The organism is Roseateles koreensis (assembly GCF_028595305.1).
Lineage (GTDB): Bacteria > Pseudomonadota > Gammaproteobacteria > Burkholderiales > Burkholderiaceae_C > Paucibacter_A > Paucibacter_A koreensis.
Genome location: NZ_JAQQXS010000007.1, coordinates 1 through 57,671 on the forward strand (window position 1 = coordinate 1; position 57,671 = coordinate 57,671).

At 63.1% G+C, this 57,671-nt stretch carries 46 protein-coding genes, 1 pseudogene and 1 riboswitch (1 of these 48 running past the window's edge); of the genes and pseudogenes, 30 read left to right on the forward strand and 17 right to left on the reverse strand.

What is annotated here, in order from left to right:
* The 9 genes from PRZ01_RS08940 to PRZ01_RS08980 form a co-directional block, all read left to right on the forward strand.
* The coding region (locus tag PRZ01_RS08940) for a hypothetical protein (RefSeq protein ID WP_273596436.1) at positions 1–222 on the forward strand (222 nt) is incomplete at its 5' end.
* 3 nt (positions 223–225) lie between these two features.
* On the forward strand, positions 226–594 hold the full coding sequence (locus PRZ01_RS08945; RefSeq protein WP_273596437.1) for a hypothetical protein: 369 nt from the start codon (positions 226–228) through the stop codon (positions 592–594).
* Positions 595–596: 2 nt separating this feature from the next.
* Entirely contained in the window at positions 597–3,131 is a 2,535-nt protein-coding gene (locus PRZ01_RS08950; RefSeq protein ID WP_273596438.1) for a hypothetical protein, read from the forward strand.
* Complete coding sequence (locus tag PRZ01_RS08955) at positions 3,128–4,315, forward strand: T6SS immunity protein Tli4 family protein (RefSeq protein ID WP_273596439.1); 1,188 nt, start codon at positions 3,128–3,130, stop codon at positions 4,313–4,315. Before PRZ01_RS08950 ends, PRZ01_RS08955 begins: the two co-directional genes overlap by 4 nt.
* Positions 4,316–4,337: 22 nt before the next feature.
* Positions 4,338–5,204, forward strand: coding sequence for a hypothetical protein (locus PRZ01_RS08960; protein WP_273596440.1), 867 nt, complete (start codon positions 4,338–4,340; stop codon positions 5,202–5,204).
* A gap of 221 nt (positions 5,205–5,425) precedes the next feature.
* Complete coding sequence (locus tag PRZ01_RS08965) at positions 5,426–6,880, forward strand: esterase/lipase family protein (RefSeq protein ID WP_273596441.1); 1,455 nt, start codon at positions 5,426–5,428, stop codon at positions 6,878–6,880.
* 91 nt (positions 6,881–6,971) lie between these two features.
* Positions 6,972–8,012 (forward strand): T6SS immunity protein Tli4 family protein, encoded by a 1,041-nt coding sequence (locus PRZ01_RS08970; RefSeq protein WP_273596645.1) that lies wholly within the window; start codon positions 6,972–6,974, stop codon positions 8,010–8,012.
* 12 nt (positions 8,013–8,024) lie between these two features.
* The gene (locus tag PRZ01_RS08975) at positions 8,025–8,438 is read left to right on the forward strand and encodes a hypothetical protein (protein ID WP_273596442.1); all 414 of its coding nucleotides are present in this window, start codon (positions 8,025–8,027) and stop codon (positions 8,436–8,438) included.
* A gap of 243 nt (positions 8,439–8,681) precedes the next feature.
* Entirely contained in the window at positions 8,682–9,461 is a 780-nt protein-coding gene (locus PRZ01_RS08980) for a TonB family protein (protein WP_273596443.1), read from the forward strand.
* Here the strand turns inward: PRZ01_RS08980 and PRZ01_RS08985 are convergent.
* From PRZ01_RS08985 to thiC, 5 genes are read right to left on the reverse strand one after another with little or no spacing between them, the layout of a single operon-like run.
* Positions 9,445–11,085 (reverse strand): bifunctional hydroxymethylpyrimidine kinase/phosphomethylpyrimidine kinase, encoded by a 1,641-nt coding sequence (locus PRZ01_RS08985; RefSeq protein ID WP_273596444.1) that lies wholly within the window; start codon positions 11,083–11,085, stop codon positions 9,445–9,447. The two genes, PRZ01_RS08980 and PRZ01_RS08985, sit on opposite strands and share 17 nt — an antisense overlap.
* Positions 11,082–11,888 carry a thiazole synthase gene (locus tag PRZ01_RS08990; protein ID WP_273596445.1) on the reverse strand — a complete coding sequence of 269 codons (807 nt, stop codon included), beginning with the start codon at positions 11,886–11,888 and terminating at the stop codon, positions 11,082–11,084. Before PRZ01_RS08990 ends, PRZ01_RS08985 begins: the two co-directional genes overlap by 4 nt.
* Positions 11,889–11,933: 45 nt before the next feature.
* A complete protein-coding gene (gene thiS / locus PRZ01_RS08995) occupies positions 11,934–12,146 on the reverse strand; it encodes a sulfur carrier protein ThiS (protein ID WP_273596446.1) in 213 nt (70 codons plus the stop codon).
* Between the two features lie 22 nt (positions 12,147–12,168).
* A complete protein-coding gene (locus PRZ01_RS09000) occupies positions 12,169–13,242 on the reverse strand; it encodes an FAD-dependent oxidoreductase (protein ID WP_273596447.1) in 1,074 nt (357 codons plus the stop codon).
* Positions 13,243–13,244: 2 nt separating this feature from the next.
* Positions 13,245–15,164: a phosphomethylpyrimidine synthase ThiC gene (gene thiC / locus PRZ01_RS09005; RefSeq protein ID WP_273596448.1), complete on the reverse strand. Its 1,920-nt coding sequence runs from the start codon at positions 15,162–15,164 to the stop codon at positions 13,245–13,247.
* A 124-nt stretch (positions 15,165–15,288) separates the two neighbouring features.
* Positions 15,289–15,418, reverse strand: a riboswitch (TPP riboswitch).
* A 271-nt stretch (positions 15,419–15,689) separates the two neighbouring features.
* Between thiC and PRZ01_RS09010 the strand changes: the two genes are divergently transcribed.
* From PRZ01_RS09010 to PRZ01_RS09030, 5 genes are all read left to right on the forward strand, one after another.
* Positions 15,690–17,873, forward strand: a complete 2,184-nt coding sequence (locus PRZ01_RS09010; protein ID WP_273596449.1) for a hydantoinase/oxoprolinase family protein — start codon at positions 15,690–15,692, stop codon at positions 17,871–17,873.
* Between the two features lie 24 nt (positions 17,874–17,897).
* Positions 17,898–20,219 carry a hydantoinase B/oxoprolinase family protein gene (locus PRZ01_RS09015; RefSeq protein ID WP_273596450.1) on the forward strand — a complete coding sequence of 774 codons (2,322 nt, stop codon included), beginning with the start codon at positions 17,898–17,900 and terminating at the stop codon, positions 20,217–20,219.
* 32 nt (positions 20,220–20,251) lie between these two features.
* Positions 20,252–20,758 (forward strand): acetone carboxylase subunit gamma, encoded by a 507-nt coding sequence (locus PRZ01_RS09020; protein WP_273596451.1) that lies wholly within the window; start codon positions 20,252–20,254, stop codon positions 20,756–20,758.
* Between the two features lie 191 nt (positions 20,759–20,949).
* On the forward strand, positions 20,950–21,984 hold the full coding sequence (locus tag PRZ01_RS09025) for a zinc-dependent alcohol dehydrogenase family protein (RefSeq protein WP_273596452.1): 1,035 nt from the start codon (positions 20,950–20,952) through the stop codon (positions 21,982–21,984).
* Between the two features lie 289 nt (positions 21,985–22,273).
* Positions 22,274–24,349 (forward strand): sigma-54-dependent Fis family transcriptional regulator, encoded by a 2,076-nt coding sequence (locus PRZ01_RS09030; protein WP_273596453.1) that lies wholly within the window; start codon positions 22,274–22,276, stop codon positions 24,347–24,349.
* A 73-nt stretch (positions 24,350–24,422) separates the two neighbouring features.
* On the opposite strand, the gene PRZ01_RS09035 is transcribed toward PRZ01_RS09030, so the two are convergent.
* From PRZ01_RS09035 to PRZ01_RS09050, 4 genes are all read right to left on the reverse strand, one after another.
* Positions 24,423–26,279 carry an amidohydrolase gene (locus PRZ01_RS09035; protein ID WP_273596454.1) on the reverse strand — a complete coding sequence of 619 codons (1,857 nt, stop codon included), beginning with the start codon at positions 26,277–26,279 and terminating at the stop codon, positions 24,423–24,425.
* A 184-nt stretch (positions 26,280–26,463) separates the two neighbouring features.
* Positions 26,464–26,676: a YgaP family membrane protein gene (locus tag PRZ01_RS09040; RefSeq protein WP_273596455.1), complete on the reverse strand. Its 213-nt coding sequence runs from the start codon at positions 26,674–26,676 to the stop codon at positions 26,464–26,466.
* Between the two features lie 24 nt (positions 26,677–26,700).
* Positions 26,701–30,015, reverse strand: coding sequence for an efflux RND transporter permease subunit (locus PRZ01_RS09045; RefSeq protein ID WP_273596456.1), 3,315 nt, complete (start codon positions 30,013–30,015; stop codon positions 26,701–26,703).
* Entirely contained in the window at positions 30,012–31,280 is a 1,269-nt protein-coding gene (locus PRZ01_RS09050; protein WP_273596457.1) for an efflux RND transporter periplasmic adaptor subunit, read from the reverse strand. Before PRZ01_RS09050 ends, PRZ01_RS09045 begins: the two co-directional genes overlap by 4 nt.
* Before the next feature lie 169 nt (positions 31,281–31,449).
* Between PRZ01_RS09050 and PRZ01_RS09055 the strand changes: the two genes are divergently transcribed.
* Together PRZ01_RS09055 and PRZ01_RS09060 are read left to right on the forward strand one after the other, a co-directional pair.
* Positions 31,450–31,851 carry an ArsR/SmtB family transcription factor gene (locus PRZ01_RS09055; protein WP_273596458.1) on the forward strand — a complete coding sequence of 134 codons (402 nt, stop codon included), beginning with the start codon at positions 31,450–31,452 and terminating at the stop codon, positions 31,849–31,851.
* A gap of 231 nt (positions 31,852–32,082) precedes the next feature.
* Positions 32,083–33,090: an SGNH/GDSL hydrolase family protein gene (locus PRZ01_RS09060; RefSeq protein ID WP_273596459.1), complete on the forward strand. Its 1,008-nt coding sequence runs from the start codon at positions 32,083–32,085 to the stop codon at positions 33,088–33,090.
* A gap of 8 nt (positions 33,091–33,098) precedes the next feature.
* On the opposite strand, the gene PRZ01_RS09065 is transcribed toward PRZ01_RS09060, so the two are convergent.
* Positions 33,099–35,540, reverse strand: a complete 2,442-nt coding sequence (locus PRZ01_RS09065) for a heavy metal translocating P-type ATPase (RefSeq protein ID WP_273596460.1) — start codon at positions 35,538–35,540, stop codon at positions 33,099–33,101.
* A 112-nt stretch (positions 35,541–35,652) separates the two neighbouring features.
* The gene (locus tag PRZ01_RS09070; protein WP_273596461.1) at positions 35,653–36,993 is read right to left on the reverse strand and encodes a porin; all 1,341 of its coding nucleotides are present in this window, start codon (positions 36,991–36,993) and stop codon (positions 35,653–35,655) included.
* A 234-nt stretch (positions 36,994–37,227) separates the two neighbouring features.
* On the opposite strand from PRZ01_RS09070, the gene PRZ01_RS09075 reads away from it, so the two are divergent.
* Complete coding sequence (locus tag PRZ01_RS09075) at positions 37,228–37,917, forward strand: response regulator (RefSeq protein WP_273596462.1); 690 nt, start codon at positions 37,228–37,230, stop codon at positions 37,915–37,917.
* Positions 37,918–37,939: 22 nt separating this feature from the next.
* Positions 37,940–39,406: a sensor histidine kinase gene (locus PRZ01_RS09080; protein ID WP_273596463.1), complete on the forward strand. Its 1,467-nt coding sequence runs from the start codon at positions 37,940–37,942 to the stop codon at positions 39,404–39,406.
* A gap of 42 nt (positions 39,407–39,448) precedes the next feature.
* Here the strand turns inward: PRZ01_RS09080 and PRZ01_RS09085 are convergent, their stop codons facing one another.
* Complete coding sequence (locus PRZ01_RS09085; protein WP_273596464.1) at positions 39,449–40,663, reverse strand: ABC transporter substrate-binding protein; 1,215 nt, start codon at positions 40,661–40,663, stop codon at positions 39,449–39,451.
* Between the two features lie 195 nt (positions 40,664–40,858).
* Between PRZ01_RS09085 and PRZ01_RS09090 the strand changes: the two genes are divergently transcribed.
* The gene (locus PRZ01_RS09090; protein WP_273596465.1) at positions 40,859–41,056 is read left to right on the forward strand and encodes a heavy-metal-associated domain-containing protein; all 198 of its coding nucleotides are present in this window, start codon (positions 40,859–40,861) and stop codon (positions 41,054–41,056) included.
* A gap of 57 nt (positions 41,057–41,113) precedes the next feature.
* Here PRZ01_RS09090 and PRZ01_RS09095 read toward each other — a convergent pair whose 3' ends face one another.
* Complete coding sequence (locus tag PRZ01_RS09095) at positions 41,114–43,345, reverse strand: xanthine dehydrogenase family protein molybdopterin-binding subunit (RefSeq protein WP_273596466.1); 2,232 nt, start codon at positions 43,343–43,345, stop codon at positions 41,114–41,116.
* A 1-nt stretch (position 43,346) separates the two neighbouring features.
* A complete protein-coding gene (locus PRZ01_RS09100; protein ID WP_273596467.1) occupies positions 43,347–43,838 on the reverse strand; it encodes a (2Fe-2S)-binding protein in 492 nt (163 codons plus the stop codon).
* Positions 43,839–44,028: 190 nt separating this feature from the next.
* Between PRZ01_RS09100 and PRZ01_RS09105 the strand changes: the two genes are divergently transcribed.
* Positions 44,029–44,412 (forward strand): VOC family protein, encoded by a 384-nt coding sequence (locus PRZ01_RS09105; RefSeq protein WP_273596468.1) that lies wholly within the window; start codon positions 44,029–44,031, stop codon positions 44,410–44,412.
* 26 nt (positions 44,413–44,438) lie between these two features.
* Here PRZ01_RS09105 and PRZ01_RS09110 read toward each other — a convergent pair whose 3' ends face one another.
* The 3 genes from PRZ01_RS09110 to PRZ01_RS09120 all read right to left on the reverse strand — a co-directional run bounded on the left by PRZ01_RS09110 (position 44,439) and on the right by PRZ01_RS09120 (position 47,194).
* Positions 44,439–45,698 carry a type II toxin-antitoxin system HipA family toxin gene (locus PRZ01_RS09110; RefSeq protein WP_273596469.1) on the reverse strand — a complete coding sequence of 420 codons (1,260 nt, stop codon included), beginning with the start codon at positions 45,696–45,698 and terminating at the stop codon, positions 44,439–44,441.
* Complete coding sequence (locus PRZ01_RS09115) at positions 45,695–46,264, reverse strand: helix-turn-helix transcriptional regulator (RefSeq protein WP_273596470.1); 570 nt, start codon at positions 46,262–46,264, stop codon at positions 45,695–45,697. The genes PRZ01_RS09110 and PRZ01_RS09115 overlap by 4 nt, the downstream gene beginning before the upstream one ends.
* 219 nt (positions 46,265–46,483) lie before the next feature.
* On the reverse strand, positions 46,484–47,194 hold the full coding sequence (locus tag PRZ01_RS09120) for a TetR/AcrR family transcriptional regulator (protein ID WP_273596471.1): 711 nt from the start codon (positions 47,192–47,194) through the stop codon (positions 46,484–46,486).
* Positions 47,195–47,384: 190 nt separating this feature from the next.
* Between PRZ01_RS09120 and PRZ01_RS09125 the strand changes: the two genes are divergently transcribed.
* The 10 genes and pseudogenes from PRZ01_RS09125 to PRZ01_RS09170 all read left to right on the forward strand — a co-directional run.
* The gene (locus PRZ01_RS09125) at positions 47,385–48,998 is read left to right on the forward strand and encodes a carboxyl transferase domain-containing protein (RefSeq protein WP_273596472.1); all 1,614 of its coding nucleotides are present in this window, start codon (positions 47,385–47,387) and stop codon (positions 48,996–48,998) included.
* 13 nt (positions 48,999–49,011) lie between these two features.
* Entirely contained in the window at positions 49,012–50,244 is a 1,233-nt protein-coding gene (locus tag PRZ01_RS09130; protein ID WP_273596473.1) for an alpha/beta hydrolase family protein, read from the forward strand.
* Between the two features lie 16 nt (positions 50,245–50,260).
* Positions 50,261–51,085 (forward strand): enoyl-CoA hydratase/isomerase family protein, encoded by an 825-nt coding sequence (locus PRZ01_RS09135; protein WP_273596474.1) that lies wholly within the window; start codon positions 50,261–50,263, stop codon positions 51,083–51,085.
* Position 51,086: 1 nt separating this feature from the next.
* Positions 51,087–52,475 (forward strand): adenosylmethionine--8-amino-7-oxononanoate transaminase, encoded by a 1,389-nt coding sequence (gene bioA, locus PRZ01_RS09140; protein WP_273596475.1) that lies wholly within the window; start codon positions 51,087–51,089, stop codon positions 52,473–52,475.
* The gene (locus tag PRZ01_RS09145; RefSeq protein WP_273596476.1) at positions 52,465–53,694 is read left to right on the forward strand and encodes an aminotransferase class I/II-fold pyridoxal phosphate-dependent enzyme; all 1,230 of its coding nucleotides are present in this window, start codon (positions 52,465–52,467) and stop codon (positions 53,692–53,694) included. The genes bioA and PRZ01_RS09145 overlap by 11 nt, the downstream gene beginning before the upstream one ends.
* Positions 53,691–54,386 carry a dethiobiotin synthase gene (bioD, locus tag PRZ01_RS09150; protein ID WP_273596477.1) on the forward strand — a complete coding sequence of 232 codons (696 nt, stop codon included), beginning with the start codon at positions 53,691–53,693 and terminating at the stop codon, positions 54,384–54,386. The genes PRZ01_RS09145 and bioD overlap by 4 nt, the downstream gene beginning before the upstream one ends.
* Entirely contained in the window at positions 54,383–55,492 is a 1,110-nt protein-coding gene (gene bioB / locus PRZ01_RS09155; RefSeq protein ID WP_273596478.1) for a biotin synthase BioB, read from the forward strand. Before bioD ends, bioB begins: the two co-directional genes overlap by 4 nt.
* Positions 55,493–55,509: 17 nt before the next feature.
* Positions 55,510–55,956 (forward strand): GNAT family N-acetyltransferase, encoded by a 447-nt coding sequence (locus PRZ01_RS09160; RefSeq protein ID WP_273596479.1) that lies wholly within the window; start codon positions 55,510–55,512, stop codon positions 55,954–55,956.
* Positions 55,957–56,007: 51 nt separating this feature from the next.
* On the forward strand, positions 56,008–56,304 hold the full coding sequence (locus PRZ01_RS09165; protein ID WP_273596480.1) for a YciI family protein: 297 nt from the start codon (positions 56,008–56,010) through the stop codon (positions 56,302–56,304).
* Between the two features lie 563 nt (positions 56,305–56,867).
* Positions 56,868–57,671 (forward strand): annotated as a pseudogene (locus tag PRZ01_RS09170) (PDDEXK nuclease domain-containing protein) (it continues 235 nt past the right edge of the window).

A 57,671-nucleotide genomic window follows, 5' to 3' on the forward strand; every position in this document is an offset into this window, starting at 1 on the left:
CTGACCCTCACCGCCAACACCGACATCGTGGTGGAGGCCAGCAGCCATGAGATTGGCGGGGCGAAGGATTGGGGGAGTGGCTCGGGCAGCGCGGCGGCGGGGGCTTTGAGTTACTGGGGCAGGATGGATGTGAAGGATGTCGTTCCACCCTTCAACTTGAAGCTCAGGCTGACGGATACACCTGGCCCACATGGATTGGTGCTGCCTAACACGCCCTGGTAAATTGTGAAAAGCTCATCGGCGAACCAGGCCGCGCAGGTGCTCGATGAAATCCTGGCAGGCACCAGCGACGATGCCGGCTGGTTTCAACTCAAGCCCGATGAGCTCAAAAATCTGGATCGCCTCACGCGCGAGCAAGATGCCATGCTCTGGGTGGTGGCGGATGGCCACGCCCAGGAATTCCATTTGCTTGAGGAAAACGATGATTGGAGCGATGCGGAGCGTATGCACCATGCCTTGGATGCCATGGCGTATACAGACCGTGCGGGCATCGCTGAAGAGCAGACCGTTGGCGCGTTCCTTCATCAACTGAGCCAGTCCGAAACGCAGTCTGACACCGCCCAGGCGTTGCTGACACAGCTGAGAAAGTCTTGATCATGAGCGCACATCCTGACGTCATCACGCCGCATCGCACCGTCACACAAATCATTGGCAAAGATGGCGTGCCGCTGACTGCCACCTTTAGCAGCAATTTGTGGCACGGCGCCGAGAGCCGCTTTGCCGACAAGTCCGAGGGCAACAAAATCAAGGCCTTTGTGACGGGCAAGGACTACTTCGCCGACTTGCTGGTGTCCATCAAATCGGCCAGCCAAGAAATCTGCATGGCCGGGTGGCAAATCAATTGGGATGCCTTGCTGGCGCCGGGTGTTCGCCTGTACGACGCCCTCTACGCAGCGGCGGCGGCCAACAAGGGCTTGCAAATCTATGTGATGCCTTGGGACGACACCCAGCCCGTACAAACCTATGCCCTCGAAACCAAACGCGCATTGGAAGACATCAATGACCGACTGAATTCCAAGCAAGTGCATGTGCTGCTGTCGCCCAGCTACGCCAGCGTCAACAACAGATATTTCAGCCACCACCAAAAGCAAATCATCATCGACAGAACGCTGGCCTATGTGGGTGGCATGGATGTCTGCTACGGGCGCTATGAAGACACAGAGTTCCGGCTCAAGGCGGACTGGGAAAAGCGGATGGGCATGAACCGCTACAACCCCTGTATCGAATCCATAGGCAAGCTGGAAGAAGCGCTCACTGTGGACCCTGACTTGATGACAGGCGGCCTCGACCACCTGCCCTTCACAGGCAAGGGCTGGTCCAGCACGGCCACCCTTCATACCGACCGCCTGCGCCAAGGCGGCTGGCAGGCCAAGTATGCCGAGGCGCCTAGCAGGGATGTCGTTGTCAACGCCTCAGCGTTGGCCACAAACAAAGTGGACCTCTCCACCCTGGAGGCCTACAAGCAACCCCGCATGCCGTGGAACGATGTGCATTGCCGCATCGAGGGCCCCGCCGTCAACGATTTGCTGCGCAACTTTGTCGGCCGCTGGCTGATCCAGGACGATAAGGCCAATCTGTTCGCGCCGGTCAAAAGCAATGCTGCCGAATGCACCCAAGCCAAGCCCGGGCAAGCCCATATCCAGGTCTTGCGCAGCGCTCCGCAAAACCACTGCGCCAAAGAAGTTGCGGCACTGAAAGCGCACCAACCCGCCACGGCTCACCCCGACTTGCTGGCCCAGGAGCAAGCCCTGCTCAAAACCCTGGCCGAGCCCCGGGCCCCGCAAAAAGACATCTACACCACCATGCTGCGCCTGATCGAAAAAGCCAGCCACTTCATCTACATCGAGAACCAGTTCTTTGTGGGCGAGATGGGGCAGGTGCAGACCACCACCCCCCAACTCTCAGCCGTGGGCCAATTCATCAATCGCTACGGCGGCAAAAACCAGAACTCCGGCGGGCGCACCGCCGCCCGAACGGACCGCAATACCCAGTGGCAGCAATATGCGGCGGTGATCGCCGAGCGGCCCCAGAACGGCATCTGCCAAGCTTTGGTCACCCGCATACGCCGGGCCATCATGAACAAGACTCGGCCGCGCTTTCATGTCTACCTCACCCTGCCGGTGCACCCGGAAGGCTGCTTGAACAATGCCACGATTGCCATCCAGGTGTTTTGGACGATGCAAACCCTCACCTTCGGCAGCCAGAGCTTGCTCAACGGCATACGCCGCTCGCTCAAGGCGCGTGAGTTGCGCGACGGGGGGGACACGGGCTATGAGCGCGTCTACGCCGATGGCAACGACGAGTACGAGAGCGTCGACACCGAACGCTGCTTTGAGTACGTGACTCTGCTCAATCTGCGCACCTGGGACACCACCATGAACCAGCGCGCGGTGACCGAGCAAATCTATGTCCACAGCAAGCTGATGATTGTGGACGACCTCTATGCCTTGCTGGGCAGCGCCAACATCAATGACCGCAGCCTGCTGGGCGAGCGCGACAGCGAGTTGGCCGTGCTGGTCATGGACGGCGCCAACTCCCGCGCCGACATCAACGGCCAAGGCAGCCAGCGGCCCGTGCGCACCTTTGCCCATGAGCTGCGCAAAGACGTCTGGCGCAAACTCTTCGGCCTCAAGTCCGACCCCAAATTGGCGGCCAAAGAACTTGCCAAAGCCGTGGACGAACCCGGCCACCCGGACAGCTGGAAGGCGATTCAAAAGCGCGCCAAGCAGAACGCGGAGATTTATGAGAAGGCCTTTCCTTGGGTGCCGAGGAATTGGGTGAAGTTTGGTGATAAGCCAAAGACGATGGCATCGATCTTGCCGACATGGGACGCCACTGCGGATGCACCGACAGTTGCCAGTTGGGGGGAGAAGGGTCTGCTCACCTCCCCCATGCCTTTTGAGCCCGTCTTCTGGGAAAAGGGCCGCTACAAGCAAGACGAGTTGGGTGCGCTGTCTGAGCAGGTCAGGGGCTACATCGTTGCGCTGCCTTATTTATGGACAGGTGGTGAGCACCTTCACTTTGACTTCCCGACCGCGTTGGTGGCCGAGAACGAGCCGGCGAACTCCACGGGCACTGCTGCATCCACCTTGGCCGCGCTGAACAAAAGAAATGGAGAGTCCAATACATGAAGCAGTTGCCGACCAAACTCGACCGTATAGGCGCAGGGCTCAGTGTCTTATGCCGCTGGGCCTTGTTGCCCCTGGCAGCGATGGCCAGTGCCTGCTCAGCAGAGCCGCCGCCCATCCCAACTGACTGGAAGACCGACTGCGTGGGGCTGATGCAGATCAGCTTTCCGGGGGAGGTGGATGTGGCGGCGCACAAGTTCCGAAAGTACTCGCAGTTCTCCACTCAGGCCAATTTGAGTGAAAGTGTCTTTTTTTCGGATGGGAAAATTGCAGGAGGTGACGACTTCTGGTATCACGGCACCCTTCAGGTGACGCACCCAATGACGGACGATGAATACAAGGCTTTGGTAGCCGCAAGAAAGGACTCGCAAAAAGAAGTATTGGCTGACTTCAAGAAGAAAAAGCCCACTGAGTTGAACGCAGCCGGACAACGCTCCAGGTATTGGCTCCTTCAGACGACTGCAAAAGACGGCGTTGCATGGCGATTCGACGCAGATTACGTTGTACTCATGCGAGTCAATCAGTCTGTCATTAGCTGGGTATCTGCGGGTAGTAGACCAAACATCGACAAGGCCGAAAAATCCGCAGCCATCGCCTTCAACAACCTAAACCAAGCCCAGCCCCGCCCCCTCTACGACCTACCCAAAAATCCAGGGCTTTGCCTGCCCTATCTTTTTATCCAAGATTCTGAGCCTGCGCCAGACAGAAGCTTTGGCGTGACCTACCGCCTCAAGGAACACCCAGACATCACAATATTTTTGCAAGACATTCGTGCCAACACGCCCGTTAAAAGCGAACGCGACAACCGCTTCGCCGCCATTGATCGGGCCGAGAATTTCTGGGGATTGATGTATCGGCAAAGCTACGCCAAGGCCGATGTTCAATACCTCAATTTCTCCGAATTCGCAGGCTACAAGGCCGTCGCCAGCAAAGCCTATATGGTGCGTCAGGGCGGTGAGAAAGACTACGGTCTGATGTACACCGTGCTAGGCCACGAAGATGAAAGCAAAGATGTACCCAACCTGACGTTTCGCGTCATCCGCGACGCCAAGAACGCCATCGCCAAAGGCATAGAACCTGTCCCAGAAAAAGCTTTCTTTGAGATGGCGCAAACCATTGCTAACAGCGTCAAGCGCAGGTCGGTCAAGCAGCGCGCGATCGAGCCACAGGGAACTCAAGCGCCTTGAAAGCAATGCAAGCCTCGCTGCCGTGGAACGATGTGCATTGCCGCATCGATGGCCCCGCCGTCAACGATTTGCTGCGCAACTTTGTCGGCCGCTGGCCGAGCAACGCTCCAGCGCCCAAGTCGGCCTGGGGCCCCTCGCCGCCCTGCCAGCCAGCCGCCAACTCAGCGACCAAACCCCGAGCATCAGCGCAGCCCTCATCCACGCCAGCGCCGCCGAACACCTGCTCCTGCTCAGCCCCGGCCCGCAAGTGCTGGCTGCGCAAAACATCGCATTCGCAGCCCAAGGCCAACTCGACCTCGCCAGCGCCGAGCCAATCCGCCTCTACGCCAAAACCGGCATCACCTGGCACACCGAAGGCGAGTCCAAAGCCAGCCTCAACAGCCGAGGCAAAGGCGGCAGCCGCACCGACATCATCAGCCAAGGCAACGATCAAACCCAGGTGCAGGGCGGCGCCGCTCACTACCTCGCCCAGCAAGACCTCATCCTCGAATTCCGTGGCCAACACGCCGTGCTCAGCACCCAAGGCGTCATGCTGGAGTTGACGCAAGCCGGCACCCTGACCCTCACCGCCAACACCGACATCGTGGTGGAGGCCAGCAGCCATGAGATTGGCGGGGCGAAGGATTGGGGGAGTGGTTCGGGCAAGGTCACGCCGCTCAGTGTGTTGGCTCAAGCCAAACCTGGGCCAGCGCCTATGGATGAAGAACTCCAAGTGACTTGGCCGTTTGATCATTCACCAGTCCGACAACAGCAGTTCGAAATCACCCGAGCCGACAGTGGAGTCATCCCCGGCACCACCGATGGGCAAGGCAACACGGGCTTGCAAAATAGCCAATTTTTAGACGCCGTTCATTTGCGGCTCCATCCAAATCCAGAGGCACCCCAATGACTGGCCCCCGCGTTGAACGCATCATTCCCGTCTGTTTTGACGACCGGGGCAACCCGGTTTGGAAATCTCAGACCTCGCCCCCCGACAACTCCATCGGCATTTGCTTCATGGTGTCGCAGCGCATCATTCCGGTGATCTTTGTGCCAGGGGTAATGGGGAGCAATTTGAAGGGGACAACAAAAAGGGAAGAGATTCGGTGGTTACTTGACTCTCCCACGACCATGCTGCCCTGGTCTGTCAGAGGGGCTGAAACCCGTAAGCAATACCTCCGCCCCGAGGTCATGAAACTCGACGATGGAGGCGCCATCCCTGAAGGCACGCTCCAACAAGCCGCTGAGCTGAAACGCCGGGGCTGGGGCGAAGTGGGGGCCATGAGTTATGCCGAATTCCTGGTCTGGTTGGAAAACAATCTGAATGACAGCGACCATGCCCGCACCGGCCTACGGGCACAACTCATGGACATGGATTTGCAAGCCCACAAGGGTGAAGCCAAGCTCAGTTGGGACGAGGTGGCGCTGAGCTACAAATACCGCTTCCCCGTCCATGCCTGTGGCTACAACTGGCTGCAAAGCAATGTGGATTCAGCGGAGCACCTGAAGCAACGGATCAACGAGGTGATTGCGCGCTACAACAGCGAGGGCAAACGCTGCGAGAAGGTCATCCTCGTCACCCACTCCATGGGCGGCCTGGTGGCTCGCTATTGCTCCGAGGCCTTGGGCATGCGCGACAAAATCATGGGCATCGTCCACGGCGTGATGCCGGCCATTGGCGCACCGGCCGTCTATCGCCGTTTCAAGTCAGGCACCGAAGACTACTCCGCCTTTTATAACGTCGCCGCCGCCATGGGTGCCGCGGTGCTGGGCAACGATGCCGCCGAGATGACGGCTGTGCTGTCTTCGGCCCCTGGCCCCTTGCAACTGCTGCCTGGCAAGCAATACGGCAATAAGTGGCTGCATATCAAGGACAGAAACTACACCTACAGCATGCCCATGAACGGCGATCCCTACAACGAAATCTACACGGTGCGTGGCCAATGGTGGAGCATGTGTGATGACCATCTGATGAACCCGCTGAACCAAGAGCGTGATGCGCGAGCTTGGACTCGGCAAAACGAGATTGACTGGGCAGCGTTCACCCGAATCATCAGGAACGACGTTGCAAAGTTCCACGTCAAAATTGCCGACAAATACCACCCCAACACCCACGCCTTCTTCGGCAGCGATGAGACCTTCAGAGCGTATGGCAACGTGACCTGGAGCAGCACCACCGGCCTGATGGCTGCCACGGTGTTTAAAGATCGCAAGCTCGATGTGCTCAATGCCCGACCCTTGACGATTGAAGAGCTGAGGGAGCACAAACGCGATGACAAGGCCGGCGCGGAACTTAAGACCGAACGCCATGTCGACGCCAGCTACACCGACAAAGGCTGGTTCTCAAAAGACACTTTGATCTACAGAATCAGCGCACCTGACGCGCCCGGTGATGGCACCGTGCCCCATGCCTCCGGCGTTGCGCCTGAGGCGTTCTGCAAAAGCATGTTGCGCGTGGGTGTAGGCCACGAGCCGGCGTACAAACAATCGGTCAGCCCGGACAACCTCAAGGCTTGCCAATTCACGTTGCGGGCCATCATCAAGATTGCCCAAGAGGTCAAGACAACGAGCCTGCGCTATGACTGAATCTCGGCACTGGATGGCAAGGGCCATCCCCATCCTCCTCGCCATTTGCGGCCTGCCCCTGCTGGCCGCCTGCCAACCCAAGGTGCTTCCCATGACCCCAGAAGAAACAACCCATATCGCCCCTTTGTTGGCCACCACACGCACCCTGTGTTTGGGCCGTTACTTGGTCGAGATGCCGACCCGGTTTGTGCGTAACAGCGAGACCCGGGCCAAGGTGGATGACGTCTCGATTGAGGTTACGCCGCAGACCCGTCTGGCGTTTGACGCTGAACTCACGGCCAGACGCCTGGAGCTGGAGGCCATTCATATGGCAGACGAGCCTACTTGGCCTCTCTTGCGGAGAACGTATGAAGTGCCGCTTCGCGATGCAGGCTTGATATTTGATCGAGCAGAACACCCGCATAAAGGTCGTTTTGGGCGAATGTTGGAGTTATTAGCGTGGCGCAACGGATTCAAGCTAAAGATGATGCTTCGTGCTGATGACAACACCTTTCCAGAAGATGCCAATGAGCCCATGGCGAGGCAGCTCGGTAGCAACTTTCACCCGCAACTAGAGGCACTGCGCAAGCTCTACACCAAGACGCGCGGGATGGCCGAAGGCGAGATCCCCACCGAGCCGGGCCTCTGCATTGCCAATGGCTTTGTGCAGGGGCGAACTTACCAGGCCGAAGTGGTTGAGCTGGTTTATCAACTGGACGGTGCGCCTGATGTGTTCTTTGGATTCAGCGAGGACAGCAATCTCAAGGAGAAAGACACCCTGTTGCAACGCTCGGCCAAAGTCGAAGCGGCCATGAAACTGGCCGACACAACCACACTGCGCAAGGGCGTGCGCAAGACCGAGCATATGGAGTTTGAGGAGTGGTTGATGCATGGCCCTTTGGCCGATGAAGTGTTCAAAGGAACTCGCTTCCAACTGACGGCCAATGAGGCCACGGGAGGCCGAGACAAGCCATATACGGATTTAACCTTTCACAATGGCGCTCGAGTACCTCAACCCGAAATGAACTGGCAACAAAAAGAAGCGCTAGGCCTCGACAAGAAATTGACCCACGCCACGCTGACGCCGGCCGAGGCCATGGCCATCTGGGATCAGGTCACCTCGACGCTGCGGCCCAGGCCTGGGGCGTTTTGAGCGAGTGTTGCAATGTTTAACAAGGTCGCTATTGCCGCCCGCAACGCCAAACCCCAGCCGCTCACCGTCGCCAGCCCCGCCGGCCTGAACGCCCCCGACCTGCAAGCCGAGCATCTGCTGGACTTCGATCTGCAATACACCCAAACCCCGCAAACCGCCAGCCTGTGGGCGTACAACTACCGCGACCAAGGCCGCCAGCTGCGCAGCAGCATCGATGCGCCGTCCGCAAGGTCCGCAACCTCCGCAACAGGCGACCCCTCCCGTGCTGACCGCCTTCAACGGGGGGGGCACCCGGACACCACGCAGCCAAAGTTCAGGAGCTTTTTAACAAAGAACGCGACACGCATCGGCAGGCTACCGTTGGCGAACATACCGACACGGCCTCATGAAAAAAGCAATCAAGGCTCACGAGGTGGCGGTCAATGAAGTCGTGAGTTCAGTCTGGTAGTCATCCCGGTCTACGGTGTGATGTGTCATTGTTAACGGTGGGGCCCCTTGGCCTAGGGCGAACCCCTGCATGCAGCGCACAGAGCGCTCTCTAAACTGCGCCCTTTGCTCGAACCCGAGCCCGCCTTGAGCCCTTGGCCGGCCAATCAAAAACGGGGCCGAACCGACAGGGCGTTCAAAGCATGGGGAGTCGGCGAAGACGCCGACGGGGAGTGTTCAAGCATGTGCATTTTTGTTGCCAAGATGCGGTCATTACAGTCCTTGCGGGCATGCCTGGCCGTGATGGCCTGGGGCCTGTTTCTGCCACCCGCGCCCGCGTCGGCAGAAACAGCCTCAATCGCTCCTGCAGCCCCGGCCAAATCCGCTGAAGAGCGCGCCCAGGCGCAGGCCGACCGCGTGTTCACCTGGATTAAGTTTCAGAACGAAGCCCCGGTCAAGAAGCCCGCTGCGGCAGCTGCCTCACCCACGCCGCCCGCCGCCAAACCTGTGTCCAAAGCGGTGACGGCGGCAAACGCTCCGCCAAAGCCCGCATCGCTCACCGCCAAGAGCGCCGAGCGTGACACCCGCGATCAAGAGACCATGGCCCTTGGCCACGCCCCCGTGGCCGCCAGCGCGGCGGCATTGCGCGTTGCGGCCGTTGATGCGATACCGACCCCTACAGCCACGCCTGCACCTGAATCAACATCAGCACCCGCTCAAGCGCTTGCGGCGGTAGCGACGGCGACCGCTGCTGCGCCTGAAGTGGAGGCACCGCAGCTGCGCTTGATTCATCGCGTCGAGCCGGAGTTTCCTGCCCGCATGGCGCGGGATTTCAGCGGTGGATCGGTCGTGCTGCGTTTCGTGGTGCAGGCGGACGGTAGTGTTCAACAGGCTGAATCCGTGCGCGCCACCCACGCCAAGTTGGCAACTGCCGCTATCACCGCTGTGTCGCAATGGCGCTTTGCCCCGATTCCCCGCCCTCGCGAAGGGCGGGTGGAGATAGGCTTCAGACCGGAGGAGTGAGGGGGCGCCGCGCCCGCCCGTTCATCCAGGCGGTTTGAAAGTGCCGCAAATCGGCGGCACTCATGTCGGGCTTGAGCGCGCGCACCAGGCAGGCCGCCGCTGCACCCGTTTCGGCGCAGTCTTGCACCTGCTCAGGCGATAGCAGCCCGCCAATCGCCACGACGGGGCATCCCGCCATGGTGGCCCACCAACGCAGATTGCGCATGCCTTGGGGCCGCCAGGGCATGTCTTTGGTGGTGGTCGGGTAGACGGGGCCGCAGGCGATGTAGTTGGGCGTCAGACCGCGGGCCCGGGCCAATTCCCATAAGCTGTGGCTGGACAGGCCGAGCCGGGCGCCGCTGTTCAAAATCTGGCTGCGCTCTTCGGGGTTCAGTGCGGCCCAATCTTCCTGCCCCAGATGCAGGGCGGTGGCGCCCGCCGCCAGTGCCTCACGCCAGTGGTCGTTGATCCAGAGTTGTCCGGGCTGTTGCTGTTGCTGTGCCAGTTTCAAACTCTGATGCAGGGCCTCTTGCACGTTCTCGCCGGACGCGGTTTTGATGCGCAGCTGCACCTGGCTCAGACCTTGAGCGAGCAGCGGACCGACTCGCGTGGCTTGGTCGGTGATGGCGTACAGCCCCAAGGTGGCTTGATCGGCGCCGGGGACGGGCCGGGCTGCCAAGGCCTGGCGCCAGCGCCTGAGCGTTTGGGGCGACGGCGTGGTTTCATCCGCAAAGCCCATCACCGGCATACAGCGTGGGTCCTGGATGAAGCTGCCCTCGGCCTTCACCGGCCCGGCGCCTGCGCCTGCGGCATAACCCTGGCGTACGGCTGACCAGCTGAGCATCTTCGCCAGCACCACGGCGTCGGCCAACGGGTAGCCTCGCGCCAGGGCCGCAGCGGCGGCGGTGGCGAAGGTGCAGCCGCTGCCGTGGTGGTGGCGCGAAGGCAGGCGGGGCAGTGCCAGCCAGCCTGCGACAGGGGGCTCGGCAGGCGCTTGGGCATCCAGCCAGTCCAGCGCCAGATGGGCGGCGCCTGGGGCGTTCAGATCGTCGCCTCCGGTGATGCACACGGTTTGCGCACCGGTGGCGAGCAGGTGGCGGGCCAGCGCGGGTGTTGTTGTGTCCGTTCGCTCGGCGAGTGATTCGGCCTCTCGTCGATTGGGTGTCAACAAGGTGGCGCGGGGTAGCAACAGCGTGCGGTAGGCCTGAACCAAGGCTGCGTTTGAAAAGGCCGCGCCGCCCGCTGTGGCGCTGAGCACAGGGTCGATGACGAGGGCCACCGGGCCGTCGCGCCGCAGTGCATCCACGCAGCGTGCCAGGCACTCGATGGCTTCAACGCTGGCCAGCAGCCCGCACTTGATGGCGCGGGGGCGACAGTCTTGGGCCAGGGCATCGAGCTGTGCCTGCAACTGGGCCACAGGCACCGGGTGCACCGATTGCACGCCGAGCGAATTTTGCGCTGTGACGACCGCGACCACCGGGCACAGGTGAACGCCCATGGCGCTGGCGGCGCGCAGGTCGGCCGCGAGGCCCGCGCCGCCGCCGCTGTCCGTGCCGGCCACACTCCAGATGATGGCCGGGCGATCGGCCGGCGCGGCGCCCGAGTCCAGTGACGACGGCAAGCAAGGATGGGGAAACCCTGTCATGCCGGCCCCAGCAAAAAGGCGTGCCCGCTGACCGGTGTGGAGGGCCGGGCAAAGGCTTGCGGCGCCATGGTGCCGGCCAGATAGCCCTGCCGGCCAGCCCGCACCGAATCGCGAAAGGCAGCGGCCATGCCCACGGGGTCACGCGCTTGCGCCACTGCTGAGTTGAGGAGTACGGCATCAAAACCCAGCTCCAGCGCCTGCGCCGCGTGTGAGGGCGCGCCCAGGCCCGCGTCGATGATCAGCGTGGCGTCGGGCAGGCGCTCACGCAGGCTGCGCAAGCCGTGCAGGTTGAGCAGGCCCTGGCCCGAGCCGATGGGGGCGCCCCAGGGCATCAGCACCGCGCAACCGGCGTCGTCCAGCAGGCGCCGGCAAAGTACCAGGTCTTCGGTGCAATAGGGGAAGACGGTGAAGCCGTCTTTCACCAACTCGGTGGCGGCGCTCAGCAGCTCAAAGGGATCAGGTTGCAGGGTGTGCTCGTCACCGACCACCTCCAGCTTGAGCCAGGCGGTGCCATACAGCTCCCGTGCCATTTGGGCCAGTTGAATGGCTTCGCGCGCGCTGCGGCAGCCGGCGGTGTTGGGCAGCAGGCGCGCGCCTTGCGACTGGGCCTGCCGCAAGGCCAGTGCGAGGGCGCCGTTGTCGCCGGCCTGCAGGGTGCGCTTGAGGCCCACGGTCAATACCTGGCATTCGGAGGCCTGAATGGCGTCCACCAGCGTTTGCGGGCTGGGGTAGCCGGCGCTGCCGAGAAAGAGGCGGCTGCCCAGCGGCTGGCCGTTGATGATGAGCGCGTCATGAGCGGGCATGGGAATCCTTGAAGCTTTGATGCGGGGGGGCGTTGAGACTTGGCCTTAGCCGCCGACGATGGCCTTGAACAGCAGCACGGCGTCGCCGTCCTGCAGCAGCGTGGCGGGGCGAGCGGCGCGGGCGATGAATTGGCCGTTGAGGGCGGTGGCCACGCTGTCTGCGGGGCGGCCTTGCTCTTGCAGCAACTCAGCGAGCGAGAGCGGCGCGGGCCGTTGCAGGGTGAGTTCGTCGAGGTGGATGGTGATCGTCGTCTGCATCTTTATCTTTATCTTTATGGCGTCACGCCAGGCTGCCCAGGCCACTCTGGCTCAGAAGTGCTTGAACGAGCGCGGGGGCTAACAGCCAGCCGTGGCGGTACAGGCCGTTGAGTTGCAGCAGGCCGGGCGCGCAATGGGCCTGGGGCTTGTTGTCGGGCAGGGCGGGGCGCAGATTGCGGTCGAGCCGCAGGATGCGGGCTTCACTCAGCGAGGGCATCACGCTGTGGGCCGCGGCCATCAGCTCCACGGCACTTTGCAGGCTGACTTCGCTGCGGTCCTCGCTTTCGATCTCGCTGGCGCCCAGCATCAATTCCGACTCGCTGCGCGGCACCAGATAGACCCGGTAGCGTGGGTGCAGCAAGCGCACCGGGCGGCGCAAGGCGTGGCCGGGCAGTTGCAGCTGCACCACCTCGCCGCGCACGCCGCGCAGGGGCAACTGGGGCCGGGCGCCCAGGCCCCGGGTGTCGATCACCCAGTCGGCGTCGATGCAGCGACCATCGGCCAGTTGCAGGCGCCGCGCGCCGGTGTGGGTGACCGGCTGCTGCCAATGCCATTGCACATCGCCCAGGCTGGCGCCCGCGTGCAGGGCGGCCATGGCTTGGGGCGGGTGAATCAGCCCTTCGCCGGGCAGCAGCCAGCTGTGCAGGCCGGTGTGCTGCAGCGCCGGCTCCAGCGCCTGCAACTCGGCACTGCTTAAGGCTTGCGCAGCGGCGGGTGAATCTGGCTGAGGCGCCGCGTTCAGGCGCGCCAGGATGCGCTGGGCTGAGCCCAGGTCCTGGCGATGCGCCACCAGCAGGCTGCCTTGCGTTTCAAGGCGCACCGTTTGCGGCAGCTGCGCGGTGATCAGCGGCCACAGGCGCAGCGATTGCCAGCCCAGCGCGGCCACGTCGGCCTCGGCCTTTTCCAGCTCGGCCAGGGGGCTCAACATGCCGGCTGCGGTGAAGGCTGCCGCGCCATGGCCGTCAAATCGCGGTGCCGGGCCGGGGCCGGCGTCAAACACCTGCACGGGGTGGCCGGCCCGGCTCAGTGCCCAGGCAAACATGCGGCCGGCCAGGCCGGCGCCGGCGATTGCCACGGTTTGGGCAGGGCGGCTCATGCTCAGGCTTTGCTGATGGGGATGTAGAGCTCGCCGCCTTGCGCCTTGAACTCAGCACTCTTGGCGCGCATGCCAGCTTCTTGAACTTGACCTTGGGTCGAGTCAGCAGCCAGGTCTTTGGCGTAGTCGCGCACGTCTTGCGTGATCTTCATTGAGCAAAATTTGGGGCCGCACATCGAGCAGAAATGCGCCACCTTGGCGCTGTCCTTGGGCAGGGTTTCGTCATGGAATTCGCGTGCGGTGTCGGGGTCCAGGCCCAGGTTGAACTGGTCGCTCCAGCGGAACTCGAAACGCGCCTTTGACAAGGCATCGTCACGCGCCCGCGCGCCGGGGTGGCCCTTGGCGATGTCGGCGGCGTGCGCGGCGATCTTGTAGGCCATCAGGCCGGCCTTGACGTCGTCGCGATCGGGCAGGCCCAGGTGCTCTTTGGGCGTGACGTAGCAAAGCATGGCGCAGCCGAACCAGCCGATCATCGCCGCGCCGATGCCGCTGGTGATGTGGTCGTAGCCGGGCGCGATGTCGGTCGTCAAGGGCCCCAGTGTGTAGAAGGGTGCTTCGTCGCAGTGCTTGAGCTGCTCGGTCATATTGGCCTGGATCATGTGCATGGGCACATGGCCGGGGCCTTCGATCATGGTTTGAACGTCGTGCTTCCAGGCGATCTGGGTGAGTTCGCCGAGGGTGCGCAGCTCGGCGAATTGCGCTTCATCATTGGCGTCCGACAGGCTGCCGGGACGCAGGCCATCGCCCAGCGAGAAGCTCACGTCGTAGGCCTTCATGATCTCGCAGATCTCTTCGAAGTGCGTGTAGAGGAAGTTCTCCCGGTGATGAGAGATGCACCACTTGGCGAGGATGGAGCCGCCGCGTGACACGATGCCGGTACGGCGTTTGACCGTCATGGGAATGAAGGGCAGGCGCACGCCGGCGTGGATGGTGAAGTAGTCCACGCCCTGCTCGGCCTGCTCGATCAGGGTGTCGCGGAACAACGCCCAGTTGAGGTCTTCCGCCACGCCGCCGACCTTCTCAAGGGCTTGGTAAATCGGCACGGTGCCGATGGGCACGGGGCTGTTGCGCACGATCCAGTCGCGCGTGGTGTGGATGTTGCGGCCGGTGCTGAGGTCCATCACCGTGTCGGCGCCCCAGCGGGTGGACCAGACCAGCTTCTCCACCTCTTCTTCGATGCTGGAGCTGACGGCGGAGTTGCCGATATTGGCATTCACCTTGACCAGGAAGTTACGCCCAATGGCCATGGGCTCCAACTCGGTGTGGTTGATGTTGGCGGGGATGATGGCGCGGCCGCGTGCGATCTCGGCCCGAACGAATTCAGGCGTGATGATCTTGGGGATGCTGGCGCCGAAGGGGTTGCCGGCCAGGCGTTGTTCGCGCTCGGCATCGGCCTCGTACTCGCGCATCCATTCGTGGCGCTGGTTTTCGCGGATCGCGACGAATTCCATCTCCGGCGTGATGATGCCTTTGCGGGCGTAGTGCATCTGCGTGACGTTGGCGCCAGCCACGGCGCGGCGCGGCTGGCGACGCAGGCCCACGCTCATCTCGTGCAGCAGGCGTTGTTGGGCCTCTTCACGCAGGCCGTCGTCCACCAGCTTGATTTCACGGCCCGTGTAGGCCTCGGTGTCGCCGCGCGCCTCGACCCAGGCGGCACGCGGGGCGGGCAGGCCTTGATGAACGTCGATGCCGGCCGCAGGGTCGGTGTAGGGGCCGGAGGCGTCGTACACCGTCACCACCTCGCCGTTGCTCAGGGCGATGGCCCGTTGCGGCACGCGCAGTTCGGGATGCAGCTGGCCGGCGATGTAGGCCTTGCTGGAGGCGGGCAGCGGCTCGCGGCTGCGCTGCAGCCGGGCCTCGAAGTCGATGGGGGCGGCCGGGTCGGCAGCGACGTTGAGATTCGGGTCGGTCAGTGCATTCATGCGCGGGCTCCGTGGGCGTTGAGAGTTTGAAATCTCTCCGGAGGTGCGAGCCTGAGACCGAGGGTGCGGGCATGAGTCGAATGCGCTCAGGGCTTCAAGGTGAAGCGGCAGACCGATGGGGCCTTGGGCATGAGCGGGCTCTTCTTACGCCGGTATCAACCGGATCAAGTTCAGCGGGTCCGTGGCTTCCACCACATCTCAGCCCGGCGCGTCAGATCAAGCTGATGCGCGACAGGGCCCCCCGGAGCAAGCGGCCAGTATAGGTGCTCGGACAAGGTGGGGGGCTCGGCGCTGACGGGCCCATAGGGCAGCACGTCGTATGAATTCCGACCGTTCGACCGATTTTCGAACGCCCGTCCGAGTCGCCGGACGGTCGTGCCGGGCCTGCGGGATTCCCCTTGGGGCATCAATCAAATCATGGACTTAGGCGGGCGTTGACTCGCCCGTGGTGGACCTGGCATGCCTGCTGCATGAAATGGGTCGGGCGCAGTGGCGCTCAACTCAGTCAAAAACAGGAGACAGTTCATGCAAGTTCAGTCGCAGGTGCAGGTGATGGGCATCGATGCCGGGGGCACGATGACCGACACCTTCTTTGTCCGCGAAGACGGCCGCTTTGTGGTCGGCAAGGCCCAGAGCAATCCGGCCGATGAATCGCTGGCGATCTACAACTCGTCGCAAGACGCTTTGGCGCATTGGAAGCGGGAGGTGGACGATGTGTTCCCCGAGCTCGTGACGTGCGTCTACTCCGGCACGGCCATGCTCAACCGCGTGGTGCAGCGCAAGGGCCTGGACGTGGGCCTGATGGTCAACAAGGGCTTCGAGCACGTGCACTCCATGGGCCGCGCAATCCAGAGTTATCTGGGCTACGCGCTGGAAGAGCGCATTCACCTGAACACCCACCGCTATGACGAGCCGTTGGTGCCCCTGAAGCGCACCCGTGGCGTGACCGAGCGCACCGATGTGCAAGGCACGATCGTTATTGCGTTGCGTGAAGACGAGGTGCGGCAGGCCACGCGTGAGCTGGTGGCCGTGGGCGCCAAGGCCATCGTGATCTGCTTTTTGCAATCGCACAAAAACGGCACCAGCGAGCAACGCGCCCGCGATGTTTGCCGCGACGAACTGAAGAAGCTGAAGGCCGATATTCCGGTGTTCGCCTCGGTGGACTACTACCCGCAGCGCAAAGAAAGCCACCGGATGAACACCACCATCCTGGAGGCCTATGCTGCTGAACCTTCGCGTCAGACGCTGAAGCTGGTCAGCGACCGCTTCAAGAAGCACGGCGCCAAGTTCGACCTGCGCGTGATGGCCACGCACGGCGGCACCATCAGCTGGAAGGCCAAGGAGTTGGCACGCACCATCGTCTCCGGCCCCATTGGCGGCGTGATCGGCGCCAAGCTGTTGGGTGAGGCGCTGGGCGACGAGAACATTGCCTGCTCCGACATCGGCGGTACCAGCTTCGACATGGCCTTGATCACCAAGGGCAGCTTCGCCATTGCGTCCGACCCGGACATGGCGCGCCTGGTGTTGTCCTTGCCGCTGGTGACCATGGACTCGGTCGGTGCGGGCGCGGGCAGCTTTGTGCGCCTGGACCCCTACAGCGGCTCCATCAAGCTGGGCCCTGATTCAGCCGGCTATCGCGTGGGCACTTGCTGGCCAGACAGCGGCCTGGACACGGTCTCGGTGTCTGACTGCCACGTGGTGCTGGGCTATCTGAACCCTGAGAACTTCCTGGGCGGCGCCATCAAGCTGGACGTGCAGCGTGCGCGTGACCACATCAAGGCGCAGATCGCCGACCCGTTGGGCCTCACGGTGGAAGACGCCGCAGCCGGTGTGATCGAGTTGCTGGACCTGCAACTGCGCGAGTACCTGCGCTCCAACGTCAGCGCCAAGGGTTATAGCCCGACCGACTTTGTCTGCTTCAGCTACGGTGGCGCCGGCCCCGTGCATACCTACGGTTATACCGAAGGCCTGGGCTTCAAGGACGTGGTGGTGCCGGCTTGGGCGGCGGGCTTCTCGGCCTTTGGCTGCGCTTGTGCCGACTTCGAGTACCGCTACGACAAGAGCGTGGACTTGGCCGTGCCGCAGCATGCCTCGGCTGAAGCCAAGATCAGCGCTGCGCAGACCATCCAGCAAGCCTGGAGCGATCTGGCCGCCAAGGTGATCGAGGAGTTCCGCATTAACGGCTTCGATGCCAAGGACGTGATTTTGCGCCCCGGCTATCGCATGCAGTACATGGGCCAGTTGAACGACTTGGAAATCAATTCTCCGGTGGCCCAGGCGGCCACTGAAAAAGACTGGGATCTGATCGCCGATGCGTTTGAAAACACCTACGGCCGGGTCTACGCCAGTTCGGCCCGCTCGCCCGAGTTGGGCTTCTCGGTCACTGGGGCGATCATGCGCGGCATGGTGGTCACGCAAAAGCCGGTGCTGCCTGAAGACCCCATGGGCGGCCCCACGCCGCCTTCCGAAGCGCTGGTCGGCACACGGCCGCTGTACCGGCACAAGCGGTGGTTCGACGCCGTGATCTGGAAGATGGAGTCGCTGAAGGCCGGCAACGAAATCACCGGCCCCGCCATCATCGAATCCGACGCCACCACCTTTGTCGTGCCCGAGGGCTTCAGCACGGTGCTGGACAAGCATCGCTTGTTCCATTTGCGTGAGGTGGGCAAGAAAGCGGCGCTGATCAAACCCGCAAAGTCCGCCAAATAAACCCAGGCAATCAGGAGACACACCATGAAAATGAATCAGGCAGAAGTCGGCTTTGCCGACCTGTTGGGCAACGGGCAAACACTCAAGCAATACCGGGACGGCATTCTTGAGCGCACCAAGGCCACCGGCCACTACAACGGGCTGTCACGTCTTGCGCTGCGCGAGAAGGACCCCATCGGCTACGAGAAACTTTTCTCCAAGCTGCGTGGCGGTCTGGTGCATGCGCGTGAAACCGCCAAGAAGATCGCGGCCAGCCCCATCGTGGAGCAAGAAGGCGAGTTGTGCTTCACGCTCTACAACGCGGCCGGTGACTGTGTGCTCACCTCCACGGGCATCATCATCCACGTCGGCACCATGGGCGCGGCGATCAAGTACATGATCGAGAACAACTGGGAGGGCAACCCCGGCATCCATCCGGGCGATATGTTCACCAACAACGATTGCTCGATCGGCAATGTGCACCCCTGCGACATCGCCACCATCGTGCCTATCTTTGTCCAAGGCAAACTGGTGGGCTGGGTCGGTGGCGTCACCCACGTGATCGACACTGGCGCGGTGACACCGGGCTCCATGTCCACGGGGCAGACCCAGCGCTTCGGCGACGGCTACATGATCACCTGCCGCAAGACCGGTGTGAATGACACGCCGCTGCGCGACTGGCTGCATGAGAGCCAGCGTTCGGTGCGCACGCCCAAGTATTGGATCCTCGACGAAAAGACCCGCATCGCCGGCTGCCACATGGTCCGTGCGTTGATCGAGGAGACCATCGCCGAGGAAGGCCTGGAGACCTACGAGGCCTTCGCCACCGAGGTGATTGAAGAAGGCCGCCGCGGCCTGCATACCCGCATCAAGGCCATGACCCTGCCCGGTATCTACCGCAAGGTGGCCTTTGTCGACGTGCCCTACAAGCATGAAGACGTGCAGACCTCCAACGCCTTCGCCAAGCTGGACTCCATCATGCACGCGCCGGTGGAGATGGAAATCCGCGCCGATGCGTCTTGGCGTTTGGACTTTGAGGGCGCCAGCCGCTGGGGCTGGCACTCGTACAACGCCCACCAGGTGGCCTTCACCAGCGGCATCTGGGTGATGATGACGCAAACACTCGTGCCCACGCAGCGCATCAACGACGGCGCCTACTTTGGCACCGAGTTCCACATGCCCAAGGGCGGCTGGAATAACCCCGATGATCGACGCACTGGCCATGCCTACGCCTGGCACTTCCTGGTCTCGGCCTGGACGACGATGTGGCGCGGTCTGGGCCAAGCCTACTTCAGCCGTGGCTACCTGGAAGAAGTCAACGCCGGCAACGCCAACACCAGTAACTGGCTGCAAGGCGGCGGTATCAACCAGGACGGCGAGATCCACGCCGTCAACAGCTTCGAGGCCAGCTCCTGCGGCACCGGCGCCTGCGCTATCAAGGACGGCTTGAACCACGCCGCCGCGATCTGGAACCCCGAAGGCGATATGGGCGATATCGAAATCTGGGAAATGGCCGAGCCACTGCTCTACATGGGCCGCAACGTCAAGGCCAACTCAGGCGGCTACGGCAAGTACCGTGGCGGCCATGGTTTTGAGACCTTGCGCATGGTTTGGAACGCGCAGGACTGGACCATGTTCTTCATGGGCAACGGCTACATGAACAGCGACTGGGGCATGATGGGCGGCTACCCCTCGGCCACCGGCTATCGCTTCGAAGCCCACAACACGGGCCTGAAGGAGCGCATCGCCAAGGGCGAAAGCCTGCCACTGGGCGGCGACACCAATCCGGACCTGCCGGACTACGAGAACCACCTCGGCCCTAACGCCCGAGTCAAGCGCGATCACCAGTGCATGACCACCGAGGACTGCTACGACAACCACGACCTTTACCTCAACTACATCCGTGGCGGCCCGGGCTTTGGTGATCCACTCGACCGCGAATTGAGCGCCATCGAAGCCGATCTGAACAACGGCTTCTTGTTGCCCGAGTACGCCCGCACGGTGCACGGCGTGGCCGCGACCCGCGATGCAACGGGCCAATGGACGATCGACGAGAAGGCCACTGCGCTGCTGCGAATCGATGTGCGTGAACAGCGCATCGCCCGCTCCAAGCCCACGCGTGAATGGATGAAGGGCGAGCGCCAGCGCATTCTCGATAAACAGGCCTCGGTGCAGGTTCAGCACATGTTCGCCACCAGCTTTGGCTTGTCGGAAAAGTTCGAGAACCAGTTCCGTACGTTCTGGGACTTGCCCAAGAGTTGGACGCTCAAGGAGGAAGACCTTGGCGTGCCGTCCTACGGCTCCAAGTACCGCATGGATCTGTCCGCCATGCCCGATGTCCATACCGTCACGCTGGTCGAAGAGTGACCGGCCGCCCATCTATTTGAGGAGAACTCATCATGTCTAAATACACCCCGGAACAGGTCAAGAACCTGGTGGACGGCAAGCTCGACTGGGACACCACCTTGCGCATGTTGTCCATGCCCAAGGACCCCGAGCGTTTTGAGCTGTATATCCAGGCCTTGCAAAAAAAGCTCGACTGGAAGGACCGCATCGTCCTGCCGCTGGGCCCGCATCTGTACATCGTGCAGCAGGCCAAGACCAAACGCTGGGTCACGCAGTGCGACTGCGGCCACGTGTTCTGCGATTGGAATGAGAACTGGAAGATGCATGCCAATCTCTATGTGCGTGAAACCGAGGAGGCAATGACGCAGGTGTACCCCAAGCTGATGGCGCCGGATACTGCATGGCAGGTCTACCGCGAGTACACCTGCTCGCAATGCGGGACTCTGCATGACGTTGAAGCACCGACGCCGTGGTACCCCGTGATTCACGACTTCGAGCCCAATATCGATGCCTTCTACAAAGAGTGGGTGAACCTGCCTTTGCCGGAACGGTCGAATTGAGCGGTCGAACTGATCGCTAGCCCGTGTTGAAGTCCCGGCCCAAGGCACTAACGCCTTGGGCCGGGCAGGGTCATCGCGACCGTTGGAATACTTAGGAAAAACATTGGATGTGCTTCGCTTGCGAATGGGTCAGGAGAAAGACCTTTTCTGACCTGCTCGCCGCAGACGCTGCGTCCGATCAGGAGAATTTGATGAAAGCACTTGTTTACGGCGGCCCCGGCAAAAAGGATTTGCTGGAGGTTGAAAAGCCTACGATTCAGCACGCCAGCGATGCGGTGGTTCGCGTCCTCCACACCACCATCTGCGGCACCGATTTGCATATTTTGAAAGGCGACGTGCCGACCTGCCTGCCCGGCACCATCCTGGGCCACGAGGGTGTTGGCGTGGTTGAGTCCGTGGGTGCTGGTGTGACCGCCTTCAAGCCTGGTGACAAGGTGCTGATTTCCTGCATCAGCAGTTGCGGAAAATGCGAATTCTGCCGTCGCGGCATGTACTCGCACTGCAGCACCGGGGGCTGGATTTTGGGCCACACCATCAACGGCACGCAGGCTGAGTATGTGCGCATCCCTCACGCCGACACCAGCCTCTATTCCGTGCCCGCCGGGGTGGGCGAGGAGGCGCTGGTGATGCTCAGCGACATCCTGCCCACCGGGTTTGAGTGCGGTGTGCTCAACGGCAAGGTATCGCCTGGCAGCACGGTGGCCATCGTTGGCGCCGGCCCCGTGGGCCTGGCCGCCTTGCTGACTGCGCAGTTCTATTCACCGGCGAAAATCATCATCGTGGATCTGGACGAAAGCCGGCTTGATGTGGCCTTGACTCTGGGTGCAACCGAGGCGGTCAACAGCAGCAACGGCTCGGCGGTGGACGCCATCATGGCGCTGACCGAAGGCCGTGGCGTGGACACCGTGATTGAAGCCGTTGGCATTCCTGCCACCTTCCAACTCTGCCAAGACATCGTGGCCGCCGGTGGCGTGATCGCCAACGTGGGCGTGCATGGCAGCAAGGTCGATCTTCATCTGGAAAAACTCTGGCTGCACAACATCGCCATCACCACCCGTCTGGTGGACACCCAAACCACGGCCATGCTGCTCAAGACCGTGGTCGCCAAGAAGCTGGACCCCGCTCGCTTGATCACCCACCGCTTCAAGCTTGCCGACATCCTGGCGGCCTATGACACCTTTGCACAGGCCGCGAAGTCAAAGGCATTGAAGGTGATCATCAGCTGAGTCTGCCCCAGCGTTGCGGCGCCTGGGCCGCGCGTCGGCTGTGTCCTGCATGACATTCGTTGTGCGGGACTGCTGGCATTTAAGTGATTAAAATGATTGATTGCTGTAGAAAAAATCACATTTACCAAATTTCAAGAGGTTTAGCCCTCATTCGCGGCAAACAGGGTGTGGCTAAGATGGTGTGGTGGAGCGCGATTGCATGCGGCGTGTCTCCAAAATTTGAGGCGTATGCATCGATGAGGGGGCGGCCGTTGGCGGCCGGCCTGCTGCTCTGAGGAGATAAGTTGCAATGGCCCAGACGGTGGATCAAATGTTTTCCAACCCCGGTGATGAGTTGGCGGTGACCCAGGCCTGGGAGTCATTTCTGAATGGCCAGACCCGGTCGGCAGGGGCGTTGCGCACCCTGGTGGATGTGTCGTGGCAACGCTGCGCCGAGGCGAATGTCGACCCCAACCGCCGTGCAGGGCCGACCCCCGTCTCGGAACAGGATCTCTACTTGCTGCGAGAACGGCGCCGCGACCTCCTGGAAGCCAGCGCGCCTGTCATGGCGTGCGCGCGCGACTATCTCGCCGAGACCGGCGCACTGATGGCCCTGGCCGACGCCCAAAGTGCCATCCTCAGCACCGAAGGCGACAGCCCTGCGCTCAGCCTTGCCGAGCACATTCAACTCGTGCCCGGCACCCGCTGGAGCGAGCACCTGTGCGGCACCAACGCGATCGGCACCGCCTTGGCGGTAGGCCAGCCGGTGCAGATTCATTCCGCTGAACATTTTTGCGCAGGCATCAAACGCTGGACCTGCTCGGCCACGGTGGTGCGCCACCCGGCGGACGGCGAAATCATTGGCGTCGTGGACGTGTCAGGGCTGTCCTCCACCTTCAACCGGCAAAGCCTGGCCTTGGTGGTGACCACGGCCAGCCGCATCGAGAATCGCTTGGTGATGGCGGAGATGGAGCGCCGCTACCGCCTGCTTGATGTGGCCATGGCCCCTTGGTCGGCGGCGGGGCGTGACGCGGTGGTGCTGTTCGACCGGCGGGGTTGTCCTATCAAGGCGAGCGAGCATGCGCAGATTGCCATCGCCGATGCGGGCGGCGCACTCGATCTGGCCTCGGTGCGCAGCGTGCCGGCGTTCAGCGCGGCGAGCATGCGGCGCGGTGTCGGGCATGCGCAGCTGCCCGCGTGGATTCGCGCTGAATGGATTGAACCATTGGTGGTCAAGGGCGAGCATTTGGGCACCTTGTTGGTGATGCGCTCCTCACAGGGCCGGGCCCGCTGGGCGGCGCCCCCGGCGGCGGAGCGACAGCCCCTGGCCCTGGCGCCTGCCACCCCGCCAGAGCTGGCGAGCTTTTCTCATGTGCTGACTGAAGATCCGGCCATGCTGGAGTTGATTCAGCGTGCCCAGCAATTGGCGCGGTCGAAAGTGCCGGTGTTGCTGCAGGGTGAAACTGGCGCGGGCAAAGAAGAGTTTGCCAAAGGGATTCATGGCGCTCGCAAAGGCAGTTATGTGGCTTTGAATTGCGGCGGGTTGTCGCGTGAACTGCTGGCCAGTGAACTGTTTGGTTATGCCGACGGTGCCTTCACCGGGGCTCGCAAGGGCGGCATGGTGGGCAAGATCGAGGCCGCGCACGGCGGCACCCTGTTTCTCGATGAAATTGGCGAAATGCCGCTGGACATGCAACCGCAACTGCTGCGCGTGCTGGAGCAGGGGGAGCTCTACCGCCTGGGCGACAACGCACCGCGGCGGGTTGATTTCCGCCTGGTGGCCGCCACGCACCGCGACCTGCGTCAGGAGGTGGCTGCAGGGCGCTTTCGCATGGATTTGTACTACCGCGTGGCCGTCACCAGCTTGCGCATCCCCGCGCTGCGCGAGCGGCCCGGCGACATCGCGCTGCTGGCCCGGCATTTTCTCGAACGCTTTCGGCGCGAGCAGGGGCAAGTGCCCGAGCCGCTGGCCGCGCCGGTGCTGGCGGGCCTGTTGGCTTACTCCTGGCCCGGCAATGTGCGGGAACTCCGCAACGTCATCGAGGGTGCGGTGCTGACCTGCCCCGAGGGCTTGTCCAGGGAAGACCAGTTGCAGTTGGACCCCGGCCTGTTCGCTGATTTACAAGCGCCGGCACCGGGCGGTGTGCTGGGTGATGAGGATGGGTCGGTGGCCAGCATGGCCGAGGGTGAAGAGCGGTTGATCGCCCGCGCGGTGGCCGCCAGCGGCGGCAATCTCACCCTGGCTGCACGCCGGCTGAATATCGCCAAAAGCACCTTGTACGCCAAGATGCGGCGTTATGGGCTCAGCCGGGATGGCATCGCAGGGGCCGTGACAGGGGCCGTAAGAGGCGCCGTGGCGGGTCGGCTCTCGGTGTTGGGCGAGTAAATTGCCCACACAGGGTGAATAAAAAACAGCCGCGAGTTGCGGCTGTTTTCTTTGCAGCGCCCGGGAGGCTCGCTCAGTGCGCGGCGCCTTCGCCGGTGGCTTCATCCTCGTCGGCATGCCCATGCACCAGGCCGGCTAGCGTGAGGCTGCGGGCCAACGAGGCCAAGCAGGCATCGGAGTCGGCACAGCCCTTGCGGGGTTCGGCGCTGGCTTGCGTGGCGCTTGGCAGGGTGTAGACCTGTTTGCCTTCCTTGATGGCGCCGGTCACGATCAAGTCGGCCAAGGTTTCGCGCGGGACTTTCAGCGGGTTCTTGTTGAGCAGCGTGAAGTCGGCCAGTTTGCCCACTTCGATCGAGCCCTTGTCCTTTTCTTCAAAGTACTGGTAGGCGGCCCACAGTGTGAGCGCCTTCAGGCCGGTCAGCGGGCTGACGCGTTGATCGGGGCCTAACACCTTTCCGGTACGGGTCGTGCGATTGACCGTGGCTGACAGCACGCGCAGGGAATTCGGCAGGGCCACCGGCGCATCGTGGTGCGAGGTGAAGATCATGCCGCGCTCCAGCGCCCAGCCGGTGGGCGAGATGTTTTGCGCGCGCTCGTTGCCCAGCACGGAGTCACGGTGCCAGTCCCCCCAGTAGAAGGTGTGCATGGGGAAGAAGGAGGGCATGATCGCCAGGTCATGAAAGGCCTGCACCTGATCCAGGCGTGCGGTTTGCGCGTGGATGGCCACGGCGCGGCGGTCGGACAGACCGAACTTGGCTTCGGCTTTACGTACGGCGCCGATGTATTGGTCGATGGATGCGTCGCCGTTCACGTGTGCCAACACCTGCCAGCCCTTGCTGAAGGCGCGCTCCACCATGGCGTCGAGCGTGGCGTCTTCTTTGAAGGTCGGGTAGCCGGCGTAACTGGCGGGTTGTCCGTCAGGCACCTTGAAATAGGGCTGAGTCAACCAGGCGGTCTTGCCTTGGGGAGAACCATCCAGCACAAGTTTGACACCGCCAATGCGGTAGTGGTTCTTGTATTGGCGAGAGACCCAGGGGCTGTTCATGTCCGCTTCTGAGGTGGCCATGTCGGCGTAGGACACCACGTCGATTTTCAGGTCGCCCTTGTTGGCCGACTGCACAAAGGTTTTGAGCGCACCAGCCGTGGCACGCCCTTCTTGGGCGGTGGTGTAGCCGAACTTCAGGTACAAATCCTGGCCTGCTTTGACCATGGCCTGGTTCTCGCCGTCGCCCAACTTGACCATCAATTTGAACAAGGGGCCGAACATGGCATTTTCTTCCAGCACGCCGTTGGGCTCGGTCGAGCCTTCGCGGTGACGGATGGTACCGCCGGGCGGGTTTTTGCTGTCCTTGTTGATGTTGAACAGGGCGAGCGCTTTGCTATTGACTGCGCCCAAGTGGCCGCTTTGATGAATGACAAAAACCGGCACGTCTTTGGAGACCTGGTCCAGTTCGTCCCGCGTGGGGTGGCGCTGCTCGGCCAGTTGCGAGTCGTCATAGCCGAAACCGATGATGAACCCCAACTTGTCGGTGACGGGGTTGGCCTTGGCTTCGCGCAGGGTTTTCAACAAGCGTGGAATATCGTTCACGTCGCCGTCAGGCGCTGGCAACAGATTGGCCGAAGCGGCCTGGAAGCCAACGTTGTAGATGTGGCCATGGCCGTCGATGAAGCCGGGCAGCATGGTCTGGCCCTTCAAGTCGACGATGGCGGTTTTGGGGCCTTTGAGCTTGAGCACCTCGTCCTGGAAGCCGACCTTGACGATGCGACCTTTGCTGACCGCCACGGCTTGGGCTTCAGGCTGCAATTCATTGATGGTGACGATGTCGCCACCGAGGTAGATCGTGTCGGCCATTGCTGCTGTGGCGCCAGCGTGGCTGGCGGAACAGGTCAGGGCTGAAGCGGCCGCAACCAAACTGAATAATGCTTTCATGGAGTTCCTCTGAACAGGGAGTCAGGCCATTGTGAGTTACTGGCGATGGCGGCCGCGCTGACAAACTTGGGCGGTCCAGCCATGCACTTGGCCGGGTCACGGCCAAGTGCAGACGTTAACTCATGTCAGAGGCCGCGTACATGACAACGGGACCTGCATCATAGGGATGCACACAACGTGGGGGTCAGCTCTGCTCGCGGTGTACGCCCAGCCGCGCCATTAGCGACTCCATCAGGCACCAGTTGGTGAAGCCGCTTTGCAGCAGGTTCAGTCCGACAAAGGCGGTAAACCACAGCCAGTACGTGGAATGAAAGAGGGGGCTGACGGGCAGGCCCAGGGCCAGCGATAAGATGATGAAGCTGCCAGCGACGACGCGGGTGATTTGCCAGGTGCTCATGAGATTGTCCGTTCAGGTAAAAAGTTAGTTGGATGGGGTTGACGGGAGGGCTGGGCCCGTTGCGGGGCTGCCCCGGTAGGCCACGAAGTACAGCAGCGGAATCACCACCAGCGTCAGCAGGGTCGAGATGGCGATGCCGAAGATCAGCGAAATGGCCAGGCCATTGAAGATGGGATCGCTGAGAATGAAGAAGGCGCCCATCATGGCGGCCAGCCCGGTGAGGATGATGGGTTGGGCGCGCGTGGCTGCCGCGCTGACGATGGCGCGCTCGATCGGCATGCCGCTGCGCTGCTGCAGGCGAATGAAGTCCACCAGCAAGATGGAGTTGCGTACGATGATGCCGGCCAGCGCGATCATGCCGATCATGCTGGTGGCGGTGTACTGCGCGCCCATCAGGGCGTGGCCGGGCATCACGCCGATGAGGGTCAGCGGGATGGGCGCCATGATGATCAGCGGCGTCAGGTAGGAGCCGAACTGTGCCACCACCAGCAGGTAGATCAGCACCAGGCCCACGGCGTAGGCCAGGCCCATGTCGCGAAAGGTCTCATAGGTGATCTGCCATTCGCCGTCCCACTTGAGGCTGTAGTCGCGCAAGGCGTCGTTGGGCGCACTGATGAAACGCTCTTGCAGTGTGCCGCCGCCCGGGGTGGGCAGGGCGGTGATGGCGCTGCGCATCTTGAACAGGCCATACAGCGGGCTGTCCAGGCCCGTGGTGGGGTCGGCCATGTCCGCCGTCACATAGTTCACCGGCAGCAGGTCTTTATGAAAGACGGGCTGTTCACGCAGGCTGTCGCTCACGGTGGTTAACTCGCGCAGCGGCACCGCGTTGCCGGCTTGGCCCCGAACGGTCAGGGACAAGAGGCTGTCGAGACTGCCTTGGCTTTCAGGTGGCAGTTGCAGCAAGGCTGCGCTGGGGAATTTGCTTTGATCGTGCAGCCAGGTGGCTGGCTCCAGACCCATGCCGATGCGCAGGGTGCTCACGATGCTGGCTTGAGAAATACCCAGCTGCGCGGCCTTGCGGCGGTCGATCAGCAAGACTTGGCGGGGCGCGGCGGCGGTGCGGCTGTCGTCCACATCCACGATGCCCTGTGTGCGCTCAAACACTGTGCGCACCTGCGAGGCCAGGGCGTCGCGGCCCTCGGCCTCGGGGCCGTAGAGTTCCGCCACGATGGGGGCCAGCACGGGGGGGCCGGGCGGTACTTCCACCACCTTGACGTTGGCGTTGAAGCGCTTTGCAATCTTTTGCAACTCGGGCCGCAGCCGCATGGCGATGGCGTGGCTTTGTGCCTTGCGGTGGTGGCTGTCTACAAGGTTCACTTGCAGGTCGCCTTGGTGGGGGTCGGCCCGCAAGTCGTACTGGCGCACCAGGCCATTGAAGTTGATGGGCGAGGCCGTGCCGGCATAGGCCTGGTAGTGGCGCACCTCCGGCACACCGTCGAGGTAACGCCCCAGTGCGTGCAAGGTGGCTGCAGTCTGTTCAAGCGGCGTTCCGGCGGGCATGTCCACCACAACTTGCAATTCTGATTTGTTGTCGAAGGGCAGCATCTTCAGCCGCACCCCGCCGCTCATGGGCAAGGCCAGCGAAAAGACGATCAGCCCCGCAACCCCCAGGCCCAGCAGCCGGCGGTTGCGGGCGCCCTTTTGTGGGTCCAGCAGCGGGGTGAACATGCGTTCGAACAAGGGCCCCAGGCGAGCGCCAAGACCGTGCGCGGAAGGGTTCGACTGATGCGAGCCATGTCCTGCGGGCAGGGCCTTCATCCACAGGCGTGCCAACCAAGGCGTCAGCACAAAGGCGATGGCCAGCGACAGCAGCATGCCCATGCTGGCGTTGATGGGAATGGGGCTCATGTACGGCCCCATCAAGCCGCTGACGAAGGCCATGGGCAGCAGCGCCGCAATGACGGTCAGCGTGGCCAGGATGGTGGGGCCGCCGACCTCGTCCACCGCTGCGGGGATGACGCGGCTCAGGTGATCGCGCCAGTTGCCGGCGGATGGGGCGTCGTCCAACGCAAGGTGACGATGAATGTTCTCGACCACCACGATGGCGTCGTCGACCAGGATGCCGATGGAGAAAATAAGCGCGAACAACGAGACTCGGTTGAGCGTGAAACCCCAGGCCCACGAGGCGAACAAGGTGACAGTCAGCGTGAGGATGACCGCTGTGCCGACAATCGCGGCCTCGCGCCGGCCCAGGGCGATGAAGACCAGCGCCACCACCGAGGCGGTGGCGAAGAGCAGCTTGCGAATCAGCTGGGTGGCTTTGTCGTTGGCACTGGCGCCATAGTTGCGGGTCTCGATCACCTGCATATTGGCGGGGATCAGGCTGTTGTGCAGGTCGGCTACGCGTGCACTCAAGGCCTGCGCCACGTCGATGGCGTTTTCGCCGGCCTTTTTGGTGATGGACAAGGTGACGGCCGCACGGCTGGCGCCGCCTTCGCTGTGCCAGACATAACGTGTCGCCTGCATAGGGCCATCTTGAATGTCGGCCACATCGCGCAGTTGCACGGGCTTGCCGGCGCGCACGCCGACGACCAGCTCCGCCAGGTCATCGGCAGACGTGAAGAATGCACCTGCCTCCAGGGCAACGCTGTGGTTTCCGCTCAGCCATTCGCCCAAGGGCGCGCCAGCGTTGGCGACTTGCAGCGCCTGTTGCAACTCGTTGACGGTCAGGCCCACGCCGGCAAGCCGGGCGGCGTCCAAGCGGATGTTGATGGCACGCCCCGGGCCACCCAGGGTTTTGACTTCGCGGGTGCCGGGCACGCGTTTGAGTGCGGCTTCCAGGCTGTGCGCCACTCTCTCCAAATCGAAGGCGCCGACCTCTGCATGGCTCTTGTCCACGCTTTTGCCTGTCAGGGTGAAGGTGACGATGGGTACATCGTCAATGCCCTTGGGCTTGATCAGCGGCGGCAAAGCGCCAAGCCCGGCCGGCAACCAGTCGGCATGGCTGTTGACGGCGTCATACAGGCGCACCAGCGCCTCGGTGCGGGGCACGCCGACCTTGAACTGGACCGTCACCACCCCCAAGCCCGGGCGCGTGACCGAGCTCACGTGCTCGACGCCGGCCATCTGTGACAACACCTGTTCAGCGGGCGAGGTCAGCATCTGCTCCACATCGGCCACGCTGGCGCCCGGGAACGGCAGCATCACGTTGGCCATGGTCACGTTGATCTGCGGCTCTTCTTCACGCGGAGTCACCAGCACTGCGAACAGGCCCAGCGCCAAGGCGACAAGCGCCAGCAAGGGCGTGATCTGTGCAGACTGGAAGAAGGCGGCGATGCGCCCGCTGAAACCCAGGGGCGCGGGGTGCTCAGGCTGCGTCAATGGGGTGTGCGTGCTCATGGCCGGGCCTGCCGTGCAGCTTCAGCGGGTTGGCTGGCGATGCGCTCACCGGGGCTTAGCCCCGCCAACACCTCGACGCGGTCGCCCTGCACGGCGCCCAAGCGCAGTTGGCGCAATTCGGGCCGCCCCGAGTCGCTCAGTACATAGGCGGCGGTCAACTCGGTGCGACGCAGCACGGCGCTGCGCGGCACCATGATCCGGGCATCACTGGGGGGCTTGAGTGCGCCTGATGCGTCGATTGCACCGGGCGAGTCCGGCGCTTCAAGCAGCCACACCCGCGCAAACATGCCGGGTGCGGCACTCAACGTATTCGGGCCGGCTTGCGGCAGGTCCAGGCGCAGTGCGACGGTGTGCGTGCCGGCATCCACCGTGGGCAAGACCTGTACCCGGGTGGGGGCCACGCCAGCGGCAACACTTTCTTCCCTCCCCGGCAGCATGACGCTGAACTGGGGCGCTGCGCCCGGCTTCCAGGCGGCAACCACTTGCTGCGGCAAGCTCGCGCTAACACGCAGGTTACGCGGATCGTAGAGGGTGAGCAGCGGTCGGCCGGGCAGGGCCATATCGCCCAGGTTCACCGGCACTTCGGCCACCACGCCGCTGTAGGGGCTGCGGACCACGTGCAGGCTGCTCAGCGTGCGAGCACCGCCCAACTGGGCCAGTTGGGCGTGCACCTGGGCCTGGGTGGCTTTGAACTGGCTTTCGGCTTGGTCCAGGGCGGCCTGGCTGATGTAATGCTTCTGGAACAGCTGTTGCTGGCGCTCGAAATCGCGTGTTGCCAACTGCAGATTGGCGCGGGCGGCCTGGGCTTGCGCTTCGCTGGCTAGGGCGGCATCGGCGGCGCTGCGGGCGTCGATGCGTAGCAGCACCTGGCCGGCCTCGACGCGGTCCCCCACTTTTACATTCAGCTGCTCAATGGCACCGGCCACCTGGGCGGCCAATACGGTTTGACGCTGGGCCTCCACCACGCCATCAAAGCTGCGGCGGCTGGCTTGCGCGCCGCTCGTCACGAGATAGCTCGCCAGTGCCGGGCTGCCGGTTTGGGTTTGCGGCGGCGCGGCCATGGCGCTGGCCTTGCCGTGGGGGTTCAGCATCAGCAGCGCCAAGCCGCCCAGCAGGGCCAAGCCCAACGCCAAACCCCCCGTCCGTGCGATGTGGCGCATGGAGTGTGTGCGGTGCGTGCGGCGTTCCACCGGCGGGAATCCCCACTTATGGCTCAGTCTTTGGCCGATTCCGGAAGATGGCGGTGGGGTGATGATGGGCTTCATGGTGACGTGCTCCTAGCGAGGGACGTCTTGTCCCTGCAGCTTTTGCTGTGTGCGTTATTGTATTGTTTGCGTAATCATGCAAATAGTCAATAATGAAATTTCACAAGAACTCAACTAAACTGGTGTCTGTGTGTATTTCTGACCTGCCGCAGGGCGGGCTCTCGCGACCATGAAAGATCTGCCTGCAGCTGCGCTGGTTCAAATTGCTGGCTACTTCCAGGCTCTGGCTGAGCCCACGCGGTTGCAGATCCTCAATTTGCTGCGGCAAGAAGAGCGCCGCGTCGGTGATCTGGCGGAGCTTTGCGGGTTCAGCGCGGCCAATATCTCGCGCCATCTTGCGGTGTTGCAGCAGCACGGCTTGGTGGAGCGTGAGAGCCGAGGCACCAGCGCGTATTTCAGGATTGCCGATGCGTCGGTTTATCAGCTGTGCGATCTGGTGTGCGGGAATATTGCCCGGCAGTCCGACCGCATGGTCTTGGAGCGCGCGGCGTTTTTCCCGGTACAGCCAGAACTGCAATCACCATCGCGGCCACAAGCCCCGCGTGCCCGCAAATCACTGGCCAAACGCTGAATTTCAGCGGTATCTTGGGGTGATGCCGCCGCGTGGCCTATGCCATGCCTTCGTGCCAGGCCCATGACAAGCCCTGCGCCGCTTGGCTCATCTCGGTTCTAGGGGGCTTCTTCACATTGACAGGGGGCGCGTGGTTGGGAGAATCTGCAGTCGGCCGTTGGGAGAACGTTCGCACACAGCGCGCGTTTGACGGTCATCCTGGCCGTACAGCCTTACCGTTCCGGAGTGTCCATGAATCAGTGTTCCCGCAAATTCGCCGTGATCAGCGTGTGGGTCGCCCTGGCGGCCTCGACGAGCCTGGCGCAAGCCGGCACTTACAGCGGCCTGGTCATCTTTGGCGACAGCCTCTCTGACTCGGGCAACAACGCGGCACTTGTGGGCAACACCGGCACGCCGCCAACCAGTGACCAAGAGTTTTCCAAGATCCCCTACGCATCGGGGCGCTACAGCAACGGCCCCGTGTGGACCGAATATCTCGCCGCCCGCCTGGGCCTGCAGGCCACACCCTCGATGCTGGGCGGCGGCAACTATGCGTTTGGCGGCGCGCAGACAGGCATCGACGGCACCGATGGCCCAGGCGGCTTTCCCTTCAGCATGAAAACCCAGCTGAACATGTTCCTGTCGAACCCTATGCAATCGGTGAACAGCAGCGAGCTCTTCATCATCTCGGGGGGCGGCAACAATGTGCGCGCCACGCTGGACGATCTGGCCTTGAATCCAGCCAACGCCACAGCCATCATCGGCGCCGCCGCGGCCAATTACGCCAGCGACATCAGCAGCATGGTCAGCACGCTAGAGGCCAAGGGCGCCCGGCACATCCTCGTTGTGAACACGCCCAACTTCGGCCTGACCCCGGCCGCGCTGAGCGCAGGCGTGCAGGGCTTGGGGTCTTTGATTTCCGGGTCGATGGATGCTGCATTGGCCGCGAGCTTGGGCGGCGATACCGCCGTCCTAACCTTTGATTTTTATGCCTTCCTCACGCAGACCGTGGCCTCGGCCAATGCGCTGGGCCTGAGCAATGTCACCAACGCCTGCGGCAATGTGGCGCTGCAGTGCGACCTGAGCACCTCGTTGTTTTATGACTCGATTCACCCCACCACCGTGGGTCACCAGTTGCTGGCCGATGCGGTGTACGCGCAAGAATTTGCGCAGGCGGTGCCGGAGCCTTCAAGCTATGCGCTGCTGGGTCTGGGGCTGGCGCTGCTGGTCGGGGTGCGTCGGGCGCGCAAGACTTCCTAAGATTGGCGTCATGTGCGCGGCTTCCATCGTTTGAGCAGCAGGGCATTGCTGACCACCGAAACGCTGGACAAGGCCATCGCCGCACCGGCCAGCATGGGGTTGAGCGCGCCCATCGCGGCCAGGGGGATGCCCACCACGTTGTAGGCAAAGGCCCAGAACAGGTTCTGGCGAATCTTGGCGACGGTGCGGCGCGACAAATCGATGGCCTGCGGCACCAGGCACACATCGCCCCGCATCAAGGTGATGCCGGCTGCGGCCATGGCCACATCGGTGCCGGTCGCCATGGCGAAACCCACGTCGGCAGCGGCCAAAGCAGGGGCGTCGTTGATGCCATCGCCCACCATGGCGACGCGCCGGGGGTTTGAGGCGTTAGCGAGCTTGAGCTCGGTGACGATGCGTGCCTTGTCCTCGGGCAGGACTTCTGCGCGCACCTCGTCCAGGCCCAGCTGGCGGGCCACCGACTGAGCGGCGGCCTGGTTGTCGCCGCTGAGCATGACGCTGTGGACCCCCATGCCGTGCAAAGCCTTGATGGCGGGCAGGGCGCTGGATTTGAGGCTGTCGCCAAAGGCCAGCGCGGCGATCAACAGCGAGGCGGTGTCTGGTGGCCCCTCCTGGCGGGTCAGCCAGGAAATGCTGTGCCCCTGCGCTTGTGCCGCATCCGCCGCCCCCTGCAAGGCGGCGAGTTCAACCCCCAGTTCGCGCATGTAGCGGCTGCTTCCCAAGGTGTAGGCCTGTCCGTCGATTTGCGCGGTAATGCCGCGACCCGGGAGCGCGCGCAAACCGGTGGCCGGGGGGACGTCAATGCCCTTCTCGGCGGCGTCTTCTCGCACGGCTTTGGCCAAGGGGTGCTCGCTGCCTTGTTGCAAGCTCGCCGCCCAGCAAAGGGCCTGGGCTGCGGTGATGCCGGGGGCCGGTGTCAGGGCCGTCAGGCGCGGCTTGCCCAGCGTTAGCGTGCCGGTTTTGTCGAAGGCCACGCAGCGCAGTTGCGCGGCAATTTCCAAAGCCTCCGCGTCTTTGACCAAAATGCCCTGGCGCGCAGCAATGCCGGTACCCACCATGATTGCGGTGGGCGTGGCCAGGCCCAACGCGCAGGGGCAGGCGATAACGAGCACAGCCACCGCGTTGAGCACGGCATGCTCCCAGTTGCCGGTGCCCAGGCCCCAGGCGAGCAGTGTGAGCAGGGCGATACCCAATACGACGGGCACGAAGACAGCACTCACCTGATCCACCATGCGTTGGATGGGTGCCTTTTTGCCCTGCGCCGATTCAACCAGCCGCACAATGCGGGCCAGGGTGGACTCTGCGCCCAGCGCGGTGGTGCGCAGCAGCAATTGCCCCTCGCCGTTGACGGCGCCACCCACGACATGATCGCCGGGGTGTTTGTCCACGGGGAGGCTTTCGCCGGTGATCAGTGATTCGTCCACCGGGCTGGCGCCTTCAATCACTTCGCCGTCCACGGGGATGCGTTCACCGGGCCGCACCACCACGAGGTCGTCCAGCCGCAAGGCGGCGATGGGCAACTCGGCATCCACGCCCTCGCGCCGCACGCGTGCCACGTCGGGCCGCAGCTTCTTGAGGGCGCGCAAGGCCTCGGTGGTTTGGCGTTTGGCGCGTGTCTCCAGCCATTTGCCCAGCAGCACCAGGGTGATGACCACCGCGGCGGACTCGAAGTACAAGTTCATTGTCATCGGCCCGTGCACGATCAGCTCGTACACCGAGAGGCCAAACGCCGCGCTGGTGCCCAATGCCACCAGCAAATCCATATTGCCGCTGCCCGCCCGCACGGCCGCCCAGCCGGCACGGTAGAAGCGCGCCCCGAGCATGAATTGCACAGGTGCCGCGAGCAGCAATTGCCACCAGCCGTTCAGCATCCAGTGCTGTCCCGACCATTCGCCCACCATGGGCAGCACCAGGGGCAGGGCCAGCAGGGCGGCCACCAACACCGGCCAACCACTGCGCGACCAGGCGACGGGCGCCGCGACGGCTTCGGTCAAGCCGTCTGCAGAATGGGCCAGCTGCCCGGTATAGCCGGCCTTGAGCACGGCCGCGAGCAAAGCATCGGGCTCGACCGAGGCGAGGGCGCGAATGCTGGCCTGTTCGGTCGCCAGATTGACCTCGGCCTCGAGAACGCCGGGCACTTGCTTGAGCGCCCGCTCGACCCGGCCCACGCAGGAGGCGCAGGTCATGCCGCCAATCAGCAGCGTTAGCGTTTGCTCGCGCAGGTGGTAGCCCGCTTTGTCCAGGCTGGCTTTGAGGGCGGACAGGGCCAGTGGCGCGTCGCCGCTGACGAGGGCCGATTCAGTGGCCAGATTGACTTCCGCCTGCACCACTCCGGGCACGGCCTTGAGGGCCTTTTCCACGCGTTTGACGCAAGAGGCGCAGGTCATGCCCTCGATGGGCAGGGTCCATGGGGTGGTGGCTGTGGCGTTGACGTTAGGCGGGGTACTCATGGGTGCAGTATCAAGCTTTCCATGATGGCAAGGTCAAGCGGCACCCATGAAAAAGCCCGCCCGGCCACGTGCGGTACGTGTTGCCGGGCGGGCTTTAGAGCCAAGCGGGTGCTTAGAAGCGCGTGCGCATGCCCACGCCGACTTCGGTCTGGCTGTCGAAGCCGTTGGTGGCGCCGACCTTGTAGCCGCCGCCCAGCTTCAGATAGTCTGCCGCCACATAGACCTCGGTGGTCTTGTCGAAGTGGTAGAACATCGAGGCGTAGACCGTCGAGCGGTCGCCCGTGGCCGTGGCGGTGGCCGAGGCGGCGTTGCCGAAGGCGTTGAGCACATTGCCGCCACCGTTCACTGCAGCGTTGCTGGCCTTCATGATCTGGTAGCCCAGTTCATAGTCCAGCTTGCTGCCTTGCGGTGCCAGCTTGGCGGACAAGGTGTAGGCCTTGTCGGTACGGTCACCCAAAGCGCCCAGGGCGCCTTGTGAGGCGGCGGTGTAGTGGTAGTAGCCCGCGTTCACGCGGACGCTGCCCATCGTGTAGTTACCGCCCAGTGAGTACGAGCGGTGCGTGGCGCCTGCCACATTGGCCTGCGTGTAGTAGCCGGCCAGGTTGTAGTCGCCGCCGTTGTAGCCCAGCGCGCCAGTGGTGCTGGAGCCCTTGGCGAAGTCGCCAGCTACGCCGCCGAACTGGTAGCCCACGCCACCGAAGACGCCGTTCTTGAACAACTTCTTCCAGACCAGGCCGTTGTCGTAACGCGTGCCAGTGGCGCTGCCTGCGTAGAAAATCAGTTGCTTGAAGTTGTTGTTGTTGGTGTAGCCGCCTTCTTCGGTCGTCACGGCTGCACCGCCGTAGGCATCGCCATAGATGGCCGAGATGTCGCGGCCCAGTGCGTTCTGGCGGCCGAAGGTCAGCTTGCCCAGTTCTTCACTTTGCAGGCCGCCCCAGGCGTCGCGGTTGAACAACACGCCGGGGGTGTCCATGCTGCCGGTGGGCGTTTCAAATTCGCTTTCCAGGCGGAAGATCACGTTCAGGCCACCTGCGCTCAGGTCGTGCTTGCCGGTCAGGCCCCAACGGTTGCCGCTGAACCAGGCTACGCGGTAGTTGGTCAGGTTGTCGCCGGCGGCGTTGGCGTGGTTCTGGTTCGACAAGGTCATGTCGATCAGGCCGTACAGCGTGACGGTGGTGGCGGGGGTTTTGTAGCTCAGGCCTTCACCCTTGTCGAAAGAGACACCGGTGTTGGCATTTGCAGCGGCCGGGGCGGCGGCTTGCTGGGTTTGCACGGCTTGCACCGAGTTCAGCTTGGTTTCCAGCGCGTCGAGGCGGGCCTTCTGGGCAGCGGCCAGGGCTTTTTGCGAGGCGATCTCGGCCTTCAGGTCGGAGAGTTCGTCCGCGCCAGCGACGCCAGGCAGGCCGGCGGCCAGCAGACTGAGCACGGCGGTGTAAATGAGTGTTTTCTTCATGGGATGTCTCCTTGTAGTTAGATCAACACGGGGGCAATGCGCAAACCCCGCAGCGAGGCTGTTGAGGTTCGACCGGGGCGATTCTTGAAGCCATCACCTTTCAGAATGCTTTAGTGCGGATAAGGGGAAATGCGAACTTGCGCCCCTGCGAAAATGCCTCAGCATGCTTTGCGGGCGCTGATCGGGAGCGCCGCTCTTTGGGTGTGCCCCTGCGGCTTTTGTGTCTCTGAATCCATGCGTCTACTTCTCGTTGAAGACAGCGAAAAACTCTCCACGCTGCTGAAGAAAGCCCTGCAACAAGGGGGTTATGCGGTGGACTGCAGCATGGACGGCCTGGAGGCAGACTTTCTGCTGGCCACCCAGCGTTACGACGCCGTGGTGCTGGACCTCTCGCTGCCCGGCATGGACGGGCTGGACGTGCTGGCGCGTTTGCGTGAGCGCAACAACAAGACGCCCGTGCTGGCCCTGACCGCCCGGGGAGAATTGGAGGACCGGGTCAAAGGTCTCAATATGGGCGCCGACGATTACCTCGCCAAACCCTTCGATCTCGTGGAGTTGGAGGCGCGCCTGCATGCCTTGATTCGCCGGGCTCATGGCGGCGGTGCACCGGTGCTCAATCTGGGGCCGCTGGCGTATGAGAGCAGCGGCCGGCTGTTCACGCTCAAGGGCGAGAAGCTGCTGCTGCGCCCCAAGGAGCACGCCGTGCTGGAGGCGCTGATGCTGCGCGCTGGCAAGGCGGTCAGCAAGAGCCAGTTGTACGAACATGTGTTCTCCATCGACGACAACACCGGCCAGGACGTGGTGGAAATCTATATCCATCGCCTGCGCCGCCAGCTTGCCCATTCCGGCGTGGCCATCGTCACCTTGCGCGGCCTGGGCTATGTGCTCGAGGCCCAGGCCCAGGCCCAGGCGCTGGCGCCATGATGCGCACTGCCTGGCTGCAGCCATGCCTTTGAGCCTGCGCTGGCTGTTTGCACGCCCGCCCAGCCTGCGCCGGCAGTTGCTGGCCTGGTTGTTGCTGCCCTTGATGGTCTTGCTGGCCATCAATGCCTATTCAAGCAACCGGGTGGCGGAGGCGGTCGCCAATATGGCGTTTGACCGGCTGCTGCTGGCCTCGGCAGATGCCATTGCGGAAGATGTTTCCGTCAAAGACGGCTTGCTGATGGTGGACCTGCCTTACGCGGCGCTGGAACTGCTGGAGTCCAATATCCAGGAGCGCATCTTCTACCGCGTGATCGGGCCACAGGGCGAAACGCTCACCGGCTATGAGGACTTGCCGCCACCCGCCCGGCCCGTGCCGGAGCCCGGTTCCATGCTCTACAGCACGCGCTACCACGGTGACACGGTGTACCTGGTGGCCTTGAACAAGCAGATCTACGGCAGCGGCAGTTCCATGCCCGTGCAAGTCATCGTGGCCGAAACCGGCGAGGCGCGCGACGCCTTGTCTCGGCAGATCTGGCTGGAGGGGCTGTGGCGGCAAAGCCTGATCATCGCGGCGGCCGTGGTGCTGGTGGGCTGGGGCCTGTACCGGGGCTTGCGGCCCTTGGCCCGCTTGAGTGCATCGATTGCCAACCGCTCACCCTCTGACTTGAACGAGATCGCCGCGCAAGATGTGCAGGTCGAAGTTCAGTCCCTGGTCCAGGCGCTGAACCATCATATGAGCCGCATTCAGAAGTTGCTGGAAAGCCGCCAGCGCTTCATTGCCGATGCCTCGCACCAGATGCGCACGCCCCTGGCCGAGATGCGCACGCAGATTGAAGTTTGTCAGCGCCAAGGCGATGCTGCGCTGGCCCAGGCCACGTTGTGCGATGTGCATGAAGATATCGGCCGCCTGAGTCGCTTGGTAGCGCAGTTGATGGCCTTGGCGCGTTCAGAGCCCAGCGCCCTTGCCTCTCAACAGATGGAGTCGCAGGAGCTGAACGGCCTGGTCGCAACGGTGGCAGCCGACTTTGTGCCGGCGGCCCGGCGCAAATCCATCATGCTGAATTTTGACGCCGCACCGTCAGCGATGACGGTGCGCGGGCACGGGCCTTTGATTTACGAGTTGGTGGCCAACCTGCTGGATAACGCGATTGCCTACAGCCCGCCGGGCAGCTCAGTGACGGTCAGTGTGCATGACGCATCATGTGAGCGCATCGCGGAGGCGGGTTCATCCTCCACGTCCGCGCGTTCCGCCGCTGTCGTGCCTGTTCTGGAGGTGGAAGACCAAGGCCCCGGCATACCGCAAGCCGAACACGCCAAGGTGCTGACACGTTTTTACCGACCTAGCGGCAGCGCGGGTTCGGGCACCGGCTTGGGCCTGGCCATCGTGCATGACATCTGCGTGGCGCACGGTGCGCAACTGACTTTGCTGGCCGGCACCGATGGGCGCGGCCTGCGCGTGCGCATAACGTTCAGGGCCAGCGGCGCTTGAGCTGAAGCTTTAACTTGAGTTCAGCGCAAATTCATCGCAACTTCAGGGCTGTGAATGCAGCGGGGTTTGCGTACCCAAGGTCCAGCGGCGAAAGAAATCCTGTTGCTTGGCTTTGTCCTGAAACACCAGCAGCGCGGGCCCGACGTTGATGGTCTTGAGGCTGCCGCCCAGCGTTTTCCGCAGCGTGCTGGCGGTGAATTCACCGGGCACATCGTCACGGATGGCAAACAATTCGGCCTGCGAGGCCAGCAGGCCCTGGCCACGTTGTGAGAGCAGGTAGTCCATCCATAAGCGGGCAGCATTGGGATGGCTGGCTGTTTTTGAAATCAGCAAAATGCGCGACATCACCAGCGTGTAGTCTTTGGGCAAAACAACGCCGATGGCCGGGTCGCGCCGGGCCCGTGTCATGGCATACGAGCCAATGAGGTTGTAGCCCAGATAGTCTTTGCCAGAAGCGATGCGCTGCACCATCACGGAGGTGTTGACCTCCAGATTGACCGTGTTGCGACCCAGGCTGTTGACCAGGTCCCAAAAGTCCGATTGCACCCGGCTGTCCTGGCTGGCGAACAAAAAACCCACCGCGGAGCGCTCGACGTCATAGGTGGACACATTGCCAGCGTACTTGGCGCGCTGCGTCTTGAGCAGCAAGGCGAAGTCGGCATGGGTCTGGGGCACATCGGCAGGCGGCACATGGCGCTTGCTGTAGACGAATACGGCGGGTTCGAAGGTGGTGCCATACGCCTCATCGCGCCAGACCGCCCATTCGGGCAGGTGGGGGGCTTCGGGCGATTTGTAGGCGGCGGCGTAGCTGTCGTTGGTCAGCTTGATCTGCAGGTCCATGGCTGAACTCCACAGCACGTCAGCCGAGGGCTTGCCCGAGCGGGTTTCGACCAAGTAGCGGTTGTGCAACTCGGCGCTGTTGAGGTCTTGGTAGTCGACATGCACGCCGGGAAACCGCGCCTCGAAATCTTTGATCAAGCCGGAAACGGCAGACAGATCGGTCGTGGCGTAGACCACCACCTTGCCCTCGCGCCGAGCGGCTTTCAACAACTCCGCGTAAGTGGACGGGTAGTTCTGTGGATAGCCACCAGGGTCCGGCGCCTGTGCGGTGGCGGGCAAGGGCAGGGCGACCAAGCCAGCCAGCAAGCTGAACAGGCTGAACAGGCTGTGCGCCTTGCCCAGGCTCAACAGAGCCCGCCGCCTTGGGTTGGCGGCGAAGCGGTTGGGGGTTTGGTGGCGGCTTGCGCGCCTGGGCATAGGGGAAGTTCTCCGAGCGATGCGAAACTGCTGGAATGCAGCACCCGGCATCTTAGAGCGTGAACAGCTTCATCGAATCGGGCGGGCAAGGCGATGCCCCCGCCTGCGCCGGGGTGTATGACCTTGCCATGACGGCAAGCCTGAGCATTGCTTTGTTGACGTTTTTCTAGCCTTCAACCCAGGAATACACCGGAAATGAACGCCTTTGATTTCAAACTGCCTGACATGAGTTGCGGCCACTGCGTGACCACCATCACCGAAACCTTGAATGCGCTGGACCCACAGGTGCGCTTGAGTTTCAAGCGCGATACACGGGAGTTGCAGGTGCAGACAGCGCTGCCCCGCGAGCCGCTGGTGGCAGCGTTGACCGAGGCGGGTTACCCGCCCGCCTGATCTGCCGGACTGACTCCCAGTGGGCTTGCGGTTGATCGACGCTGGCTTTGCGCCGACTCAGGCCTTTTTCAGCAGGCCAGTGTCGATGGGCAGCTTGCGGATGCGCACGCCGGTGGCCGCGTAGATCGCATTCGTGACGGCTGGCGCAATCGGCGGCGTGCCGGGCTCGCCAATGCCGCCGGGCGCGGCCATGCTGGGGATGATGTGCACCTCCACCTTGGGCATTTCGTTCATGCGCAGCACCGGGTAGTCGTGGAAGTTGGACTGTTCCACGCGCCCGTCTTTCAGGGTGACCTGCCCGTACAGCGCGGCGGTCAGTCCAAAGACGATGGCGCCCTCGATCTGGCGGGCGATGGTTTGCGGGTTGACGGTCTGCCCGCAATCCACCGCAGCCACCACCCGGTGCACCTTGGGCGCACCGTCAGCCCCCACTGAAACCTCGGCCACCTCGGCGACGAAGCTGCCAAAACTCTCCGCCAGCGCAATGCCGCGTTTGACACCCGCTGGCAGCGGTTGGCCCCAGCCGGCTTGGGTCGCGGCGGCTTGCAACACCGCTTTGGCGCGAGGGTGTTTGTCCAGCATCTGCAGGCGAAATTGCAGCGGGTCGGCCTTGGCCGCAGCGGCCATTTCGTCGATGAAGCTTTCGATGAAAAACGCGTTCTGCGAATGCCCGACCGAACGCCAGAACCACACCTGCGGACCCGGCTCGGTGCGGCCATAGGCGATGCGCTGGTTGGCAATGTCGTAGAGGTGATCGGCCAAGCCCTCAGCGGCCATGGTGTCCACCCCGTTGTCGGGCAGCTTCATGAAACCCGAGCCCGCCATGATGGAGGGGCCGGCCACGTGCGCGCGCAGCAGGGTCAGCGCGCCTTTGTCGTCCAGCGCGCCCTCGAACTTAACCAGCGCGGCCGGGCGGTAGAAACCGGCCGCCATATCGTCTTCGCGGGTGTAGATCAGCTTGACTGGGCTGCCGCTGAGTTTGGACAGCAGGGTCGCGTCGATGGTGAAGTCTGGCGCAAACCTGCGGCCGAAGCCGCCACCCAGCAGCAAGGTGTTGACCTTGACCTTGGCCGGCGTCACCTGAGCCACCTGGCTCAGGATGCCCTGGGCCGGGCCTTGGCTTTGCGTGCCGGCCCAGATCGTGACTTCATCGCCCTTGACCCAGGCCAGGCAGTTCAGTGGCTCCATGCAGGCGTGGGCCAGATAAGGCACTTCGTACTGCGCACTCAACTGCTGCGCTGAATTGGCGGCGGCGTCTTTGAGGTTGCCGCTGTCCACCGCTACGGCACTGGCGTTGTTGGCCGCGTCGTTCAGCATGTCGCTGACCTTGGCGGAATTCAGCTGCGCGCGCTCGCCCATCTCCCATTGCACATTCAAGGCATCACGGCCCTTTTTGGCGGCCCAATAACCTTCTGCCAGTACGGCAACGCCGTTGGGGATGGCGATGACCTTCTTCACACCTTTGATGGCCTTGGCCGCGGCTTCGTCCATGGACTTGACCTTGGTGTCGCCAAAGGGCGCGCGGGCCATCACGGCCACCAGCATGCCGTCGATGTGAGCATCCAAACCAAATTTGGCTTGGCCGTTGACCTTGGCCGGCGTGTCCAGCCGGGCCGTGGGTTTGCCCAGAATCTTGAAGTCGGCGCTGGACTTGAGTGTGGGGGTGGCCGGTACGCTTTGCCGGGCGGCGGCTTCCACCAGGGCGCCATAAGCGATCTTCTTCTTGCCGCCGGGGGCGATCACATGGCTGCGCTCGGTGCGCAGATGGCTCACGTCCGTTTTCCACAAGTCGGCGGCGGCGGCCAGCAGCATTTCGCGTGCGGCGGCGCCCGCTTGGCGAACGGGTGTCCAGTGCGCCCGCACCGTGGTGCTGCCGCCGGTGGCCTGCATGCCAAAAAGCGGGTTGTTGTAGGCTTTGTCCGCCGGGGCTTGCTCTACGGACACCAGCTTCCAGTCGGCGTCGAGTTCTTCGGCGACCAGCATGGGGATGGCGGTGAGCACGCCCTGTCCCATTTCAGCGGAGCCGCAGATCACGGTGATGTGGTTGTCTGGCGTGATGCGCAGCCAGGCGTTGGGGGCAAAGGTGTTGCTCGGTGCCGCTATGGGCGACGCGGCCTGCGCCTTGTTCGCCAAGCCGGCACCCAGAGGCAAGGTGAAGCCGATGACCAGGGCTGAGCCGGCACCTGACTTCAAGAATCCACGGCGTGAGGGGCCGCTCGCCGTAGGGTGCTCGGCCGGCGGTGTGTTCAATGCAGCGGCTTGGAATGCGGCGTGAATGACCTTGTCCATTTCAAACTCCTGCCTTGCGGGTGGCCTTGGCCGAACCCTTCAACGAGTCGGCTGCCACGTGAATGGCCTCGCGAATCTGGTTGTAGGTGCCGCAGCGGCAAATATTGCCGCTCATGGCGGTGTCGATGTCCGCGTTGCTGGGTTGGCTTTTGCTGGCCAGCAGCGCACAGGCACTCATGATCTGGCCGCTTTGGCAGTAGCCGCACTGCGGTACGTCGATCTTGACCCAGGCAGCCTGCACGGCCTTGCCGGTCTTGCTGGCGCCCACGCCCTCGATGGTGGTGACTTTTTTACCCGCTGCCGCTGACAGCGGCGTGGAGCAGGCTCGCACCGGCTGCCCATTCAGATGCACCGTGCAGGCACCGCACAGCGCCATGCCGCAGCCAAATTTGGTGCCAGTCAATTGCAGGTCTTCGCGCAGGGCCCACAAGAGCGGTTGATCGGGGTCGGACTCCAGCGCCACAGCGCGGCCATTGACGGTGAATTTGATCATGGGGTGAACTCCAGGCTTGGATTGAGTGCACACAAAACAGGCCGGGCCGCCTCGGGCACCGGATGGGAGGTGAGAGCGTACCGCGTTCTCGGGACATTTGCCTGCGGTATAAATGGCCGGCAGAGCCAGCGGGTTCCACGCCGCCTTGCACGCTGGATGGGTGGATAAATTCTTGCACTTGGAGGTACCGATGATCGATCACACAGGCCTTGTCGTCAGCGACTTCGACAAGAGCCGGGCGTTCTACGTACAGGCGCTCGCGCCCATCGGCTATGCCCTGCTGATGGAGTTGCCCGCATCGGTAACTGGCCATACTGACGTTGCCGGTTTTGGTGAAGCGCCCAAGCCCGACTTCTGGATCAGCCGAGGCCAAGCCAATAAGCCACCCATCCACATCGCCTTTCGGGTGATGTCGCGGGCCGTGGTGGATGCTTTCTACCAAGCCGCCCTGGCCGCCGGTGGCACCGATAACGGCCTCCCGGGCCTGCGCCCGCACTATCACCCGAACTACTACGGCGCCTTTGTGCTCGACCCGGATGGGCACAATATTGAGGCGGTGTGCCACGAGGCTTGAATTGGGCGTGTACTGAATCTGGCGATTCAGCAGAAGGCTTTTCTCTGCAGCCGCAAGGTGTCGCGGTCGATGCTGGCGTGCAGCAGATCCAGATCGCCCGGGCTCACACCGGTGTGCTTGAAGTGGTCTTCCCACTGATCGACAGTGCGGGCTACTTGGCGGATTAATTCGAGGGCTCGAGCGCGTTGAACGCCGAATTCATTCAGTTCGGTCAGGGCGTTTTCAAGGCTGGACTCCGCCCCGGCGCGGCCCACTGACAGGGCTTGGTAGCCCAGGTTCTGTAAGGTTGGCACCACATCGTAGGCGGGGGCCAGCTCGTAATAACCGTCCAAGCCTAGGCGCAGGCTGTGATTGCGTTCGTGGTCGTCGGTGTTGTCGATGAGGATGTTGAACACCATGCGCTTGAACAACTCTTCGCGCATGGCCTGCTGGCGGTCGGGGTGGCCCAGGCGCAGGAGCACGCTGGCCAAGGCGCTGTAGCTCTCGGGCAGGCGCGCGGCCTTCAGCACGGTTTTGGCCGACAGGCAGTGCAGGCGGTAGGGGCCAGCGCGGTCGAAGCGTTGAATGGTCAATGCGTGGCGCGTTTGGCCGTGGCGCGGCGGGATGGGCAGCACACCTGTGTGCGCGGCTGTGATGCCGGCTCGGGCCGCCAGTGTCATGGTGGCGTGCTCAACCAAGGGGGTGTCCACAGCGTCGTCCAGCTCGCTGAACTTGACGACGCACGAGGCATCGTCCACTTGCAACAAGGCTTTGGGTCGCGCGCCGCCCAGGGTGACGCCGGGCTGAATCAAGCGGCGCATTTCGGCGGTGATGGGCGTTTGGCTCTGCACGTCGTCGATGGCGGCGCTCAGCGCGGCCAAGTCGCGCAACTGCGGATACGGGCCCAGGTAGCGCGGGATGTAATGTTCAGCCGACACCGAAACGCCCAAAGCGCCGAAGCGGTCGTCGCCGGCAAACAGCAGCATTTCCAGAATCGACAGGCGGGCCGGGCGATCAATGTGGCGGATGATGCGCTCGCCCCAACGGTCGGGCCGCGCATCGTCCACCGCGCCTGGGGCGCTGCCTCTCTCTCCCGCGGTGAATTCCTGGCCTTGCACCAGAGGCAAGTCTTCGCTGAGCGGAAAATTCCACCACTGCGCGTCGTAGCGAAAGGTTGCGCAGTCCGACACCAGTTGCGACAGCTTGATCTCTCCCGCCAAGGTGGGGGCCGCAGGGTTCACCAACACCCAAAGGTACAGGCGGTCTTGGGGAACGTAGGTTTGCGAGGTGATGCCTGCGTGCGTCATTTGGCTTTCGGCTGGGCTTTCAGCAGCAGATCGGCCAAACCGGCGGCGGTTGCATTGCCTATTCCAGATGGGGGCGCCGGGTATTTTTTGAGGGCGGCCAAGGGTTCAGCAACGAGGCGCGCGGCGTTCGGGATGGCTGTTGGATAGCGCAGGGGGGCTGGTCGGAGCGGGGGCAGATTGACGACCTCACCGGGTTCGGCATCAATTGCGGCGGGCTTTGCCTGGACGAGAGGCAAGGCCGGCGTTGGGGCTTGTTTGCCCGGCTTGCGTACCTTGCTCACCTCGCGCTCCAGGGCTGCGTGGTCCTTGAGTGGGGCGATGAGATCGGCCAAGCTTTCGGCCGGGTTGATCAGCCACATGCACATCACATAAGAAGCCATGGCCACGGCCGGGTCGCCGCGCTCAATGCGTGCCATCGTCGGTTGTGAGACGCCCAGTTTTTTCGCCCATTGCGCCTGCGTCTCGCCGCGCCGCTTGCGCGCAATGACGATGTTCTGCGCCAACTGCTCAATCATCAGCAAAACAGCGCGAGGGTAGTCAGCGGGACTAGTGTTCTGTCTTGGCATGCATAGATGTTATAGAAATTGCGTATTTTTGCAACTCTATGAGTAATTTGTGCGCAATCAAAAATGCATCATGAGGTTGCTGTTATACAAGGCCACAAGCGGGGGAGGCCCGCCTTGGCTGGTTAAATTATTCATAGATAGATTTAAAATAATGCAAATTAAACATCTATGAATATAAATTTGCCGCTGTATGGAAGCCCCCCCGAACTTGTCGCTCGCTCAGGCCCGGCCCAAACTCATCTCCAGATCGCTGCGCAGGCGGCGCAGGGTCAGCAGTTCGTGGTTGGGGGCTTGCAGCGCGGGCCAGAGCAGGGCGACCAAGTCTTTGGCGCTGCGTTCGTTGTCGATTTGCCGGTTCGTCAGCACCACTTCCCAGAGCATGTGCTCCATCGGGCCGAACACCAGCGAGCGCATGAGGCGCAGCGGGATGTCCTGGCGCAATTCGCCTGAGGATTGGCCGCGGGCCAGCAGATCCATCAGGGGGGCGGTGTACTGCCGTTGCAGCTCGACAAAGGACTCTCCCAGGGCTTGACCGGGGCTGCGCCCTTCCGACAACACCAGGGCGCACAACCCCGTGCCTTGGATCAAAAATAGGCGCAGATGGGTGCGCACGATGAATTCCAACTGCTCGCGCAGCGACGCTTCACGGGGCAGTCCCGCCTCAATGGTGGCGATGATCTCCTCGTACCAGTCTTTGATCACCCGCATGCACAGCTCGCGCTTGCCGTGGAAGTAGGTGAAGACGGTGGCTTCCGAGATGCCTAGCCGCTGGGCGATTTCAATCGTGGTGGCGTGCTCGTAGCCGCGCTCGGCAAACACCTGGCGGCCGACGCGCAGGATGTCGCGCACGCGCTGCTCTGCCTTGGCGCTGGCAGGCGTGCGGCGGCCGGTGGGCTGGGGGATGGGGTTGTGCAGGGTTGGGGTGGTCACGGGTGTAATTCTGCGCAATAATTGAGTAAAGCTCAAGTGATGTTTGAAATCACGGGGCGCGTCGATGAAATAGCGGCTGCTTGAGTTGAAGTGGCTTGATTTGCCGCGTTTTGACGCGCCTTGGTGGTTGATTCCTCAATGAATTGAGCCTGACTCAAAATATGCTGGCATCATTGCCGCCGGAGACTTTATGGCCGTACTTAGCACTCAGCTCAATGCCCGCTCGGCAGATTTCAAAACCAATGCCGACGCCATGCGTGGTTTGTTGGATGATTTGAACGCCCGATTGGCGCAAATCGCCCAGGGCGGTGGCGAGGCGGCTCGTGCCAAGCACACCGCGCGCGGCAAGCTGTTGCCCCGCGACCGGGTGGAGATGCTGTTGGACCCCGGCACGCCCTTTCTGGAGCTGGCGCCCTTGGCTGGCCTGAATATGTACGACAACGCGGCGCCGGGCGGCGGCCTCATCGTCGGCATCGGGCGGGTGTCGGGCGTGGATTGCATGATCGTCTGCAACGACGCCACGGTGAAGGGCGGCACCTACTACCCCATCACCGTCAAGAAACACCTGCGCGCTCAAGAAATTGCGCAGCAGAACCACCTGCCTTGTGTCTATCTGGTGGACTCGGGCGGTGCCAATCTGCCCAATCAAGATGAAGTCTTTCCGGATCGTGACCATTTCGGTCGCATCTTCTACAACCAGGCCAATCTGTCGGCGCAGGGGGTGCCGCAGATTGCGGTGGTGATGGGCTCTTGCACGGCGGGTGGTGCTTATGTGCCGGCCATGAGCGATGAAACCATCATCGTCAAGAACCAGGGCACCATCTTTTTGGGCGGCCCGCCCTTGGTGAAGGCGGCCACCGGCGAGGTGGTGACGGCTGAAGACCTGGGCGGCGGCGATGTGCACACGCGCCTCTCGGGCGTAGCAGACCATCTGGCGCACAACGACACCCATGCGCTGGCGCTGGCGCGGCAGTCGGTGGCAGGTTTGAACTGGCGCAAACAGGGTGTGGCGCAACTGGCCCTGCTGGTGCCGCGTGCGCCTTTGTTTGACGCAGCCGAATTGCATGGCGTGATTCCCACAGACACTCGCAAGCCTTTCGATGTGCGCGAGGTGATCGCGCGTGTCGTTGACGGTTCAGACTTCGATGAATTCAAGGCCCGTTACGGCGCCACCCTGGTTTGCGGATTTGCGCACATCGAAGGCATGCCCGTGGGCATCGTGGCCAACAACGGTATTTTGTTTGCCGAGAGCGCCAACAAGGGCGCGCACTTCATCGAACTGTGCTGCCAGCGCAAGATTCCGCTGGTGTTTTTGCAGAACATCACCGGCTTCATGGTTGGGCGCAAGTACGAGAACGAAGGCATCGCCCGCGCCGGCGCCAAGATGGTGACAGCCGTGGCCTGTGCCGCCGTGCCTAAGTTCACCGTCATCATCGGCGGCAGTTTTGGCGCCGGCAATTACGGCATGTGCGGCCGCGCCTACAGCCCGCGTTTCTTGTGGATGTGGCCCAACGCCCGCATCTCGGTGATGGGCGGCGAGCAAGCTGCCTCGGTGCTGGCGACGGTCAAGCGCGACGGCATCGAAGGCAAGGGCGGCCAATGGAGTGCCGCGGAAGAAGAAGCCTTCAAAGCACCGATCCGCCAGCAGTATGAAGACCAGGGGCACCCCTATTACGCCTCGGCGCGTTTGTGGGACGACGGTGTGATTGATCCCGCCGACACACGCCGCGTACTGGCTCTGGGCTTGAGCGCCTCGCTCAACGCACCCATCGGCGAAACGCGCTTTGGCGTGTTCCGCATGTGATGTGGCTGGCGCCATGGCCTTGCGCAGTGATCGTTACTTGAAGAGCCCAAGGCTTCGCTTCGCCTTGCTGCTCGCCTTGGGGGGCGTGCCATGCGGCGTGCATGCCGAGGCTTCGGCGGCGGATCTGCCCTTGCACGTTGACTTGCACGAGGCGGTGATCCGTGTGCCTGTCAGCGTGACGGATGCGTATGGGCGCGAGATGAGCGGCGATATCCCGGTGACCGTGTTCAAGCCCGATGGTGCGGGGCCACATCCTCTGCTCATCATCAGCCACGGCCGCAGCTCTGAACAGCGAGCGGCCTATCCGCGGCAGCGCTTTGAGTCGGCAGCGCGATTCTTTGTGCGCAAGGGATTTGTCGTGGCGGTGCCGCTGCGGCTGGGTTATGGCGAAATGGCGGAGGCCGGTGACCCGGAAGACAGCCAGGGCTGCAACAGCCCGCGCTATGCACCCGCCGTGGCGGCTGCTGCGCAGCAAATCATCAAAGTAGCCAAGTACCTCGTGGCCGAGCCGGATGTGGACCCCACGCGGCTCGTGCTGGTGGGGCAATCGGTGGGCGGCATCGCCACCGTGGCGGCCGCGGCGATGCATCCGCCTGGTTTGGTCGCGGCGATCAACTTCGCGGGCGGCCATGGCGGCAGCCCGAGCGCTCACCCCGGTGAGCCATGCCAAGCCAGCCAACTGCGGCGCTTGTACGCCCGTTGGGGCGAACTGAATGCGCAGCAGGCTGACGGGGGCGGCGATGGCGCGTCAGCTGCGGGCCGGCCACCCATGTTGTGGGTCTACACGCAGAACGACCAGTACTTCGCCCCCAAGCGTTCCGCCGAATGGGCCGAGGCCTATCGGCAAGCCGGCGGGCCGCTCGACTATCGGCTTTTGCCGCCCGTGGGCGATGACGGTCATAAGCTGTTTGCGGCGGCCCAGGACGTTTGGCAGCCGCTGGTGGACGAATTCCTGAGCCGCCAAGGTTTTACCCGGCCGGGTGTTATTTCGCGCCCCCCTGCGTCGAACTTCGCGCCCCTGACGGAGGTGATGGCCTTGCCGGGCGCCACGGACGCGGCGCGCGAGGGCTATCGAAAATTTCTAGCCGCGCCTTTGCCCCGTGCCTACGTGCTGGGCACCGCTGGAAATTGGGGTTACGCCACGGGCGACGACGCCTTGTCGCGCGCCCTGAGCTTTTGCCAACGCAAGACCGGCCTCGCCTGCCGCTTTTATGCGGTCAACAACGAGGTGGTCTGGAAAGACTGAACGAATGAGCCAAGCCATGAATGCCCTTGAAGACATCTTTCGCGCTTCCTTTGAAACCATCACCCTGCAGCGCCAGGGCGCGGTGGCGCGCGTCACCCTGGCGCGGCCTGAGTTGCGCAACGCCTTCAATGAAAAAGCCATTGCTGAACTGACCGAGGCATTCAGCGCCCTGGCGAAGTTGGCGGATCTGCGTGTGGTGGTGTTGGCCGCTCAAGGCAAGGCATTTTGCGCAGGCGCCGACCTCAACTGGATGAAGGCCATGGCGTGCTACAGCTGGGACGACAACCATGCCGATGCCGCCCGCCTCGCGCATATGTTGTGGACCCTCTACAGCTGCCCCGTGCCCGTGGTCGCCCGGGTGCAGGGCGATGCCTACGCGGGCGGCGTCGGCCTGCTGTCGGCCTGTGATGTGGTGGTGGCGGCGGACAGTGCCGGCTTTTGCCTCTCTGAAGCCAAGCTGGGCTTGTTGCCGGCCACGATTGCACCCTACGTGGTGCGCGCCCTGGGCGCGCAGGCCTCGCGCCGCTACTTTGTCACCGCCGAGCGTTTTTCAGCCGCTGAAGCCTTGCGCTTGGGCCTCGTGCATGAGATGGCACCGGCCGAGGCGCTGGACACCCGCGTCGAAGCGCTGGTCACAGCCATCGTGGCCAACGGCCCTGCTGCCGTGCGGGCCTGCAAAAAGCTGGTGCAAGACGTGGCCCATGCACCCATCACGCCCGAGCTGCGCGACGACACCGCCCGCCGCATTGCAGACATCCGTGCCAGCGATGAAGGGCGTGAAGGCGTGCAGAGTTTTCTGGCCCGGCGTGTCCCGGCCTGGCTGGCCGGGGAGGGGGCTTGAGATGACGCAACCCCCGATGCAAACCACCTCGCCGTTGACGCAGGAGTGGCAACAGCGCAGCCTCGCTGCCGTCTGGCACCCTTGCACCCAGATGGCCCGAGCGGCCGTGTTGCCACCCCTGGCCATCACACGCGGGGCCGGCCCGTGGCTGTTTGACTTCGACGGCAAGCGCTACTTCGACGCCAACAGCTCTTGGTGGGTCAATCTATTTGGCCATGCCGATGCGGGCATCAATGCCGCCATCAAGCAACAGCTTGACACCTTGCCCCACGTGATGCTGGCGGGCTGCACCCATGCGCCGGCCGTGCGTTTGGCCGAGCGTTTAAGCGCGCTGACGGGTGGCGCTTTGGGCCATGTGTTTTACGGCAGTGACGGAGCCAGCGCGGTGGAGATTGCGCTCAAGCAAAGCTTCCATAGCTGGCGCAATCGCGGTCGGGCCGAGAAGCGCGAGTTCGTCTGCCTGAAGAACGGTTACCACGGCGAGACCATTGGCGCCCTGGCCGTCACCGACGTCAAGGTTTTCCGCGATGCCTACGACCCGCTTTTGATGCGAGCCCACATCGTTGAATCACCCGACGCCCGCCTGGGCAATGAGGCCCAGGCACTCGCCGCCCTGCGTGACTTGCTGACCGAGCGCGCCGGCCAGATTGCCGCCGTCATCATTGAGCCTCTGGTGCAAGGCGCCGCCGGCATGGTGATGTATGGGTCTGAATATCTGCGCGGACTGCGGGCGCTGTGCACCGAGTTCAACGTTCACCTGATCGTGGATGAAATCGCCATGGGCTGCGGCCGCACGGGCACTTTCTTCGCTTGGGAACATGCGGGTCCACTGCGCCCAGACCAGTGGCCCGACTTCATCACCCTCTCCAAAGGCATCACCGGCGGCACCATGCCCCTGTCTTTGGTGCTGACGACCGAGGCCGTCTACCAAGCCTTTTGGAGTGAAGACGTTGCGCGCGGTTTTCTGCACTCGCATTCCTACACCGGCAATGCCCTGGCCTGCGCCGCAGCCAATGCAGTATTGGACCGTTTTGATGCGGGTCAGCTGCAGGCCAATGCGCTGCAGGCCGAGTTGCTGCGCGCGGCCTTTGCACCGCTGGCCGCACATCCAAACGTCAAGCATCTGCGGCAGCAAGGCATGATCCTGGCTTTTGACGTGCAAGCGGCGGGCTTGCGTTTCGCAGAGCGCTTTCATCTGGCCGCCCGCGCCCATGAGTTGCTGATCCGACCCATTGGCACCACCGTTTATCTGATGCCGCCTTACGTGATCGACGCGGATACTGCGGCCTTTTTGGCCCAAGCCGTAACCCTCACGCTGGACGAAGTTCTGTCCCAATCTCCCGAGTCCCACAGTCCGGCCCATGGCCCGGACCAGCCCCATGTTGCTTGATCACCTGAGCGCCAAGCTGCGCGCCATCGAGGCTCAAAGCCTCACCCGTTTTTTGCGCCAAGCCGAGAGCGCCACGGCACCGCGCCAGCAAGTGCGGGGTGCCGACGGCCGCTCGCGCGAGCTGCTGATGTTCTGCTCCAACGACTATCTGGGCTTGGCCGCCGAGCCGCAGATCCAGGCCGCGCTGATCGAAGGGGCCAAGTTGTACGGCGGTGGCTCCGGCGCCTCGCCCTTGATCAGTGGCCACAGCCGTGCCCACGAGCAGGTGGCCGAGACCTTGGCCACCCTGCTTTTACCCAATATCCCTGAGGCCCGTGCCCTGGGTTTTTGCACCGGCTACATGGCCAATCTGGCCGTGGTAACGGCCCTGGGCGATGAGGGCGCAGAGATTTTTTCCGAGTCCTGGAACCACGCCTCACTGATCGACGGCACCCGCCTGGCACGCGCTGAAGTCAAACGTTATGGCCATGCCGATGTCGGGGCTTTGCGTGAGCTGCTGGCCGCCAGCACGGCGCCTATCAAGCTCATCGTCACCGACGCCGTCTTCAGCATGGACGGCGATCTGGCTCCGCTGCCCGCATTGCTGGCGTTGGCCGAAGAGTTCGATGCCTGGCTCATCGTGGACGATGCCCATGGCTTTGGTGTGCTGGGTGAGCAGGGCCGAGGATCGCTGGAATATTTCAATCTGAAGAGCGAGCGCCTGATTCTGGTCGGCACTCTGGGCAAGGCTGCGGGCCTGGCCGGCGCCTTTGTGGTGGCCCATGCCACCATCACCGAATACCTTTTGCAGGCCGCACGCAACTACATCTTTTCCACCGCCTCGCCCCCCGCCGTGGAACACGCGCTCTTGACCAGTTTCGCCCTGATGGTGGGCGAGCTGGGTCAGGCGAGGCGCGCCAATCTGCGCCTGCTGCAAGCGCGGCTGCGTCAAGGCATTGCTACGATCTTGCAGCGGCATCCGGCCCTGGGCTGGCGTTTGGCGCCGTCCGACACCCCTGTTCAGCCTCTGATCATCGGCGGCAACGCCGAGGTCATGGCCCTGGCCGCGCGCCTGGAGGCTGGTGGCATCCGTGTGCCCGGCATTCGCCCACCCACCGTGCCCAAAGGCGAGGCCCGCTTGCGCATCACCTTGTGCGCCACGCACACGCTGGCTGATGTGGATGAGCTGGTTGCAGCTCTGGCCGATGCCGCGCTTGACATGAATCAGGCGGCTGTATGAGGGGCTTTTTCATCACCGGCACCGACACTGAGATCGGCAAGACCTGCATCACCGCAGGCCTGACGCACAAGCTCACGCAGCAAGGCTTGCGCGTCACACCGATCAAGTCCTTGGCTGCAGGGCAGGAGCGGGTGGAAGGCGTTTGGATCAATGAGGATGTGCAGCAATTGCACGCCGCGCAGACGATAGGCATGCGCCCCGAGCAAGTTGGCCCGCTGCAGTTTCGCGCCGCTTGCGCACCGCATATTGCCGCCGCCGCGGAGGGGCGCCCGATTGAGCGCGCCCCGCTCCTGGCGGCGATCCGCGCCAGCGCCGCACTGGGCGACCTTGCCTTGGTGGAAGGTGTGGGGGGCTTCCGCGTGCCCTTGTGTGCCGGTTTTGATACCGCCGATCTGGCGGTTGAACTGGCCCTGCCGGTGCTCTTGGTCGTGGGTCTGCGCCTGGGTTGTATCAACCATGCTTTGCTGACGGCTGAGGCCATCCGGGCACGTGGCTTGACGCTGGCGGGGTGGGTTGCGAACACCGTTGACGCCAGCATGCCCCATGTCACCGACAATCTGGCTGCACTGGATGCCGCACTGGCTGCACCCTCCTGGGGCCATGTGCCTCGCTTACCGATCCCCTCAGCGGTGGCCGTGGCCGCCCATCTGACCCCGCCGTCTTTTTCGCCCGTTTTGGAATCATCGCTATGAGCCACCCTACCCAAACTGCCAATCAAATTCAGTCCTTGACGCCCACGCGCGACGCAGACCGCTGCAACACCAAGCCCTGGACGGTGAACGAAGTGACGGCCTTGTTCGACCTGCCCTTCAACGACCTGATGTTCCGCGCCCAGCAAGTGCACCGCGAACATTTCGATGCCAATGCCGTGCAGCTCTCCACCCTGCTGTCCATCAAGACCGGTGGCTGCGAAGAAGACTGCGCCTACTGCCCGCAGTCGGCCCATTTCGACACAGGGCTCAAGGCCGAGAAGCTGATCCCCCTGCAAGAAGTGCTGGAAGCCGCCCGCGCGGCAAAAGCCAATGGCGCCACGCGCTTTTGCATGGGCGCGGCCTGGCGCTCGCCCAAGGAGCGGCATCTGGAAGCCATTGGCGAGATGGTCAAAGAAGTCAAGGCCATGGGCCTGGAAACCTGCCTAACGGCCGGCATGCTCGGTGACGGCCAGGCCGAACAGCTGCGCGAGGCCGGCCTGGATTACTACAACCACAACCTCGACACCTCGCCCGAGTTCTACGGCCAGATCATCACCACCCGCACCTACCAAGACCGGCTGGACACCTTGGACCGCGTGCGCAATGTGGGCCTCAAGGTCTGCTCCGGCGGCATCGTCGGCATGGGCGAAACCCGCCGCCAACGCGCCGGCCTGATCGTGCAACTGGCCAATCTGAATCCCTACCCCGAGTCGGTGCCCATCAACAATCTGGTGCAGGTGGAAGGCACGCCGCTGGCCGACAAGGGCGTTGAAGCCCTGGACCCGTTTGAGTTCATCCGCTCCATCGCCGTGGCTCGCATCACCATGCCCCGCGCCATGGTGCGCCTGTCCGCCGGCCGTGAGGAAATGCCCGAGAGCATGCAGGCGCTGTGCTTCCTGGCGGGTGCTAACTCCATGTTCTATGGCGACAAGTTGCTGACCACCAGCAACCCGCAGGCCGAGAAGGACCGTACCTTGCTCCAGCGCTTGGGCATGCACTGCGCGACGGAGGCCGATCTGGCCGCCGAAGGCAAGGTCAATCTCTGCCGCCACACGGCGGATGGCGCCGTGGGGGACGATGCCGACAAGGCCTGCGCTTCGCACTGATGAGCAAGCCCCTCACGATGAAAACAAGCCGCCTCGCCACGCTCGCCGATCTGGATGCCCTGGCGCCCTTGTTCGACGCCTATCGCCAGTTCTACGAGCAGGCGCCGGATATGAACTTGGCGCGCGAATTTTTGCGTGCCCGCATGGCCGCGGCCGAGTCGGAGCTGATCGTGCTGGAGTCGGGGTCGGAGTTGCTGGGTTTCTGCCAGCTCTACCCCAGCTTCTGCTCGGTGCTGGCCCGGCCCATCTTCGTGCTGTACGACCTCTTCGTGACGCCCACGGCGCGGCGTGGGGGTGGGGCCAGCGCCTTGCTGCAAGCCGCCGAAGACCTGGCGCGGCAGCGCGGCAAGGCACGCATGGATCTGACGACGGCCCGCACGAATCATCAGGCGCAGGCGCTGTATGAGCGCATGGGCTGGCGGCTGGACGAGGTGTTTTTGGCGTATCAGCGGGAATTGATCTAGAGCGGGTCGAGACCCGCCGGCCCAAGCCTCACGCAGCCATCGAATCCAGCCATGCTTTTCATCGTGCAATTCGTCGACCACCCTCTGCGGCAAGCGCTTCGCCAGTCGCAGATGGCCGCGCATCTGCTCTGGCTGAAAACGCATGAAGAGAGGGTGCTGCAGGCTGGCTCACTGCGTGAGCGAGTGGATGAGCCGGCAAAGGGCGGCCTTTGGATTGTTGAGGCCGCCGACAAAGAAGCGGTGCTGAGCCTGCTCAAAACAGACCCGTTCTGGATTCATGGACTGCGGGCGTCGGTAGAGGTTCTGCATTGGTCCAAGGCGTTTGAGGATCGCAAGGTTTTGATATGAGTTGGCTGTTGATTCCTTGCAGTTTGTTTGGTGGTGAGACCCGGCCGGGAGTTCGGCCCGGCGGCCAACCGCCGTGCCTATTGCATGCGCTTCACGATAAGTGAAAGTCGGAAATCAGGACAATGGCTGAATGCGATTCAAGTTCCAGATTTTTTTGTTTGAATGCGTCAAATCGTGGGCTTTGAAGTCAGAGTGAATTCGTTGATTAATTGCAGTGAGTTGGGCGCGGCCCGTTGAAGCCGAGCACCGCAGCGAACCCCGCAGGGGCCAGGCATTCGGGGCGGTTTCTTTGCCTTCTTTCTTGGGCGCCCAAGAAAGAAGGTCGCCCGCCGGGGCGAAATCCCGGCATGGGCCTTGGATTAGTCGCAGTGAACTGCGAAGCCCAGGCGGAATTGAATGAATGCAAGTCAGCTTGGGGTGCCCTCCAGATCATGAAGGAGACAAAAGAAATGTTGACCGGTTCAGTGTGCAAAGATCAATCGTGATGACCAACGCAGTCATCGTCAGAATCGATATGCGTGGATGCCAGTTTCCCGCCGGTGAACAAACGCAGGAGCCCTCCCGTGCCTGACATCGCGCCTCTCCCGCCTGATTACGCCGCTTGGCTGGCTGAGCTGAAAGCCCGCATCCACAGTGCGCAGCAGCGCGCTGCGCTGGCGGTCAACCGCGAGTTGGTGTTGCTTTACTGGCAGATTGGCCAGGACATCTTGCAAAGGCAGAGTCGCGAGGGCTGGGGGGCCAAGGTGATTGAGCGCTTGGCGCAGGATTTACGCAGTACCTTTCCCGGCATGAAGGGGTTTTCCCGGGCTAACTTGATGTCTATGCGGGCCTTCGCCGAGGCTTGGCCGGCCGAGGCAATTGTCCAACAGGCTGTTGGACAATTGCCCTGGGGGCACAACCTGGTCTTGCTCGTCAAGCTCAAAAGCACTGAGCAGCGGCTCGCCTATGCACAGCGCGCAGTGGCTCACGGTTGGTCGCGCGCCATGTTGGGCATTCACATCGAGCGGCGCTTGCTGGATCGCGAAGGGCAGGCAGTGACCAACTTCACACAAAGTCTGCCCAAGCCGGGTTCAGACTTGGCGCGCGAGGCGCTCAAAGACCCCTATCTGTTTGACTTTGTGGACGTCGGCAAAGAGGCTGGCGAGCGCGCTCTGGAAGATGCGCTGGTGCGGCACATCACCCAGTTTTTACTTGAATTGGGGGCCGGCTTTGCCTATGTGGGGCGGCAAGTGCCTTTGGAAGTGGGTGGCGATGATTTCTTCATTGATCTGCTGTTCTATCACCTGAAGTTGCGCTGCTACGTGGTGATTGAGTTGAAAGCCACGCCCTTCAAGCCTGAGCATACGGGGCAGTTGAGTTTTTACCTT

Coding starts and splice junctions, on each gene's coding strand:
- PRZ01_RS09125 (WP_273596472.1), top strand. CDS start 47,385: ATGGCCGTACTTAGCACTCAGCTCAATGCCCGCTCGGCAGATTTCAAA.
- PRZ01_RS09080 (WP_273596463.1), top strand. CDS start 37,940: ATGCCTTTGAGCCTGCGCTGGCTGTTTGCACGCCCGCCCAGCCTGCGC.
- PRZ01_RS09165 (WP_273596480.1), top strand. CDS start 56,008: ATGCTTTTCATCGTGCAATTCGTCGACCACCCTCTGCGGCAAGCGCTT.
- PRZ01_RS09130 (WP_273596473.1), top strand. CDS start 49,012: ATGGCCTTGCGCAGTGATCGTTACTTGAAGAGCCCAAGGCTTCGCTTC.
- PRZ01_RS08955 (WP_273596439.1), top strand. CDS start 3,128: ATGAAGCAGTTGCCGACCAAACTCGACCGTATAGGCGCAGGGCTCAGT.
- PRZ01_RS09030 (WP_273596453.1), top strand. CDS start 22,274: ATGGCCCAGACGGTGGATCAAATGTTTTCCAACCCCGGTGATGAGTTG.
- PRZ01_RS08990 (WP_273596445.1), bottom strand. CDS start 11,888: ATGCCCGCTCATGACGCGCTCATCATCAACGGCCAGCCGCTGGGCAGC.
- PRZ01_RS09110 (WP_273596469.1), bottom strand. CDS start 45,698: ATGACGCACGCAGGCATCACCTCGCAAACCTACGTTCCCCAAGACCGC.
- PRZ01_RS09075 (WP_273596462.1), top strand. CDS start 37,228: ATGCGTCTACTTCTCGTTGAAGACAGCGAAAAACTCTCCACGCTGCTG.
- PRZ01_RS09015 (WP_273596450.1), top strand. CDS start 17,898: ATGAAAATGAATCAGGCAGAAGTCGGCTTTGCCGACCTGTTGGGCAAC.
- PRZ01_RS09105 (WP_273596468.1), top strand. CDS start 44,029: ATGATCGATCACACAGGCCTTGTCGTCAGCGACTTCGACAAGAGCCGG.
- PRZ01_RS09070 (WP_273596461.1), bottom strand. CDS start 36,993: ATGAAGAAAACACTCATTTACACCGCCGTGCTCAGTCTGCTGGCCGCC.
- PRZ01_RS09060 (WP_273596459.1), top strand. CDS start 32,083: ATGAATCAGTGTTCCCGCAAATTCGCCGTGATCAGCGTGTGGGTCGCC.
- PRZ01_RS09115 (WP_273596470.1), bottom strand. CDS start 46,264: ATGCCAAGACAGAACACTAGTCCCGCTGACTACCCTCGCGCTGTTTTG.
- PRZ01_RS09095 (WP_273596466.1), bottom strand. CDS start 43,345: ATGGACAAGGTCATTCACGCCGCATTCCAAGCCGCTGCATTGAACACA.
- PRZ01_RS09090 (WP_273596465.1), top strand. CDS start 40,859: ATGAACGCCTTTGATTTCAAACTGCCTGACATGAGTTGCGGCCACTGC.
- PRZ01_RS09035 (WP_273596454.1), bottom strand. CDS start 26,279: ATGAAAGCATTATTCAGTTTGGTTGCGGCCGCTTCAGCCCTGACCTGT.
- thiC (WP_273596448.1), bottom strand. CDS start 15,164: ATGAATGCACTGACCGACCCGAATCTCAACGTCGCTGCCGACCCGGCC.
- bioD (WP_273596477.1), top strand. CDS start 53,691: ATGAGGGGCTTTTTCATCACCGGCACCGACACTGAGATCGGCAAGACC.
- PRZ01_RS08970 (WP_273596645.1), top strand. CDS start 6,972: ATGACCCCAGAAGAAACAACCCATATCGCCCCTTTGTTGGCCACCACA.
- PRZ01_RS08965 (WP_273596441.1), top strand. CDS start 5,426: ATGCTGCCCTGGTCTGTCAGAGGGGCTGAAACCCGTAAGCAATACCTC.
- PRZ01_RS08985 (WP_273596444.1), bottom strand. CDS start 11,085: ATGACAGGGTTTCCCCATCCTTGCTTGCCGTCGTCACTGGACTCGGGC.
- PRZ01_RS09065 (WP_273596460.1), bottom strand. CDS start 35,540: ATGAGTACCCCGCCTAACGTCAACGCCACAGCCACCACCCCATGGACC.
- PRZ01_RS09025 (WP_273596452.1), top strand. CDS start 20,950: ATGAAAGCACTTGTTTACGGCGGCCCCGGCAAAAAGGATTTGCTGGAG.
- PRZ01_RS09010 (WP_273596449.1), top strand. CDS start 15,690: ATGCAAGTTCAGTCGCAGGTGCAGGTGATGGGCATCGATGCCGGGGGC.
- PRZ01_RS09135 (WP_273596474.1), top strand. CDS start 50,261: ATGAATGCCCTTGAAGACATCTTTCGCGCTTCCTTTGAAACCATCACC.
- PRZ01_RS09020 (WP_273596451.1), top strand. CDS start 20,252: ATGTCTAAATACACCCCGGAACAGGTCAAGAACCTGGTGGACGGCAAG.
- PRZ01_RS08950 (WP_273596438.1), top strand. CDS start 597: ATGAGCGCACATCCTGACGTCATCACGCCGCATCGCACCGTCACACAA.
- PRZ01_RS09145 (WP_273596476.1), top strand. CDS start 52,465: ATGTTGCTTGATCACCTGAGCGCCAAGCTGCGCGCCATCGAGGCTCAA.
- PRZ01_RS08975 (WP_273596442.1), top strand. CDS start 8,025: ATGTTTAACAAGGTCGCTATTGCCGCCCGCAACGCCAAACCCCAGCCG.
- PRZ01_RS09045 (WP_273596456.1), bottom strand. CDS start 30,015: ATGAGCACGCACACCCCATTGACGCAGCCTGAGCACCCCGCGCCCCTG.
- PRZ01_RS09085 (WP_273596464.1), bottom strand. CDS start 40,663: ATGCCCAGGCGCGCAAGCCGCCACCAAACCCCCAACCGCTTCGCCGCC.
- bioA (WP_273596475.1), top strand. CDS start 51,087: ATGACGCAACCCCCGATGCAAACCACCTCGCCGTTGACGCAGGAGTGG.
- PRZ01_RS09055 (WP_273596458.1), top strand. CDS start 31,450: ATGAAAGATCTGCCTGCAGCTGCGCTGGTTCAAATTGCTGGCTACTTC.
- PRZ01_RS09000 (WP_273596447.1), bottom strand. CDS start 13,242: ATGAGCCGCCCTGCCCAAACCGTGGCAATCGCCGGCGCCGGCCTGGCC.
- thiS (WP_273596446.1), bottom strand. CDS start 12,146: ATGCAGACGACGATCACCATCCACCTCGACGAACTCACCCTGCAACGG.
- PRZ01_RS09160 (WP_273596479.1), top strand. CDS start 55,510: ATGAAAACAAGCCGCCTCGCCACGCTCGCCGATCTGGATGCCCTGGCG.
- PRZ01_RS09050 (WP_273596457.1), bottom strand. CDS start 31,280: ATGAAGCCCATCATCACCCCACCGCCATCTTCCGGAATCGGCCAAAGA.
- PRZ01_RS08980 (WP_273596443.1), top strand. CDS start 8,682: ATGTGCATTTTTGTTGCCAAGATGCGGTCATTACAGTCCTTGCGGGCA.
- PRZ01_RS09040 (WP_273596455.1), bottom strand. CDS start 26,676: ATGAGCACCTGGCAAATCACCCGCGTCGTCGCTGGCAGCTTCATCATC.
- bioB (WP_273596478.1), top strand. CDS start 54,383: ATGAGCCACCCTACCCAAACTGCCAATCAAATTCAGTCCTTGACGCCC.
- PRZ01_RS09100 (WP_273596467.1), bottom strand. CDS start 43,838: ATGATCAAATTCACCGTCAATGGCCGCGCTGTGGCGCTGGAGTCCGAC.